This is a genomic window from Corallococcus exercitus (assembly GCF_042231735.1).
GTDB classification, from domain to species: Bacteria; Myxococcota; Myxococcia; order Myxococcales; family Myxococcaceae; genus Corallococcus; species Corallococcus exercitus_B.
Window position 1 is genome coordinate 2,789,750 of record NZ_CP102577.1, and the last position, 57,412, is coordinate 2,847,161.

Genomic DNA, 57,412 nt, shown 5'->3' on the forward strand with positions numbered 1-57,412 from the left:
CGACCTCGTCGAACAGGGGCTCACCGGCCTGGCGACGGCGGCCGATTTCAGCGGGAGGCAGCTCGCGGTACTCGGGCTTGAGCTTCGCGACGCGGCGGAGGAACTGGTAGCCCAGCGATGGCACGGGATGGTGCGTGCGGAAGGCGCGGACCCACAGGTCCTGCTGCACCTTCACGGTGTCGCCGGGACGCAGGGGAACGGTGCGGATATCGGACTTCATCCGGTGCAGGCGCCCCAGGGCCGCGAGCGCCTCCTGCACGGGCGCTTCAATCTCCGCCGGCAGGTAGACGAACGGCGGCCCCTTCCCCACGAGCGCGCGGATGCCCAGGAGCGACCCCAGCGCGCTCGCATGGTCCGCATGCCCATGGCTGAGGAAGATGCGGTCGGTGGTGGCGAAGGAGCGGATGGGGATGCCCGCGTCGAGCAGCACCCCCAGCTCCGGTACCAGGAGCGACGTGTACACGCCGCCCACGGACACACCGCGCACGGTATAGGGTCCCGCCTGCACCTCGGTCAGCATGCACGGCAGCTTATGCGGACTCCGGGAGGAAGACGTCCATGCGGTTGAGCCTGCGGCGGACATGGCTTCTCGCGATCACGGTGCTGCTCCAGTCGTGTGGAGGCGCGCACCGGCGGATTCAGTACGACTTCGACAGCGCGACGAACTCCTGCAGGACCCAGCCCGCCTACTGCGCTCAGGCCGCGGGAGAGGAGGCGGTGATTCCCCGGGCCGTGCGGACGTTCGCGACAGCGGGAGGCTCCGCGGCGGCGGCCGTGAAGCTCCTGGATGCCGCGCTGAAGCAGCAGGTGAAAAAGGCGCTGGAGGAGTGCGCGGACAAGGCGCGAGCAGCGGTCATCCTCGCGAACTTCGGGACCCGAAGCCCGACGCCGCAGGAGTGCAAGGAGGAGGTCCGCGACGCACAGGGCCGGACCATCACCCGAGCCATCAAGCTCGGAAACGAGATGCACCGGGTCGCCTTGCAGTGCGCCATGGAGAAGCTGAACGAACTCCGTCCGGGTGGTTTCAGTCTTGAGCCCACGTATCTGTATGACCTGTCCAGTGGGAAGACAACCTGGCTATCACCCGCCGAAGTGGCTCGCATCCGGCAGCGTGGCAGCCTGGGAGAATTGAAGGGGTCTCTTGTTCCCGACGTGGTCCTTCACTCGGGTGACCCGGCGTGGGTTCAAGATGTTTATGACTTCAAGTTCCCCTGTACGGATATCGACAAACGGCCACGTTGGCGAAAATACCCACCGGGACATCCCTATGACGGCTTGACCCAGAATGAGGTCTACCGCCAGGCGTTCGGCCTGAGAGAGGTCCTTCAAGTGAATCCCTATCTCGGAGCTGGACTGTAAGTCATGAGCCACTCACCACTTCAGATGACGCGTCGAGGTCGAATCGTCACGCAGGTCGGCTTGAGCCTTTGTTTTTACCTTCCCAAACCCACGTTGGACGTCAATCAGGCGGTTTCTGAATCACTGCAGACGTACCTTCACGCCATCTCGCCCCAGCCGTTCACGCACTACTCGGATGACGAGGGTGAATGGCAGGAGCTGGACGCAGCCGGCTGGGCTGTGATTCACGAGAATTTACAACAGCCGCTCAGATCAATCGTCTTGCTCACCAACGACACCGCCTATCCCAACGGATACGAGTTTCATTACGACGGCAAGGACATCCATGCCCCCATCTTCCGTCGCGACCCAGGTCCCGTGAGCGCGGTTCGATTTGTTCTTCCGCTGTCATGGATGAGCACCCACGGACCCGACAGCGTCCGGAAGCTGGCGCTGGCCCTGGCGGCACCGCTGCCATTCAGCTCAGGACACGCGGGACTGGCCGTCACCGGCTTCCTCGGTGTGGGCTCGGTCACATCGGAGCTGGTTCCCCAATTGGTCCAGTACCCCGGTGTCGACCTCATGGAGCTGGATCTGGTCTCCTCGGCGATCGGCACCCGCCTGCGCGTCCCGCACTGGATGACGTTCATCGGCGAGCCTTCGCTGGGCGCCATGGGAGGCGTGGACTTCCTGCGCTCCCAGCTCCACACGCCGGGCACCACCGTGGAAGCCCTCGACGCGTCCCGGGCGGTCGTCACCCTGGGCCCTGAACCGCTCGCCGGCGGTCCGGACCAGCCGCTTCTGGCCTACCGGGAGCTGGCCCGTGTCCTGGAGCCCTGGGCCTTCCACGCCACCCAGCGTCCCGCGGACTTTCCCGACGACGACTTCTTCCCGTGGGACCGCCGGTTCCTCGACTGAACCGGCGTCCCTTCCGGGCGCGGTTCAGTTCTTCGCGCGCTCGTACTGGTGTGGCCACAACACGTCCGAGCGCAGCTCCTTCGCGGCGCGCAGCGGCCAGTACGGATCCCTCAGCAGCTCCCGCGCGATGATGACCAGGTCCGCCTGCCCCGTGGCCAGGATGTGCTCGGCCTGGAACGCGGAGCGGATCATCCCCACCGCGCCCGTCAGCACGCCCGCCTCCTTGCGCACCTTCTCCGCCAGGTGCGTCTGGTAGCCCGGCCCCACCGGGATCTTCGCGGACGGCACCACGCCGCCCGACGAGCAGTCGATGAGGTCCACGCCCTCCTTCGCCACCAGCCTGGCCAGCGCCACGGAGTCCTCCGGCGTCCAGCCTCCGTCCACCCAGTCCGTCGCGGAGATGCGCATGAACAGCGGCAGCGACTCCGGCCACTTCGCCCGCACCGCGCGCGTCACCTCCAGCGCGAAGCGCGTCCGGTTCTCGAACGTGCCGCCGTACCTGTCCGTCCGCTTGTTCGACAGCGGAGACAGGAACTCGTGCAGCAGGTAGCCGTGCGCCGCGTGCAGCTCGATGACCTGGAAGCCCGCCGCCTTCGCCCGCACCGCCGAGTCCGCGAACGCCTTCACGATGCGCTGGATGCCCGCCTCGTCCAGCGCCACCGGCACGGGATAGCCCTCCTCGAAGGCCTCCGTCGTCGGCCCCAGCACCGTCCAGCCGCCATGCTCCGGCTCCACGCGCTTGCCCGCGTCCCATGGGCGGGGCGTGGAGGCCTTGCGTCCCGCGTGCGCCAGCTGGACGCCTGACGCGGCCCCGTTCTGGTGCATGAAGCGGTTGATGCGCGCCAACTGCTCCACGTGCGCGTCCTTCCACAGCCCCAGGTCCTGCGGCGAGATGCGGCCCTCCGGCTCCACCGCCGTCGCCTCCGTCAACACCAGCCCCGCGCCCCCCACCGCGCGGCTGCCCAGGTGCACCACGTGCCACTCGTTCGCGAAGCCGTCCTCGCTCGAGTACATGCACATGGGCGAGACCACCACGCGGTTGCGCATGGTGATGTCCCGCAGCTTCAGGGGGGTGAACAGCTTGCTGCTCATGTCGGATCCTTTCGGGGAATCGAAGGCGTCTCTTCCGGCAGCCCCAGCGCCGCGCGCACCTGGGCCGTGCTCTTGCCCAGCCAGTGCCGCCGGTGGTTCTCCTGCGTCGACAGGCTGCGCGTCTCCATGCGGTCCACGTAGAGCGTGCCGTCCAGGTGATCCAGCTCGTGCTGGAGGATGCGCGCGTACCAGCCCCGCGCGGACACCGTCACCGGCTGCCCGTTCTCATCCAGCGCCTCCACGCGCACCCCGCGCGCCCGGGCCACCAGCGCCGCGAAGCCGTTCACGCTCAGGCAGCCCTCGTGGAACTCCATCGGCGTGGAGTCCTCCACCACCAGCTTCGGGTTGATCAGCACGTGGAAGGCCACCGGCGCCCGCTCCCGCAGCGCCAGGTCCGCGGGCGAAGCGCCGGCCTGGTACTCCGCCCGGTCCTCGATGACCACCAGCCGCAGGCCCACGCCCACCTGCGGCGCCGCGAGCCCCACGCCGGGCGCGTCGCGCATCGTGTCGCGCATCAACTGGATGAGCTGCCGCGTCTGCTCGCTGCCGATTTCTTCCGGGGTCAGCTCGCGTGCGCGCTGACGCAGCACCGGTTCCCCCGCCTGGACGATCTTGAGCACCATGGTGGCCCCACCGTAGCAACCGCTCTCCCGCCGCGCCGCATCGCCGTGGGGACGGCATGGGCCCGGCCGCCCGGCTCCCCACGGAGGGGGCAGCCCCTGGCGTGAGGGGGTGCCACTGACGGTAGGCTGCGTCGCACCATGGCTCGCCGCAAGAAGGCCGACGAAACCACCGCGCGCGTGCGCAACCTGCTCGCCCTCGACGCCGCCGGCATCATGCGCCGGCTGGCCGCACGCCGGGAGGAGATGTTCCTCCTCTTCTCCCGCCTGCGCAGCCGCGACCCGCTGGTGGAGACGGTGGCCTCACGCTACGCGGACGGCGCCTTCGCCCAGCTCATCCACCTCTCCGAACAGGAGCAGGCGGTGGTGGACCACTTCTACGGACGCCTGGACGAGCTGCGCTGGTACTTCACGTACACCGAGGACATGCCCGGCACGGCGCACCAGACCTTCAGCGCGCTGCACCGCCGCCTGGAGGAGAGCTACCGCCTGTTCGTGGAGACGCTGGGCCTGCCCGTCCAGCCCGACGGCGTGCGCGTGGTGAACGCGGAGGCCGTCCGCCAGGAGGACACGGCCGCGGAAGCAACGCCCGTGGCGCTCGCCCCGCTGCCCCGCCGCCGCCGCGCGCCGCCCGCCTGACTTCAGGCCGCGGAGGCTTCCGCCCGCGCGTCCGCGGCGGACATGGCCGGAGCCGCGGCCTTCACCAGCCGCTTCATGGACGCCTTGCCCACGACGACGTCCACCATCTTCCGCGCGCGCGTCCAGACGCTCTCCTGGACGTAGGGGATGCCGTACTTCTCGCAGAGGGCGCGCACGTGCGGCTGCGCCTCGCGGTACTTCAGCATCGGCAGGTCCGGCCAGAGGTGGTGCTCGATCTGGTAGTTCAGCCACAGGTGGGCGTAGTCGTTGAGGTCGCCGCCGGTGGCGTAGTTCGCGCTGCCCACCACCTGCTGCACCATGCGCTCCGCCTTGTTCGCGGGCGCGGAGTCGAAGCGGTACAGGTCCTCGCCGGTGTGATTGGGCCCCACCACGAAGAACGTGTGCAGGTTGGTGACGACGTCCGCCAGCACGGAGTTGCAGAAGACGCTGAACGCCGCCCACGGCCCCAGCACCAGGAACGCCGCCGGGTACAGCCCGAAGAAGACGGTGGCGTACGGCAGGTAGCAGCGCGTGAAGAGCTCCCACAGCTCCGCGCGCGTCAGCGCCCCACCCTCGCGCCGCCCCTTGCGGCGCAGCGACCCCAGCGTCTCCGGCGCGTAGTAGCTCGCGCGCCAGGTGACGGCCAGCAGCGCCAGCTGCACGTAGCGCAGGGCCAGCGGCCGGCTGTTGTCGCGCAGCGAGCCCTCCGCGTTGCGCTCCAGCAGGTCCGGATCCGCGTCCTCGCCGGTGTGCGAGTGGTGCAGCACGTTGTGCTCGAAGACCCACGCCTCCGGCAGCATCCAGTCCAGCCAGTCCACGAACCGGCGCTTCCCCTTCGCGAAGCCCTTGCTGGTGCGCGACGCGGGCATGCCCGGCACGCGGTCATAGCCCCGGTGCCCCACGTGGTGCATGAGCAGCCAGCGCGTGGAGCGGCCCAGGCCCAGCGCCACCGCGGAGAGCGGATTGGGCGCGATCCACGCCGTGGCCAGGCCCAGCGCGGACGCCACCTTCCCCCAGCGCTCCAGCTTCCGCAGGTGCGCCGCGTCCGGCTCGCCCAGGTTCGCGTCCAGCCGGGCGCGCAGCTCCTTCAGCTCCCGGTAGAAGCCCTCCACGTCCACGGAAGCCAGGTCGAAGTCGGGGGTGCCGCGGGACATGCGAAGGACTCCTCGGGAGCGGGACGGGGACCCCGGCCGGAACGGGCCGCACCGTAGCCTCCACCCGCCCCCACGCAAAGCGTCCCGTCCCGCCCCGCTCAGCCGCCCGCCGGGCGGCGGGGCAACACCAGCTTCGCGACGAGCACCTGCACCACGTCACCCTGCTGGTTGCGCGTCTCGCTGCGCACGGTGGCGATGCCCCGGTCCGGCCGCGTGCGCGAGGGCGTCACCTCCAGCACCTCGCTCTCCACGTGAAGGACGTCCCCCGGGCGTGTGGGCCTGGGCCAGCGGATGTCCCCGCCCGCCCCCACGATGCCGCCCTGGAAGGGCAGCCCGCTCTGGACGTTGAGCTTCATGGTGAGGGCCGCCGTGTGCCAGCCGCTCGCCGCCAGCCCCTCGAAGAGCGTCTCCTTCGCCGCGGCGTCGTCCAGGTGGAAGGCCTGCGGATCGAACTCGCGCGCGAAGGCGATGATCTGCGCCGCGTCCAGCGTGTGCGTGCCGCTGATGAACTTCTGCCCCACCGACAGGTCGTCCAGGAACAGCGCCTGCCGCCCACCCTCTTCCGTCGAAGCCATGCCCGCGTCCCTCCAAGATTGATGCATATCCAGATGATGAGGATAATGCATCCGCGCGGAGGGCGCCCCTTCATCGACAGGGGAGCGCCGTTCCCTCCCTTTCCGCGGGCCCGGTGTCCACTGTTCTCCAGGGCGCACTGAAGGCCCGGGACGACACATGCGGGACGCCGAACGTTGAACATCGCGCGCACGCGCCGGCGGACACACGTTGAAACAGCCAGGGCCCACGGACCGTGCGGTATGAGCAGAGCGTGCCGCTCCCCCGCTTCCGCCATCACCTGTCCGTCCTCGCCGTGGCCCTGACGGGCCTGGCCGCCCCCGTGGCCCACGCCGACGAGGACCTGCCTGTGTCCGAGCTCCACCGCCCCCAGGTGGCGGAGGTGACGGTGGAGGGCGCGAACAAGACGACGTCCTCGACGGTGCGCGCGTTCGGGCAGCTGGACGTGGGCGACGAGGTGGACGGCGAGGAGCTGGAGAAGGTGGAGCGGCGGCTGCTGGCCACGGGGCTGTTCCAGGACGTGCGCGCGAGCACGGAGCCCATGGCCGACGGACGCGTGCGGCTGGTGCTGCGGGTGAAGGACAAGGCGTCGTGGGTGGTGGCCCCCACGGTGGCGCTGTCCTCCGCGAACACCGGCGGCGGGCTGCTCTACGCGGAGAACAACCTGGGCGGCCGCGCGAAGAAGCTCGCCGTCGCGGCGCAGGTGAGCACCGGCGAGAGCGGCGTGTACGTGGGCTTCCTGGATCCCATCGTCTTCGGCCTGCCGCAGCTCAAGTTCAGCCTGGAGGGACAGCTCAAGAGCGACCGCGTGGACGAGTACCGTCCGGACGCCAACCAGGACGACCCGGAGATCCTCCGGCGCACGCGCTTCAACTCGGCGTCCCTCAGCTCCGAGCTGGGCTTCATCCTCTTCGAGCGCGTGCGCGCGGCGGCGAAGTACCGCGTGTCCAGCATCGACGCGCGGGCGCCGGACCCCGAGAAGCCGGTGACGACGCAGGCCTTCTCCACCGGCCCTTCCCTGCGCGACACGTCGCTGCGCTTCATGGTGGGACTGGACTCGCGCCAGACGCTGCACGCGGTGACGGAGGGGCTCAACCTGGAGGGCTCCTACGAGGTGTCCGTCCCGGGCGTGTGGAGCGAGTTCCGCTACCGCAAGTTCGGCATCCTCTACCGCCACGGCCTGCGCTTCTTCAGCGAGAACAACCTGGTGCTGCGCGGGGAGCTGGCCGTGGGCAAGGACCTGCCCTTCCACCAGGAGCTGGTGATGGGCGGCACCACGCTGCGCGGCTTCCAGTACCGGCAGTTCCGCGGCGACACGCGGGTCACCTTCACCGCCGAGTACCACTTCCCTCTCTTCAAGGTGAAGTCGCTGGCCTTCCGGGGCCTGGGCTTCTCCGACACGGGCGTCATCGCGTGGCGCGACCTGCCCTCGGACGGGCTGCTGCGCGACGCCAGCGGACGCGTCATCCGCGGCTACCTGCCGCAGACGATGGCGAGCCAGAACTCCGCGACCCTGGCCCAGGGCGTGGGCGCGGGCCTGCGGCTGTACCTCAACAACGTCGTGCTGCCCCTGCTGGGGGTGGACGTCGCCTACGGGGTCAACTCCGGCCAGGTGCGCTTCTACCTCGTGGCCGGAGTCACGCCTTCCTGAGGCGGCCCGCTCAGCTGGCGCGGGCGTTGACGCCCACGTCCGCGGCCGGAGCCGGAAGCACCACGCCGGGCCACGACTCCGGCGGCAGCGTCAGGCTGAACGGCGGCGCCTCGCCGAGCACCGTCCGCCACAGCGCCTTGTCCGCGCACAGCGCCTGGGCGATGCGGCCGGACGTCGTGCGCACGCGCTCCACGACGGCCTGGTACTCCTCGGGCGTCTGCGCCTCCAGCATCGCGACGACGTTCTCCCAGACGCGCTGCCGCCAGACGATGAGCATCTGCATGACGGCCCGCTCCACCACGGGGCGGCTGAAGGGCACCTTCAGCAGCAGCTTCGTGGAGGTGCAGCGATAGCGCTCGGCGAGCAGGTCCAGGCACTCCGGGATGCACGAGCGGAGGATCTCGTTCACGTGGAAGTAGTCGTGCCGGTAGCGCGCCAGGCGGCGCGCATCCGCCGGCGGGGACTGGTGCGCGATGTTGTCGTAGACGACCATTCCCAGGTCGTGGTTGATGTGGGCGCTCACGCCCAGGAGCGCGTCCTGATACGGCTGCGTGAGTCCCTGGGCGGGATAGTGCGTCGCGAAGCGCCACGCCGCGGTGGGCAGCGGCAGGTTCTTCAGCGAGTCGCGCACCGCGATGAGCGCCTCTTCCGCGAAGCGGCCCGTCAGGTGCGACAGCCACTCGGGCTCGAGGAAGCCGCCCGCGTCCGGCCTGCTCAGCAGGTGGACGACCTTCCGGGTGACGATGGCGTAGATGTCCAGGAAGATGGCGCGTGAGTCATTGCGCGCGTTCAGCCGGCCGAGGATCTTCTCCAGCCCCTCCAGCGCCTCCTCGGCGTTGACGGGGTTCCAGAGCACGTCATCCAGCTGGATGGGTCCCTGCGCATCCGGCGCCTTCGTCTCGTGGAGGTGGACGGGCTTCGAACGCTGCTTGCGAGGGGACAGGGAAGAGGCCGGTGAAACAGTCATGGAATGACGCTCCGCGGGGTGGGGGAACGACTTCGCATGAAAGCTTATATCAACCTGTACTTCCTGTGACACCAGCCCACCCCGGAAGCGGCGAACCGTTTCAACAAGCCCCCGCGTGTCGACACTCACGCGAGGGCTTTTGTCACACCGTCGTCAAACTCAGGGCGCGGTGCCTTCGCTGACGGTGCCGCCCGTCTTGCCCAGGACGTACTTCGCCAGGGACAGGGCGTTGTTCTCGTCGACGAGCGTCTCGTAGGTGGGCATCTGCGTGCCGGGCTTGAAGGACTCCGGGTTGCGGATCCACTTGGCCACTTCCTCGGGGGCCTTGCCCTTGGCGCCCTGGAGCTTGGCCTCGTAGGCCTTGCCGGGGGCGTGGCAGGTCGCGCAGCCCAGGGCGCTGAACATCTTCTCCGGGTCGTTGGTGGGCTCCGCCTTGGGGCGGCCACCGGCGGGGGGCGGCACCACCTTGTCGTTGGGCTTCATGGAGCGCAGGAAGGTGTAGAGGGCCGTGAGCTCCGCGTCGTCCGCGTAGCGGTACTTGGGCATGGGGGCGCGCAGGATGTAGCCCCCGGGCGTCACGCCCGTGCGCATGGCCAGGATGAACTCATCCAGCGTCCACTTGCCGATGCCGGCCGTCTCGCTGACGGTGATGTTGGGCGACAGCAGCTTGCCCTCGCCGCCCAGCGGCGTCAGGTCGAACTCGAAGCCGCCGCTCAGCACGGTGTCCGGGTGCTGCAGCTTCACCGCGCTGCCGTCGAAGCCCGGCGAGTGGCAGAAGACGCAGTCGTAGACGCTGCCGGCCAGGTAGCGGCCGTACTCCACGGAGTCCGCCGCCTTCGCGGGCACGGGCACCGGCTCCGTGCGGCCCTTGTCGTTGATGCCCATGGCGAACGCGAACACCATGCGGCCCGGGGGCGTCAGCTCGGAGCGCGGCGGCTGCTGCTTCTCCGGCGCGAAGTCCGGGTGCCCGGAGCGCATGAAGCCGATGACCGCCGCGATGTCCTTGTCACCCATGTTGGGGAACGCGGGCATGGGGCGGAAGTGGTGGCTCTTGTCGATGCCGTTGATCACCATGCGGGCGATCTCCTGGTCCGTCCAGGCCCCCACGCCCTTCTCCGGGTCGGACGTGATGTTCGCCGAGTAGAACGTGCCCAGGTCGGGCGGGAAGTCGTGCATCCGAACGCCCACGGGCTTGGTGTTGCCACCGCCCGCGTGACACTCGGCACACACCGCGCGGAAGACCTGCTCACCGCGGGCAATGCCCTCCGGCGAGGTGTCGCGCGTGATGTTGGGCAGCGCCACGTAGTCATACGACTTGTTGATCTTGTGGGTGGCCACGCCCATGGCGGTACCCGCGCCAATCAAGACCAGGGCGACCAGCACTCCAATGGCCAGCAGGATCTTCTTCATCATGGGGAATGTTGCTCCGGACGAACGGGGACGAAACACGGACGCTCCGTCCTCCCCACGGGGAGGGGGAACGGAGCGCAGGCGCTGAGACGGGTGCGGCGGCTACTGCCCGGGCACGCAGGTGCTGGGCGGGGGAATGGAGGGCGTCGCCGAGGGGACCGCGGGCGCCATCTGCAGGCCCGCGAACGTGACGAGCCCCGGGATCTGCGGGAGCTCCAGCGGCTGCAGCGACCAGGGACGGTTCTCCGCCGCGCTCGTCGTGGCGTCCTTCGCCGTGTACGTCACGTTGCCCGGAGGCCCCATGAGCGGCGGGTGGACGATGGCCACCAGGCCCAGGCTGCTGTGGGGCGCGGGCGGACCCGGCGCGATGAAGAAGCCGCGCGTGGACTGCAGGGCCGCGACCGGCGGCGGCAGCGGCGCGCCGACGGGTGCCCACTCGATGTTGAGCACGCGGCCGGACGAGGCCTCCACGGTGGTGTTGGGCGCGGGCACGCGGAACACCGGGAAGCCCGGCTGGTACAGCCAGAAGACCGTGATGCCGCCGAAGCGGCCCGGGTTGAGCAGGTCCGCCACCGTCACGGACGTGCCCTCGGAGGACAGGTACTTCGCCACCGCCTCCAGGATGCCCTTGTCGCTCACCTGGAGCGCTTCCAGGCCCACGCACGCGCTGTGCGCCGGCACCACCGGCCGGATGGTCAACGTGGGCAGGTAGTTGCCCTCCGGCACGGGCGGCAGCGGGAACGGCGCCGGCACGTCGTTGGCCAGGGAGGGCGGAGTGGGCAGCGTGGGCAGCGAGCCCAGGGAGAGGACGAAGAACGGCGGCCCCCGGCGCGTGGGCACCTTGTCCAGGGTCCACAGGCCGGCGGCGCTGGACAGCGTGGGCGGTGCCGGGTCGGGCGGCCGGCCCGTCGCCGGGTCCGGCACCGTGTCCTGCAGGGTGATGGGCGCGTTGCGCACCACCGCGCGCTGCAAGAGCGGGCTGAACTCCGCGTACAGCGGCGGCAGCGCGCACCGCGCGGGCGGCGGCGCGCAGTTGGCCAGGTTGATGAAGTAGGCCTCCGGGTCCACCGTGAAGCCCGTCAGCCGGGAGGTGAGGCCCGCCGGCTCGCGGTTCTCATAGGTGGGGCGCGGCGTGAAGGTGGACGACGCGGGGGAGTTGGAGGATTCCGTGCAGCCGGCGTTCAGCACGGCCGCGCCGAGCAGCGTTCCGACGAAGAGGGCTTTTTGCATGGCGGGTCGCATCCCCTACTTCGCGGGGAGGATGTGGCCGGCGGGGAGCTGCTCGCCGCCGTGGCACGTCTGCGCGCAGTTGCCGAACTTGCTGGGCGTGCCGCGCTGGTTGAAGGCGATCTGGAAGAACTCGTCCCCGTGCTGGGAGATGTGGCACGAGCCGCACAGCGCCAGGCTGGGCCGCTCCGTGCTCTTGCGCGTCAGGTGGCACACGGTGCAGTCCGCGCGGTTCGCCGGGTAGCTGGGCGAGTTCATGTGGATGCGGTGCACCATCTCCTGCGTGCGGCCCACCGTGTCCGTGTCGTAGTGGTGGCAGACCTTGCAGCTCTCGATGTGGTCCACCGACAGGCCGTGGCGCAGGTTGTCCAGCGACAGCACGCCGCGGTGGCAGATCTGGCAGTTGCCCACGTTGCCCGGGTACGTCGTGGGCTCGTCCTGGCCCACCTGGAAGAAGAACGGGTTCAGCTTCGCGACGCGCTCGCCCATGGACGCGCGGTTGAACTTCACCAGCGCCACGTAGGTGCCCGGCTTCGCGTCCGGGGGCAGCGTGAACGTCTGGCGCGTGGGCCACTTGTAGTCCATCAGGCCCGGCGTCAGGCCCGTGAGCGTGGCGTCATCCAGGAACGCGAACGGGAACGGCTTGGCGAAGAACTGGGGCTTGTCGCTGGGGTTGCCCAGCACCTGGAGGTCCTGGAGCGGGCCGGCGATGGCCACGTTGGAGATGGAGTCGTTCTCCGTGACGGTCGCGATGACGTTGGGGACGAACGTCTGGATGCCGTTGGCCTGGCCGCTGATGATCTCCTTCGCGCTGGGCAGCAGGTCCTTGGAGTGCAGGTGGGCGCCCGCGCTGTCGCGCAGGTCCACGTAGACGCTCACGTCCTCGCCGGGCTTGTAGAAGCTGCCCTCCTTCGGGGGAGCGAACACCAGCCGCGAGTCCAGGCCCGGGCTGCACTGCACCGGGTTGCCGGCGTCGTCGGTGCAGGTGGAGGGGCGCTCATCCGGGATGACGTACGTCACCGGGAAGTAGAACGGCTTGTCCGGCAGCTGGCTCCAGGTGGCCTTGAGCGCGCCGGGGCCCGACAGGCGCGGGATGCGCAGCACCTTGAAGGGGTTGGTGCTGCCCACCATGTCCACGCGCGCGATGGTGCGCGTGATGGCGCTCTGGTCCAGGCCGCCCGGGAAGCCCGCCACGGTGCCGGGGTCCTTGTCACCGGGGAAGCGCGGCGGCTTGAGGTTCTCCGAACGCCAGGAGAAGCGGCTGTGGCCGGCGTAGGGGGACGACGCCAGCAGCTCCGAGCGCAGGTAGGTCTGGCTGGCGCGCGAGGTGCCCGTCTCGTCCAGCACCTCCACGGTGATGGTGTCGTCCTTCACCTTCTGCCAGTTCGCGTTGCCGAACTGCACCTCGCGGGTCCAGCAGTCCTCCACGGCGCCGGCGAGGCTGTAGAAGCTCCACTCGTCCGGGCCCTGGTTGACGTTGCCCCAGTCCAGGCCCGCGAACACGGACTGGTTCTTGATCCACCCGAGCGCGGCGGTCTGGTCGTTGGGGTTGTTGTGCTGGTTGACCACGGTCTCCGAGACGGAGAACTGGTTCAGGAAGTACTGGTTGTCCGAGAGGATCTGCAGCGTCCCGGTGGGAGGCGACAGCGTCAGCGGGTTCTGCGCGAGCGGCGTGATGCACACGTCCGGGTACGGGACGGGCACGCCGTTCTTCGCCACCATCTGCCCGTTGGGCAGGAAGGCGCAGCCATTGATGTACTGGAGGCTGAGCCGGATCGCGCCGGAGTTGAGCCCCTGGTAGGGGTCGAACCGCTTGGCGCCGCGACCCGTGGTGGACCCCTCGTCGTCAGTGACCTTGAGGAGGTTGCAGGACAGCAGGGGCACCAGCAGGGCGCACCACGCGCTCTTCAACAGGATTGAGCGATTCATGGAAGACGAGGCCGGAGGCAGGCAGGGGGAGGAAAGGGAGCAGGTGTCCTCACGCGCGGGCCCACGCGTCCCACCCTTCCCGACGCCGCCAGCGCTCCGCCACGCGGAGACGGTGAGGCCCGGTAAGGGTTGGGAGGAGAACACCTCATCGGTTCAAACTGACCACATTATGAGAGTCCGCGCAATTCGTGGACTTCAGATCGCGCAGGGGGGCTGAGTGCCCGCCGCCGCCTGACTCAGGGCGTCGTCCGGGGCCAGAAGCTGAGGCCCGCGGACAGGAGCAGCGCGAAGACGAGCCCCAGCGCCGCGGTCTTCCCCAGGTGCGGGTTGAGCGCGCTGCCGTCCTCCCTCCAGATGGCGCGGATCTGCTTCACCGCGAGTGGCAGGGCCGCCAGCGGGAAGAGCCAGCCGCCCGCGTGCTCCGGCAGCAACAGCCAGGCGAGCACCGGGAGCACGAACGCGCCTCCCACCGCCAGCGTGTACTCCCACTGCCCGAAGCGCTGGCCGAAGCGCACCACGAGCGTGCGCTTGCCGGCGACGACGTCCGTCTTGCGGTCGCGCAGGTTGTTCACCGCGAGGATGCCGGCGGAGAACAGCCCCATGGACAGCCCCGCCAGCCACACGGCCGGCGTGACGTGGTGGGTGAGCACGACGTAGCTGCCGCTCACCCCCAGGAGCCCGAAGATGATCAGCACCAGCACGTCCCCCAGCCCCAGGTAGCCCAGGGGGATGGGGCCCGCGGAGTAGAAGACCGCGCCCGCCAGACAGAAGGCGCCGCCCGCGAACACCGGCCACCCTTCCGCCTGCGTCAAGAGCAGCAGCGCGAGCGAGGAGCCCGTGAACGCCAGCGCCGCGGCCGTCGCCACCTCGCGCGCGGACAGCCAGCCCTTCTGCGTGACGCGCGCGGGCCCCAGGCGCGCCTCGGTGTCCGCGCCGCGCTCGAAGTCCGCGTAGTCGTTCACCAGGTTGCTGACGATCTGCATGAGCACGAAGCCCACCAGGAACGTGAGCGCGGGCACCGGCCGCCAGCTGCCCTCCGCGTTGGCGAAGGCCCAGCCCAGCACCGTGGGCGCGACGGAAGCGGTCAGCGTCTTGGGCCGCAGCGCGAGCCACCAGATGCGGGCCAGAGGGGGTTTGGCTTCGAGCGCGACACTCGACGACGGGAGACTCGGGGTGGCCATGGATGTCCGGGGGAGGGCAGCAGCCGCACGGTAAAGCTACAAGCCCACCAGCGGCAAGAGGACGCAATGTCTCACATTCATCCTCCTCATGTATCACCTGATACAGGCCCGCACCGTCGGTAGCAGACGCGCCTTGTCAACACTCCGTCCGCCCGCGGCGTGACTCAAAGGCAGACACCAGTCACACCTCAAGTTAATTCAAGAACAAGTAGAATTAATTGAATAGAAGGCTTAGTGGATGATAAAAGGTGGCCATGAACTCCTCTTCCTTCTCCTCCTCCCCTGCCCCGTCCCTTTCGCGCCGGGGTGCCCTGGCGCTGCTGGGTGCGCTCGCGTTCGCACTCGCCGGCTGCCAGCCGGTCCTCTCCATCGCCGACGCGCGGTCTCGCGCCGACGGGTCGGAGGTGACGGTGCAGGGCGCGGTCACCGTGCCCCCCGGCGCGTTCGCCTCCGCCATGGGCGACGAGGGCTTCGCCATCCAGGACGACACCGGCGGCATCTACGTGAAGCTCGAGGAGAAGCTGTCCTTCGGACTGGGGGCCCGCGTGCGAGTCACCGGCACGCTGGACGAGCAGAACCAGCTGCGCATCCTCAAGACGGTGCCCGTGGACGTGGACCTGAGGCCCGGCACGGAGCAGGTGGCGCCCCAGGACGTCACCACCGGCGGTGTGAACGAGTCCGTGGAGGGCGAGCTCATCCGCGTGAGCGGCGCCATCACCCAGGCCTTCGTGGACGACTCGCCCTACGGCTACAAGCTCTACATCGACGACGGCACCGGCGAGGTGCAGGTGTTCGTCCACGTGTCCGCCGGGTTCGACAAGGCCGCGCTCCAGGCCCTCACCGTGGGACAGCGCATCACCGTGGTGGGGCTGGCCGCGCAGTACGAGACCACCTACGAGGTCGCCCCCCGCATGCCGAGCGACCTGGTGGTCCAGACGACCACCCCCTGACGGGCAGGCGGGCGCCCCTGGGTATCTGGTGCCCCAGGAGCCAGTCGAGGGGCCGGCGGGCCGTTGGCTTTCGTGCAACACCCCTGATGTGGGCCCGGGGGCGGATGCACGATAGCCAACGCGCGCCTGGCAAGCAGTCAGCCGGGCAGGTTCCAAGCACACCGGCAGTGCCAATCCATCGGGGTCCCTGGCGGACGAACGAGGGCTGGCATGGACGGACTTCGAGGAACAGCTGCGGTCTTGCTTGCGTGCGCGGGCCTGTGGGCCCCGGGCGCCGCGTGGGCGCAGGCCGCCGGTGAGGACGACTCCGGCGACGTGATGTCGGAAGAGAAGCTGGAGGCCCTGCTCGACACGCCGACGGCGCAGCCCTCCCAGGACGAGGTGACGGCGGAGGCCTTCGGGCCGGAGCGGCTGACGCCCTACTTCGCGGAAGGCCTGCTGGCGAAGGCGAAGGCGGAGTTCGACCGGGGCCGGTACAAGTCCGCGCGGGCGCTGCTCGCCACGGAGTCCCCCCCTTCCCTCCCCGGCCGCTTCCTCCAGGCCCAGAGCGCGTTCCTCGCGCGCGACTTCGCCACCGCCGCCGCGGAGTTCACCGCGCTCGCGGAGGACTACGCGCCCCTGCGCGACCACTGCCTGATGCGGGCCGCGCAGTCGCATGAGCGGCTGCGCAAGCCGCTGCGCGCGGCGGAGCAGTACGGCCAGGTGAGCCCGGGCTCCCCGCTCTACCCGGAGGCCCGCTTCACCATGGCGCGCGTGCTCAAGCGCCAGCTGCGCATCCCCGAGGCGCTGACCGCGCTGCAGGAGTTCATCGACAGCCGGCAGGCCCGCGGCCCGGACGCGCTCCGCATGAAGGCGCTGCTCGCGTACTGCGACCTGGCGCGCGCGCAGGGCATGTACAACGCCGAGCACCGCGCGCTGCTGGAGGTCTGGGCCACCGCGCCCCTGTCACCGGAGGCGGACCGCGCTCGCGCCCTGCTGCGCGACCTGCCCCTGCCCATGAAGTGGCGCGTGCGCCGCGCGGAGGCGCTGGTGGAGCTGCACCAGAACGTCGCGGCCATGAACATGCTGGCCCGCTCGGGCCCCCGGACGGAGCTCCCGGACGAGCTGGCCTGCCGCGCCCAGCTCACCCTGGGCCGCGCGCTGCGCAAGGAGCGCCAGCACCGCCGCGCCATCCAGGTGCTGGAGCCGGTGGCGCGCGAGTGCCTGTCGCCCGAGCAGCGGCCGCAGGCGCTCTACCTGCTCGCCTATTCGCAGTCGGTGGTGCAGCCGGAAGCGGCGGTGGAGACGTACGCCACGCTGGCGCGGGACTACCCGGAGCACGGCTACGCGGACGACGCGCTGTTCTTCGAGGCCTGGACGCAGCAGCGCCTGAACCGCACGGACGAAGCGCTTCAGAACTACGAGGCGCTGGCGAAGCGCTACCCCGCGGGCAACTTCGCCGCCGAGGCCCTCTTCCGCGCCTTCTGGCTGCACCTGCGCAAGAACGAGACGCAGCCGGGTCTGGCGTCGCTGATGGCGGTGGAGCAGCTGCCGGAGGCCGCGCGCACCGACGAGGCCCTGTGGCGCGCGCGCTACTGGCAGGCGCGGGTCCAGGAGAACGGCGGCGCGCTGGACGCGGCGCTCGCGCGCTACGAGCTCATCGCCACCGAGCGCCCCACGGCCTGGTACGGCCTGCTGTCCCGCACGCGGCTGGCGCAGCACGCGCCGGAGCGGCTGGCGCGGCTGACGGAGGCCTCCGCGCAGGCCGTCCCCGCGAAGACGCTGAACACCGCCGCGCCGGCCAGCGACGAGGTCTGGCCCCTGCCCCCGGGCCCGCTCCGGAAGGATCCGCGCTTCGCGGCGGGCGTGGAGCTCTTGCGCCTGGGACAGCCGGGCGTGGTGGAGGAGCTGCTCGCGGTGGACACGCGCGGCCTGGCGGAGGCGCCCGCGCGGCTGCTCTACCAGACCATGCGCCGCACCGGCCGGGGCCGGGCCACGCGGCAGGTGGCCCGCGTGACGCTGCGCCAGGAGGCCGCGGGCCCCTTGAGCGCCGCGTCCCGCCCGGTGTGGGAGGCGACGTGGCCGCTCGCGTTCCGGCCGCTCATCCAGAGCCATTCGCGGGCCGCGCGCGTGGATCCGGACCTCCTGCAGGGCCTCATCCGCGAGGAGAGCCGGTTCAACCCGCGCGCGCGCTCCTCCACCGGCGCGCTGGGGCTCGCGCAGCTCATGCCCGGCACGGCGAAGCAGGTGGCGGACTCGCTCAAGCTGGCGTCGTTCGAGGTGTCGTCGCTCCTCCAGCCCGCGCAGAACATCCGGCTGGGCGCGACGTACCTGGGCTCGCTGCTCAAGCACTTCGGCGGCAACCCCGCCTACGCCGTGGCCGCCTACAACGCGGGCCCCGCCGCGGTGGAGCGCTGGCGCAAGGCCCTGCCCCAGGCGGAGCTGGACGAGTGGGTGGAGCACATCGCCTTCGATGAGACCCGCGACTACGTGAAGCGCGTGCTCAGCAGCTACAGCGCCTACAAGCTGCTCTACGCGAATGAGGTCCCGGCCTCCTTCGCGCCGGCGCGCAAGGCCCCGCTGGAGGCCGCGCGCACGCCCTCGGTGAGCCCCGCCACCGGCGTGGGCGGCAGCGGCCGGAACGTGGCGACGCCCACGTCCTCCGTCTCCGGGAGACGCTAGCGGCACGACGCCGGACGGGAGTCGCGAGGCCCCCGTCCGGCACGCCTTCCCTGCTACTTCACGCCCGTGGGCTGCGTGATGGACTCCGACCGGATGGTGTACTGGCCGGCGATGGCGTTCGTGTCGATGCCCGTGAAGTGACGGTACGGGTACGCGCCATCCGCGATGATCTCGATGAACTCCACCGAGTCACCCGTGACGGACTTGCCGTTGAGGTCCACGGCGAAGGTGTTCTTCTCCGCGTCCACGCGCCACACGCACGCGCCCACGTTCGTCTCCGCGGAGCCGGTGGACAGCCCGTCGATGTCGAAGTCGTTCAGGAAGTGGTGGTGCATCTCCGCCCAGCGGAGGAAGTCCCGGAAGTTGGTGAAGACGATCATCATCCCGGCCGGCTGCTGGCTGGAGCCCTGGAGCACGCCGCCCCGGTAGACGTTCATCCGGTACGCGGAGCCGCCCGGTGAGCCCGTGAACGTGGGCACCAGGTTGACCGAGTTCGCCTCACGGCCCGGGGTGACCTTCAGCGTGCTGACGACCTGATCCCCATCGCGCGCGGCCAGCTGGTAGCCGCCCTGCGCGCCCAGGCTGAACGCCACGCGCTGCTCCCACTTCACCGCCTGCGCGAAGCTGCTGGAGACGCCGTCCTTCTGCGTCAGCAGCCCCGACACCGCCAGCCCGTCCGCGACGGAGTCCACCTTCGCCCGGCCCAACGCGCAGGTCGTGATGCCCTCGAACTTCTTCACACACTGGGACGCCGCGGACTCCTGCGCGCTCAGCGAACCGGCGGCCTGTCCGTCGTCACCGCCCGCGCAACCCGTCATGCCCAGCAGCAGGGACGCCAGCAGGGAACCCGTCATCTTCAGGTGCATGCACTACCTCATCGTGTGGGGTGGACTGCCCGCGGCCCTACTGCACCCCGCGCGCCAATACCCGGAGTCCGTCTGTTTTCACTCTTGCAATTCATTGCGTGAGAAAACAGGAGTAGCGTTTCATGCTACATGAAACACACGCCATGTGACGGTCCCGGTCTCACGCGGAGCGCCAGGACGTCTCGCGCCCGGGCATGCTCGTGAAACCTGGATTCAAGGGATGAGCCGTGCGCGGGTGGAACTTTGCAGTGGCTCACAACTCCGGCGTGGCCGGTCGGATAATCTGGGGAGCGCGGTTCCTCCCCCCGGACACCCCACCATGGCCTCGAAGATCAACGACAGCTCGCGTCCCCTCACCTCCGTCTCGCGGTTGTCCTCGCAGGACGCCCGGAGCTCGGAGGCGAAGACCCGGAACCGCCCCCTCGCGTGGAAGGACGGCTTCGAGTCCTCCGGGGCGCGCCCCGGCTCCAAGCTGCCGCAGCTGCCGGCGCCGCCTCCGGTGCTGTCGCTGCCGCCGCCCGCCACCACGACGCCGGTGCCGCCGGAGGCTCCCACCGAGCCGCCCGTGTCGGCCGACTCGGATCCGATGACGCACATCGAGTACCTGGCGTCGGACGCGCTGCAGGGACGTGACAGCCCCTCCGCGGGCCTGGACGCCGCTTCCGTCTACGTGCAGGCGCACGCGGAGAAGTACGGGCTCGTGGGCCCCAACATCAACAACCCGGAGAACCCCTTCCAGCAGCGCTTCAACGTCTACTCGTGGCTGGGCGCGGACAAGGCGGGCGAGGAGGCCGGCGCGGCCCACGCCGGGCACGCCGAGCACAAGGAGTTCGGCCACACCCTGTTCCAGGAGGGCTTCTACCTGGACGAGAAGATGCCCAGGGACACGCTGAAGCGGCTCAATCAGCAGTACGAGCAGACGATGAAGGCGGCGGGCCAGACGGTGGTGCCGGCGCGCACGGGCCCGCAGCGCAGCGTGGAGGAGCTCAAGCAGGTGGCCACCGCCACGGGCCAGGCGGTGAACACCATGGCCCTGCTGCCCGGAACCGGCCCGCACAAGGACGAGGTCATCGTCGTGATGGCCCACCTGGACCACGTGGGCGTGGACCGCAAGGGCAACGCCTACAACGGCGCGGACGACAACGCGTCCGGCAGCGCGGTGCTGATGGCGGCGGTGCCGGAGCTGGCGGAGGCCGCGAAGAACGGCAAGCTGGACCGCTCCGTGCTCTTCGTCTGGACGGGCGCGGAGGAGAAGGGGCTGGTGGGCTCGCAGTACTTCGTGGACCACCCCATCCCCGGCCTGGAGCTGAAGAACATCGCCGGCGTCATCAACACGGACATGGTGGGCCGCTGGGATGATCAGCGCCTGTCCGTGGTGGACACCAACACCCGGGGCCAGCCCAACTACTTCCGCGACGTGGTGGACCAGGCGAACCAGCAGCTGGCGGATCCGTTCGACCGCATCAACCGCGACATCAACGTCTACCGCGACCGGCAGGACGGCGCGTCCTTCGGGCGCAAGGGCGAGGACGTCCTCTTCCTCTTCGAGGGCCTGTCCAACCCCGAGGGCGGCGGCGACCTCATCCCCGAGTACCACCGGCAGGATGACGACATCGACAAGATCATCGAGGACAACGGCGGCAACAAGCCCCGCCGCGTGAAGGACCTGCTGCTCAACGTCATCCACCTGGCGGCGAACCGCACGACGGAGCCGCAGCCGCCGAAGTAGCCGCTCGCGGCACCTTCCGCCGGAAGGGAGCCCTTCCGGCGGGAGCTTCCAGCGGGCCTGCTAGGCGGCCAGCTTCTCCCCGCTGCCTTCCACGGGACGGCCGGAGAGCGCGGCGACCTCATGGTCGCTCAGCACGAGCTTCTCCTCGGAGCCGCGCCAGACGAACGGGATGCCGGGCTGGCGGTACAGGTTCGCGGGGATCTCCTGCGCCAGCTGCGCGTGCAGCTCCGGCAGCTTGGACCAGTGCAGACCGTGCCGCGTGTGATGCGCGGTGTGGTAGCCCAGGTTGCCCGTCATCAGGTTGTAGCCCTTGTGGAGGATGTTGTACGAGGCCTCCGAGTGGTTGGCCGTCTCCAGCCCCACGTGGTGGAAGTACGTGGCCCAGGTCGTCACGTAGAGCGACGCCATCATGGGCAAGAGGAACACGAAGAGCGCGTTGTAGGGGTTCACCCAGAACAGGCCCGCCAGCAGCACCACCTGGAGCGCGGCCATCCACACGAACACGCGCAGCGCCTTGGGGTGATGCTTCTTCCCCACCTGGAACGCTCGCGGGTACGCGGTCAGCGCCGTGCTCAGCGAGTACTCCACCTCCGCCATCGTGGAGCCGTCAGCGCGCTTCCAGCGCGACTCGTCCTGCGTCTGGTCCAGGTAGTTCTTGTGGTGGCCCAGCACGTGGTGGAGGAACCACGCCTGCGACGTCACGCCCGTCTGGAAGCCGAAGACGATCTCCAACAGGCGGTTGGGCAGCGCGTGCTTGAAGAAGGACAGGTGCTGGTGGTGGTGGTTCCACGAGCAGATCCATCCCTTGGGGATGATGCCCAGCCCGAACCACAGCACCGGCACCCACCAGCTGCGCGCCGTGAGGAACACCGTCACGTCGAGCGCGAACACACTCAGGAACATCAGGACCGGGATGCGATCTTCAGGGTGCCGGAACAGGGTCATGCGCCTTCCACGACAAGAGGAGCCAAGGGAGAAATGCCGATTTTCTGACTGTAGGACGGCAGCCCCCACCCCGAACAGCCCACCCTCGCCTGCCTGCACGTTCCACACTGACGGTAAACCACGTAGTCACGTTGAACTTGTCTTTCCATTATTCCAAGAATCACAGTCCTGTCTTGTGATAAACGCCGACCCAGCCCTTTTGGACCCAACCTGGAGGCGGCAATGCGGAACCAGACCATCGAGGCGGCGCTCGCGAAGAACCCCCACCGTGAGCAGCTCATCAAGCATCGGTTCTTCGAGGTGGTGGATGAGAAGGCCTTCAGCCGCGACCAGGCGGAGATGGTGCTGGGGCAGTGGTGGCACCCCCTGCACTACTTCCCCGACTTCCTGAGCAAGCTCATTGCCGTCTGTCCGCAGATGGAGATGAAGACGGCGGTGACCCACATCCTGAACCAGGAGGTGGGCGAGGGAGACCCGGCGCGCGCGCACGAGCGCTTCTTCATCCAGACGATGACGGACGCTGGCTTCACGAAGGCGGGCGTGTCGGAGGCGGACATGACGCCCGCCACGCGCCGGCTCATCGACGGCTACCAGCGCGCCACGGACAACCACCTCACCGGCCTGGGCTTCCTCTACGGCACGGAGGTGGCGGACCTCACCATGGTGGCCAAGCTGGGCAAGCTGGTGCGCCGCACCACGGGCCTCAAGGCCCTGCCCTGGGTGGACATCCACGTGAAGCAGGAGCCGGACCACGTGGAGACGGCCGGCCATACGGTGGGCCTCCAGTACACCGACGCGGAGCTGGCCACCATCACCCGCGGCGCCGAGGAGATGTGGCAGCTGTGGGTGGGATTCTTCGAGGAGCTGCGCAACCGCGTCGTCTGAGCGGCCCCTTCACGTCAAGCGCAACCCCCTGGAATCCGTACGTTTTCGCACGGAACACTGGCGAATCTCTCCAGGTAGGGTAGTCACTCCCGCGTCACGGGAGTGTCACCCCCATGCGGCGCCACCCTCCTCCCGTGGCGGACCGCGCCTGTCCCTCCAGGCGCCGAGGGAGATCCCCATGCTCGAAAAGCTGATGCCGAAGTCGGACGAGTTCTTCGACGACTTCGACGCGCAATGCGCCAGGACCGTCGAGGGAGCGAAGCTCCTGCACGAGCTCCTGGCGGACTTCCGTGACGTGCCCGCGCGCGTCCAGGCCCTCAAGGACGTGGAGCACAAGGGCGACGAGGTCACCCACACGGCCTTCAACCGGCTCCACCAGCAGTTCATCACCCCGTTCGACCGGGGGCAGATCCACACGCTCCTGTCGCGCATCGACGACGTGCTGGACCTGACCAACGCGGCGGCGGCGCGCCTGCTCTACTACGAGATTGAGACCAGCCGGCCGGACGCCACGGAGCTGGCGCGGCTCCTGGTGCTCTCCACGCAGAAGGTGCAGGAGGTCGTCGCGGCGCTGCGGCTCATCAAGAAGCCGGAGCAGATCCTCGCGGGCTGCAAGGAGATCAAGCACCTGGAGACCCAGGCGGATGAAGTCCTGCGCGCGGGCATGGGCCGGCTGTTCAAGAGCGGCGTGGATACCCTGACCATCATCAAGTGGAAGGAGATCTACGACCTCATCGAGACGGCCACCGACAAGTGCCAGGGCGTGGCCAACGTCATCGAAGGCGTCGTGCTGGAGCACTCCTGAGATGCTGCTCGCAGCGGTCGTCTCCATCGTCGTCGTCGCGCTCATCTTCGACTTCATCAACGGGTTCCACGACGCGGCGAACTCCATCGCCACCGTGGTGTCCACGCGCGTGCTGTCGCCGAACCTGGCCGTGGCATGGGCCGCGTTCTTCAACTTCATCGCGGCGTTCGCGGGCGGCGTGCACGTGGCCAACACCATGGGCAAGGGCATCATCAACTTCGAGATGCTCCGCGCGGCCGGCCCCACCGCGGTGCTGCTGGTCGTCTTCTCGTCGCTGATGGGCGCCATCGTCTGGAACCTGCTCACCTGGTGGTGGGGGCTGCCCTCGTCGTCGTCGCACGCGCTGGCGGGCGGGATGATTGGCGCCACGCTGCCCGTGCTGGGCTTCCAGGGGCTGGTGGGCAGCGGCATCGCGCGCATCGCGGCCTTCATCGTGCTGTCGCCGCTCATCGGCATGACGCTGGGCATCGGGATGATGCTGGCCAGCACCTGGGCGGTGCACCGTCAGACGCCGCTGCGGGTGGACACCTGGTTCCGCCGGCTGCAGCTGGTGTCGTCCGCCATCTTCTCCTTCAGCCACGGCACCAACGACGCGCAGAAGGTCATGGGCATCATCGCGGTGGTGCTCTTCGGCACCATCTGGCGCGACCGGCCGTTCCACATCGACTGGTGGATGATCATCTCCTGCCACGCGGCCATCGCGCTGGGCACGTTCTTCGGCGGCTGGCGCATCATCCGCACCATGGGCCACAGCCTCACGAAGCTGGCGCCCATTGGCGGCTTCAGCGCGGAGACGGGCGGCGGCGTCACCATCATCGCGCTGGCGGAACTGGGCATCCCCGTCTCCACCACGCACACCATCACGGGCGCCATCGTCGGCGTGGGGTCCACGCGCGGCTGGCGCGCCGTGAAGTGGGGCACCGCCGGCCGCATCATCTGGGCGTGGGTGTTCACCATCCCCGCCGCCGCGCTGGTGTCCGTCATCGTCTACGGACTCACGCTGGCGGTGGTGCGGCTGGTGGGCTGAAGCGAGCCCCCGGGCGCGGGGGGGGAACAGCCCCCGCGCCACGGCCCTTGCCTACCGGACGTTGAGCGCCGACGGCGTCCCGCCCACGGACGGCGGGACGAAGGGCACCACCTTCTTGTTCTGCCACTGGACCAGCTTCAGCGACGGGTCCTCCAGCGGCACGTCGAAGGTGTAGGAGATGCGCGTGGGGAAGTTCCCGTCCATCTCCTCGATGCGAATCTTCAGGCCCTTCATGTCGAACTCCTGCCCCAGGGCCACCGGGTGGCGCGCGGCGCGGTGGATGCGCTCCTCGATGGAGTCCAGGAAGTGGCCGCCCTTGGGGAGCGACAGCTCCAGGGAGTTGGGCCCGGTGCGCGTCACCTTCTGCTCGTTGAGCGAATAGGACAGCACCCACCAGGCCTTCGGCAGCGGCATGCCCGTGGACCACCAGCGCACGGAGCCGTAGATGCCGATGATGCCGTTGGGGGCGTTGAGCACCACCAGCCGCTGCTCGGGCAGCTTCGACTCGTCCAGGGCCTCCTCGTAGCGCGCCTGCACGCGCGCCATGAGGGCGTCCGTCTGCACGTAGGCCTCCATGGTCTGCCACCAGACGTAGGGCGCGGCCACCACGTGCAGCAGGGCCATCACCGCGGCGCCGGCCAGCACCGCCCCCGCGCGGAACGTGCGCGCCCGGCCCCGCCACGCCTGGCGCAGCACCACGGCCATGCCCACCGCCATGCCAAGGCTGGGCACGATGAGCGTGCGCGAGCCGGCGAACGCGGAGTTGGCCAGCCACGTGGACACGAACGCGCCCGTCAGCATCCAGCCCACCGTGCGCCGCTCCGCGGCCTCCAGCTGGGGCCACACGCCCCACACGAGCAGCGCGAACAGCGTCAGCCCCGCGGCGCCCAGGATGGTGAACAGGGGCACCAGCGACTGGTCGAAGATGAAGTCCGGGGGCGCGTTCAGCGTCAGGCCCGCGATGGCGGCCGGGACGCGGGTGAGCATGGCCTTGAACCAGTCCACCGGCGTTCCCACGGCGTCCAGGTACATGTCCGAGGCGCCCGCGCCGTAGCCCAGCGCGCGGTACAGCACGAAGTAGCAGGCCATCAGCACGCCGAAGGGGATGAGCCCCTTGAGCTTGTCCTTCGCCTGCCCCGGCCCGGAGAAGGCCTCGTAGGCCAGCACGTACGGGCTGAGGATGACCATGGTCTCGCCGCACAGGAGCGCCAGCGTGAAGGACACCAGCGCGCCCACCAGGAAGTTCGTGCGCTTCTCCTCGCGCCACTTCACGTGGAAGTAGAGGCCGAGGATGCCGAAGAGCAGCGACATCACCACGCTGCGGTACGACAGCCAGCCCAGCACCGCCGAGTGCGAGCCCCAGATGGCGAAGAGGAACATCGACACGCCCGCCAGCGCCGTGGGCAGCACGCGCTTGAGCAGCACGCCCGCCAGCACCACCAGGCCCACGTACCAGAGCACCGAGTGCAGCAGGTAGCCCGCGGCGACGCGGTTGTAGAGCAGGTGATCCAGTCCGTAGAGCAGGCTGCCCAGGGGCCGGAAGAACGAGACGCGCACCGTGGGCTCCACCCACCACGGGAAGACGCCCACCTCCGCCAGCCGCAGCGTGTGCTCCGGGATGCCGGTGGCCGTGCGGTACACGTCCAGGGGCGTGTTGCCCAGGGGCGCGGGCGGCGGCACGTTGTCCCAGACGCCCAGCCAGATGTAGTCATCCGGCATGAAACCCACGCGCAGTGCCATCAAGCCCAGCACCAGCGCGAGCACGGTGGAGATCCAAAAGTAACGTTTAAACGGCCAACCCGGGGCGGCTGGCGGGGGAGAGGTATCCATGTTTCAAAGATCTATCAGCACGGCCCCCACGCGAGATAGGTCCTCCTGGGTCGTCCGCTGACACCGGAAACACGCCCAGTGCGGTGCGCGCGGCGGAGATCCTTTGCCAGTGCCCGGACTCCGGGTGATCCTCCGCCGACGAAGGGGGACGCAGTCCGGCAGGTGCATTCACGCACGGGCGCGGCCCGTTTCCATCCGCGCCGCCGCCGGGCCCGCACGCATGCGCATCGCCATCATCGCCACGTACACCCATCCGACCCGCCTGCGAATCAAGGAACCCTCCATCATGCAGTCCTCGGTGCCGGAGCTCATCGCGGGCCTGTGCCCGGAGCACGCCGAGGTGGAGATCTTCAACGAGAAGGAGGCGGACCTGCCGTTGGACCGGCACTGGGACCTGGTCTTCTTCTCGTACCTGCACTCGTACTACGAGCACACGAAGGTCCTCTCCACCCTCTTCCGCCAGCGCGGGATGACGACGGTGGCGGGCGGCCGGCACGCGGGGCACTTCCCCGACGACGCGGCGAAGTACTTCGACGCGGTCATCACCGGGGAGCCGGAGTCCAACGTGCCCGCGCTCATCGCGGACTTCGAGAAGGGTGAATTGAAGCCGCGCTACAGCCTGCCGTCCCAGGGCGCCGCCGCCATCCGGCCGTACCGCTACGAGCTCATCGACTTCACGCACAACAAGGTGCGCCTGCCGGGCATCGAGGCGTCGCGCGGCTGCCCCTTCACCTGCAACTTCTGCGTGCTCACCGGCCACGAGCGCTACCGCTTCCGGCCCGTCCCGGAGGTCATCGACGAGATCCAGACGCGCATGCGCTGGAACCCGAACTTCCTGGGGCTGATGGGGGACGCGTTCGTCTTCCTGGACAACAACCTGGGCGGCTCGCCCAAGTACCTGCGCGCGCTGTGCGAAGCGCTCATCCCCCTGAAGAAGACCTGGGGCTGCGCCCTCACCTTCAACGTGCTCAAGGACGAGTCGCTGGTGAAGCTGATGGCGAAGGCGGGCTGCCGCTACGTCTACACCGGCCTGGAGTCGCTCAACCCGGACTCGATCAAGGCGATGAACAAGGGCCAGAACAAGCTGTCGGAGGTGGACGCCGTCATCCGCCGCGTCTTCTCCGCCGGCATCCTCCTGTCCTTCGGGCTCATCGTCGGCTCGGACGGGGACACCAACGAGTACCTGCACCGGCTGCCGGAGTACCTGGCGGACCTGAAGTACTTCTCCGTCACGTTCCTGGGCATCGTGTGCCCCTACCCGGAGACGCCCTTCTTCCGCGAGCTCCAGGCGCAAGACAGGCTCCTGCCCGGCACCACCAGCCGCGACTACGACGGCTACACGCTGTGCCACCGGCCCAAGCAGCTGCACGCGTCGGAGGTGGTGGAGCACTTCCAGCGGCTGTGCCACACGCTGGGGAGCCTGCCCAACGTCGCGCGGCACTACGCGTCCAAGCTGATGATGAGCGACCTGCCCCGCTACAAGCAGACCATCCTCTTCTCCGGCCCCGAAATCGTCAGCATCCGCAACCCGGTGAAGAACCCGGCGCGCCGCTACATCGCGGGCCTGGACGCGATTGAAGCCTGGGACGCGGAGCAGATGGACAGGCTGGGCCTCACGCCGCAGGTCTTGACTGGACCCGGGACGGCAGGCGCACGTCCCACGCCAGTCCCAGGCCTCGCAGCGCACGGATGAAGAGCCAGCCCGGGTCCCACTGCCACCACACCCAGCCGTGCCGCGCGGACGCGGGGAAGGCGTGGTGGTTGTTGTGCCAGCCCTCGCCCAGCGCCAGCACGCTCACCCACCACACGTTGCGGCTGTGGTCGCGCGTGTCGTGGACGCGGTGGCCGAACGCCGCGTGGCACACGGAGTTCACCGCGTAGGTGCTCTGCATCCAGCACACCACCGGCAGGAAGAAGTACGCGGGCACCGTGCGCCAGCCGAACGTCAGCCCCACGAAGAGCACCGCCAGCACCTGCGGCGCGATGCGGTAGCGCAGGAGCCAGTGGTAGTAGCCGTCGTTCGCCATGTCGCGGCACCAGGTGCGCCAGCCGTCCTCCTCGGTGGAGGCCTCGTTGAGGATCCACCCCATGTGCGCGTACCAGAAGCCCCGCAGGGGCGAGTGCACGTCCCCTTCCGCGTCCGCCTTCGCGTGGTGCAGCCGGTGGTTGGCGGCCCACAGGAGCGGGCTGCCCTGCGCCGTCAGCATGGCCACCGTCACCAGCGCGTACTCCACCCAGCGGGGGCACGCGAAGGCGCGGTGGCACAGGAGGCGGTGCAGCCCCACCGTCGTGCCCAGGCCAATGGACACGTACACGGCCAGCGCCACCGGCAGCGCGTACGGCGGCCAGGGCAGGAAGAACGCCAGCGCGGCCAGCGCGTGCACCACGAGCATGTAGCCGACGATGACGGGACTGAGCTGGAAGCGGAGCGGTGCGGTGGTCATGGCCCGGTGCGGATGCGAGGAAGAAGCACGGAAGTCTAGGGGCCCCGCCTGACGGGACAAGGAATGCGCTCCCCGCGCGTCACATCACGCGGGCGTCACGGGCGCCCGCGGCCTGGGGCAGCGGCAGCGCCTCCGCGGGCGGCAGCTGGGTCGCGGCCTGGAAGCGGTCCACGCGGCGCAGCTCCGCGCGGGCCTCCACCTGCGTGAAGATTTCGCGCGCGCGGGCGAGGAAGGCCTCGCGCCGGTGGGGCAGCGCCACCGCCGCGTCGAAGTAGGCCACCCCCGTCTCCCAGCGGTTGGGGCTCTTCTCCAGGACGGCGATGGCCTCCAGGAACACCGGCTCCGCGGCCTTCGGGCCCTTGCGCAGGGCCAGCGAGCGCGCCGTCACGCGCAGCGCCGGGCCCTTCAGGTACGGGTAGAGCCGGGCGATGACGCGCGCCTTGATGCAGGACAGCCGCACGATTCGCAGCAGCTCCTTGCGCGGCACCACCGTGGCGCCCTCCTCCAGCGCGAAGAGGGCCGCCTCCGCCGCGTCCACCAGCCCCACCTGGAGGAAGGGCACCAGCACCTGGTAGCTCCAGATGCTCTTGAAGCAGCGCACCGCGACGAGCGCGGCCTCCTCCACCTGGTGCTCGCGCACGGTGACGTTGGCCAGGTGGTTGAGGCTGGCGCACTGGTTGGCCAGGTCCGCCACCTCCTCGCTGATGCGCAGGCCCTGCTCCAGCTCCGCGCACAGCTCGCCCACGTCGCCTTCGCCCAGGAGGTAGCGGCACATGGGCGCCCACGAGTGCGCCCAGCCCTGGTGCATCAGCGCGTTGAGCTCCACGCCAATGGTCTTCATCTGCTCGTAGAGCGCTTCGGCCGTGCGGAAGCGCGAGTGGAGGAACTCGCCCGTGGCCTGCATCATCAGGGACGTCTGGCGCTCCCAGCGCTCGCCCACCTGGCGCAGCGTGGAGACGGCCTCCTCCTGGAACTCCCACGCGCGCTGCAGCTCGTTGGCGAAGAAGGCCTGGATGCCCAGGCGGCTGAGCGCGAGCCCCTCCGCCACCGGGTCCTTGGAGCGCCGCGCGTACTCCAGCGCCTTCTCACAGTGGTAGCGCGCGCGCTTGAGCAGCCCCGCGCCGAACAAGAGCGTGCCGTAGTAGCCGCGCGCCAGGCTCATGGCGTAGTCGTTGCGCGAGCGCTCCGCCATGTTGGTGGACACCAGCGTCGCCCACGTGAGCTTCATGATGTCCGCGAAGTAGTAGATGCGGATGAGCGAGTTGAGCGTGGACAGCTGCTGGAGGTAGTTGCCCAGCCGGGATGCGGGCAGCGGCCGCAGGATGAACGGCAGCAGCGACGCGAGCCCCCGCAGCAGCAGGTTGGCCAGCGTGCGCAGGCCCAGCGCGGGCAGGCTCCGTGGAAGGCTGCGGCCCCGGAGCACCAGGGACTTCTCCAGGTGCTGCGTGGCGAGCGCGGACTCGCCCTTCTCCTGGTGCGCGCGGCCCAGGCCCAGGTGCAGCTCCGCCTGGCGCTGGGGTTCCTCCTCGTCCACCAGGCACTGCTCGAACATCAGGATGGCGTTGGCGTAGTGGCCCGCCTGGAGCAGCGTCTCCGCCAGCTCCTGCATCACCCGGCGCGTCTTGAGGAGCATCGCCTCCGGGTCCACGGGGGCGACGGTGCCCAGGAGCTCCAGCCCGCGGTTGTAGTGGTAGAGCGCGTCGTCGTTCGCGTACTGCGCCCGCGCGCTGCGGGCCGCCATCAGCGTGTACTCCAGGCCCTTGTCCTCCACGTTGCCCGCGAGGAAGTGGAACGCGAGCAGACCCGCGGAGGCCGCGAGGTTGTCGTTCGCGCGGACCTCCAGGTAGCGCGCGAGCCGGCGGTGCAGGTCCTCGCGCGCCGACACCAGGAGCGTGTTGTAGGCCACGTCCCGGATGACGATGTGCTTGAAGAGGCAGGTGTACGGCTCCTCCTGCTCCAGCAGGATGAGGCCCAGGCGCTGGAGCGTGTCCATGGCCTCGCGCAGCCGCTGTGCGCCCAGCGTGGGCACCAACGCCGCCACCGCGTCCAGCGTGAAGATGCGCCCGATGACGGACGCCACCTTCACCACCAGCTTCTCCGTCTCGCTGAGCAGGTCGATGCGCGACAGCACCACGTCCTGGATGGAGTCCGGCAGCAGCAGGTCCTGCAGGCCGCGCTTGAGCTCCATCCGCGTGGAGCCGGGCTCGGCCAGGCCCAGGTAGCCCTGCTCCGCCAGGCCCTCCACGATGGACTCGATGAAGAACGGGTTGCCCTGCACCTTCGCGAGCAGCCGGTCCTCCAGCGCGACGTCCGGCGGCGACAGGCGCAGGTGCACGCGCAGGAGCGCCCGCGTGTCCTCCTCGTCCAGGCTCACCAGGTCCACGGGGAGGAACTCGGGCAGCTCGCGCAGGCCCTTGACCTGGTCGCCCGGGCGCATCGTCGCCAGCACCATGATGCGGTGCGAGCCCACGCGCAGCGCGAGGTACTGGAGCAGGTCCAGCGAGATGTAGTCCGCCCAGTGCAGGTCCTCGAAGAAGAGCAGCAGCGGCTGCGCGCGGCTCAGGCTCTCCAGGAGCTGGAAGACGATTTGAAACACCTTCTGCTGCTTGCGCCGCGCGTCCATCCCCGACGTGGCGGACGTCTCCTCCAGCGACATGCCGAGGATGCCCGCCATCACGGGGATCCACTCCGGCCCCACGTCCTCCAGGCCCTCCAGCCCCTGGCGCAGGCGCGTCAGCTGCGCCTCCGTGTCGTCCGAGTCATGCAGCCCGAACGCCTGGAGCAGCACCTCCTTCCAGGGGAAGAAGGGGGTGAAGGCCTCGTAGGAATAGCAGACGCCGTACAGCGCCCGGGCGCCGCCCTCCTCCGCGTCCTCCAGCACGCGCGCGCCCAGCCGCGACTTGCCGATGCCCGCCTCGCCGGACACCACGCACACGCGGCCCTGGCCGGCGAACGCCGCGGTGAGCGACTCGTGCAGCACGTTGAGCTCGCGGCTGCGGCCGATGATGTCGCCCCGGCCCTTGACGAAGAGGCCGCGGCGCGTCTCCCCCAAGAGCCGGTACACCGGCACGGAGCGCGAGACGCCCTTCAGCTTCGCGTCCTCGACGAACTCGGTGGCGAAGCCACCCTGCCGCGAGCGCGTCTGGGTGTTGGCGCACAGGTGCACGCCGCCCTGGCGTCCGCCGTGCGTCATCAGGCGCGCGGCCATGTTCACGACCTCGCCCAGCGCCGAGTAGCCCTTGCGCGTGGGCGAGCCCATGTCGCCGCAGTAGGCGTGGCCGGTGGCGATGCCGATCTGCAGCTCGTCGAGGAACGGGAACTGCTCGCGCGCCTTGAGCAGCTTGCAGGCCAGCCGGCACGCCAGCACCTCCTTGTTCTGCTGGGCGGTGGGCGCGCCGAACAGGACGTAGAGGACGTTGCCCTTGTCCGTGAAGTCCGTCATCAGCAGCACGCCACCGTGGTGGGCGCTCTCGCGCTGGACGAACTCGTAGTAGGCGTTGAGGTCGCGGGTGAAGGCTTCTGGATCCGCGTCCGACGACGCGTGGGTGAAGCGCACGAAGAAGCAGGTGACGTCGCGGAAGTCGCCCGCGAACTCCTGGTGCGCGGTGGTGATCTTCGTGAAGAGCACCGGGTGCAGCAGCAGCGCGCACCGGCCCACCAGCTCCGCCCCGCCCGTGGGCGCGGGCAGCGGGCGCTTCACGGCCTCCACCGGCGCGTCGAGCGCCAGCCGGTGGTTGCCGCCGTCACGCGGCTCGCCCCGGCGCGCGGACTCCGGCAGCGCCGCCCAGGCCCGGGGGCTCAGGACGACCTCCGACACCGTGGCCTGCTTCTCCGCGCCCACCGCCTGCGCCAGCGGCTCGCCCACGAGCGCCGGGTGCATCCACAGGCCGGTGGCGCCCATCACGATGCGGGTCGCCTCCCCGAAGCCGATGCCGATGCGCGACGACACGCCGAAGCGCTGGCCCAACAGCTCCAGCCGGGCGAAGCGCGCGAGCCGGCGCTGCACGCCCAGCGCGCACACCGCCGCGCGCTGCACCACGTCGCCGTCCGCCTCGCCGGGCGCGGCCTCGAAGCACGCGAGGATGGAGTCACCGGCGAACTGGTAGATGTCCCCGCCGTGGTCGCGGACCACGTCGATCATCTCCGTGTAGTAGTTCGTCAGCAGGCGCTGGAGCGCGTCGATGCCGCGCGGGCCCGCGCCGCTCAGCCCCACCACGATGGGCGTGAAGCCCGCGATGTCCAGGAGCAGGATGGCGCCCCGCACGCCTTCCGCCAGGGGCAGCGCGTCCGCCGCCTGGCTCCCGAGCCGCGCGAGGATGGCCGCCGGCACGTAGGGCGCCAGCGTCGCGACGACGGGGTCAATGGGCTGCGTGGAGGGCATCCCCGGGGGCTTTCCGCTCAGGACAGGTTGGCGTAGCGCAGGTAGAGGGCGCCCAGGCACACGGCGCCGTAGAGGGGAATCTCCGCCGTCTCCGTCCAGGGCTGCTGCTTCATCACCGCGCCCCAGACGTGCACCGCCGTCATGATGCCGCCAATGAGGCCGATGAGCTCGAAGATGACCAGGTGGCTCTTGGGGTCCGGGATGAACTGCACCACCGCGATGATGACGGACAGCGCCAGGCCTCCCAGGCAGCGCGCGAAGTAGACCGTCAAGTCGTTGTTGCCCGTGGGCAGCTCCCACCCGAACCAGCGCGCCCAGCGCAGCGGCACGAACAGCAACGGCAGCGCGTAGACGACCGCGAAGACCGAGGTGGAGACCGCGAGGAACCAGCTGGCCAGCGGATAGTCGGGGTTGATCATGATGGCGGACGAGGCAAGGGCACCGGGCGTCCTGCTGCCGGGCGCACCCTGCCCCACGCTGTCCATCCTAGAATCTTTTCCCTCCCCGTGGGGCGCCTTCCCCCCACCCGGCCCCCGTCAGCCCGGCTGCCGGCTAGCGGGTGGCGGCCAGGAGGAACTCGGCCACCCGCTCCAGGGAGGTGGTGCGCTCGGCTTCCGCCGGGAAGCGCCGGAAGGCCTCCGGGGGCCCGTGCAGGATGAGCGGCTTGCCATAGCGCAGCGCCAGGACGGCCTCCGCCGCGGTGCCCGCCCCTCCGGGTAGCGCGACCAGGGCGTGCGGCGTCAGCACGTTGATGTGGTTGCGGCTCATCGGGTCCGTGCCCTGCTCCCCGCTGAGCGGCAGGTGCGTGTAGATGGGGATTTCGATATCCGTGTTCGGGTAGCCGGGCCGGGGCTGGTACCGGCCATCCGCCCCGACAGTGCCGGGGATGATGCCGATGGCCGCCCCCCGCCGCCCCTCCACCTGGACGAAGGCCCCCGCCGCGACGCTCATGACGCCCCCGCCCGCGCCCGTCAGCAGGTCGAAGCCCGCCTCGGCAATCCACCGCGCCAGGGGGACGACCCACTCCTCGTGGGCCTCCGTGCCGGAGCCGAACACTCCGATGATGCGGCGGTGTCTGCGCATGACTGCGTCCTCCCCGAAAAACTGGAACTACGTGAGCCCCTGTTCCATGCGAATCCCCGGCCAACGCCGCAAGGGCTCACGGACCGGCGTGCGGCCCGGCTCCCGTCCACCCGTGGAAGGTGCGCGGCGCGAGCGTCGCCTGGCCGTCGCTTGTCTCCTCCCGGAGCGCGAGGCCCTCCCGCACGACCCGTGATGTCGGACCCCTCCTCTACCTTCGTTCGCGAGTGAGCGAGGAGGCCGCCCATGTTCGACGCCTGTGGAGGTTGTGAGCGCCGTGGCACCGCCGGAGAGGTGTTCGACTGGTGCGCGCACTGCGAGTTGTCCCTGTGTCCCGGCTGCCTCCAGCGCGGCTGCTGCGGCAGCGTGCCCGCGGACTCCGGGCGGGGCGCGCCCAGGGAGCTGCCCGAGCCGCCTCCCGAGCGCGAGCCCCTGCCGGAGGACTTCGGCGGCCGCTGCTGCACGCACGCCCGCGCGGTGGCGTGCTCCTGCGCCTTCCACTGGGTCTGCGTGCGCCACGGCGACCTGCACGTGGGCACCCACGACTGAGGACGTGAAGCCTCACCCCTGTGTGGGCGTTGACACACCGGACCGGAAGGAGGCCCCGTGGTGGCGGCCCCCGGCCCGTGTCATTCCGTCCGGCTCAGGGCACGTCCAGCGCGACGCCCTGTCCCGGCACGGCCATCACCCAGCGGACGACGTCCGGCTTGCCGCCGCAGGTGACGCGCACCTCGAACTCACGCCCCGCGGGCATGGGGCTGGCGAGCGGCGTCTGGCCCTGGAGCACCTGCGAGCCCAGCGCCACGCGGCAGCCCTGGGCACCGGTGACGCTGAGCGTGCCCCGGGCATCCGCCTGGGGCGCGGCGTCCGCGAGCGTGCGCAGGTCGATGTGCTCCGACTTCGGCACCTTGCCGAAGCGGTGCAGCTTGCCCTCCACGGCCGTGGAGACGAGCCAGCCGGAGGGGTCCTCCGGCAGGGCGTTGCTGCCTTCCAGCAGCACGCCGGACACGTAGACGCGCTCGCCCTCCTGGGCGTTGCGCACCTCCACGCCGCCCTTGGGCAGCAGGAACACCAGCGCGAGCCCCGCGAGCACCAGGCCCACGCCCCCCACGACGAGCCCCTTGCGCTGGCCGGACGTCAGCCCCTTCCCCGTCGCGTCGGCGGCGGGCACCTGGGCCGCGGGGGCGGCCACGGCGTGGACGGGCGGAGGAGGCGCGGCCACGGGAGCCGCCGGAGGGCGCACGGGCGCGGCCACGGGCGGCGGCGGCGCGGCCACGGGCGGCGGCGGCGAGGGGTGGTTCCCTCCATAGGCCGCGTGCGTGCCCGTCTGCGGCGGGTGGGCACTTCCCTGCGGCGGGGCCGCGTATTGCGCGTGGGTGCCCCCGTGCTGCGGATGGGCGGCCACGGGGGGAGGCGCCACGGCGGCCACGGGGGGAGGCGGCGGGGCCGAGGTCAGGGGCGCCACGGAGGGCACCGACACCGACGGACGCGCGGGCGCCTGCGGCGGAGGCCCCACGCGCGTGGGCACGTTGGCGGCGGCCGCCGGGCGCACCGCGGTGGGCGGCGGCAGCGGTGACGCGGGCGGCGGCGCGGCCGGGCGCGACGGACGGGGCGCGGGCGCGGCGGCCACGGGCGGGGAGGCCACCGGGGGCGCGGCGACGGGAGGACGTGTCGGATCCGAGGTGACGGAGACGACCTCGGTGCCGCGCTCGGCGGCCTCCGGCGGGGAGGCCACCGGGGGCGGCTCCATCCGGGGCATGCTGCCGGAACCGCCGCGCACGGGCGGACGGGACAGGTCCGACGGGGCGCGCATGTCGCTGCCGGAGCCCGTGCCCGGGGCGCGCGAGTGCGAGCCCGTCCCCGGCATCAGCGCCCGGGGGTTGGAGCCCGTGCCCGAGCCGGCGATGGACGACGGCGCGTACTCGGAGAGCCGGTCGCCCAGCGCCTCCTTGAAGAACTGCGCCACCGACGCGGGCGACGAGGACAGCCGGTGGTGCGCGATGACGGCTTCAATCTCCTCGCGCATCGCCGCCGCGGAGGGCGTGCGGCGCGCCGGGTCCTTCACCAGCGCGCGCAGGATGAGGTCCGACACGTCCTGCGGGATGTGGGGCCGCAGCTGCGAGGGCACCGGCGCGGGCTCGCGCACGATGGCCGCGAGCGTGGCCGCGTCGTGGTCGCGGCGGAACGGCAGCTGGCCGGTGAGCAGCTCGAAGAGCACCACGCCCAGCGCGAACACGTCGTTGCGCCAGTCCAGCGGACGGCCGCTGGCGGCCTCCGGGGAGAGGTACGAAATCTTCCCCTTGATGACGCCCGCCTGCGTCTGCTCCTCGCCCTGCACCTTGGCGATGCCGAAGTCCGACAGCTTGATGGCGCCGTCCAGCGACACCAGCACGTTGTGGGGGCTGACGTCGCGGTGCACCACCGGGTGCGCGGTGCCGGACGGGTCCACGTAGCTGTGCGCGTAGTGCAGGCCCGCGGCGACCTCCGCCACGATGCGCAGCGCGTGCTCCAAGGGCAGCGCCATGCCCTTGCGGCGCAGCTCCGTGAGCAGGCGCTTCAGGTCCGGGCCGCGCACGTACTCCATCAGGATGTACGCCACGCCGTCCGTCACGCCCACGTCGAAGGTCTGGACGATGTTGGGGTGCGTGAGGCGCGCGTTGGCGCGGGCCTCCGCGAAGAGCATGTCGACGAACTCAGGATTCTCAGCGAACTGCGCGAGAATCTTCTTCATCACGACGAACTTCTCGAAGCCCTTCACGCCCTGCTGCTTGGCGAGGAACACCTCCGCCATGCCGCCCTGCCCCAGCCGGCGGATGATCTGCAGCCGCGCGCTGCCGCCGTGCACGTCCGTGGGCGACGTGCCCCGGGCGCCGGGGTCCGCGTTGGTGGAGCCGAAGAGGTACTGGCTGAGCGCGCGCTGCTCCAGCGCCTCGATGTCGTCCAGCGGCTTGTCGGTGAGCGGCGTGCGCGCGAGCAGCCCCTGGAACTGCGCGAGCGCCGGAGCCCGGGCGCTGCCGCCGCAGACGGGGCACACGCGGTCCAGGGTGCCCTTGGCGCGCAGCACCTCCAGGTACTCGTTGGTCTGGATGCGCTGGTGGGTGACCTGGCCGCAGTTGCGGCAGTCGCACGGCAGCCACAGCGTGGCCAGCTTCGCCGGCAGCGCCTTGGTGGACTTCGCCAGCACGCCCAGCAGCGGCGGCGGCACGCGGCAGAGCACCACCTGGGCGCCCTGCGACGCCACCTCCAGCACCTGTTCGATGCGCGGCAGCGCCTCCGGCTCCACCGTGCTCACGTGGCAGCAGTCGAACGCGACGCGCCCCTCCAGGCCGGACGCCAGCCGGCGCACGTTGAGGTCGCCCTTGAGCGTGCTGGCCAGGGTGATGAAGGTGATGTCGTCCTGGACGATCTTCAGGTGCGAGGACAGCTCGGACGGCTCGTTCGGGAGGCCCGCGCGCAGGTAGCGCAGCACGGCGGGGTCCACCGCGGAGAACTGCTGGCGGCGCGCGAAGTCGAAGAACTCCGTGGGCTCGTCCGCGAACTCCAGCGGCTGGGCGCACACGGGGCAGTGGTGCGGCGGGGCACCGCCCGCCTCCACGACCTTGCTCTCCTCCACCAGGCGGACCAGCCGCAGCCGGTCCTCCTTGCAGAAGCGGCACGAGTACGGCGCCAGCAGCGAGAGCACGCGCGCGACGCCCGCGAAGCCCTCCACCATGTTGAGCTGATCCACCACCACCGGCGGTGCGTTGACGACGTACAGCCCCGACACGCCCTGCGGCGGGTGGCCGGCGAACTCAATCCACCGGCGGACCCCGAAGGAGCTGATGCGCTCCACCAGCCCCAGGTCCACCACCACCAGGCCCTGGAGGCCCTTGGACGCTGGCGAGAGGGGGAAGGTTTCGTCGATCACCCCGGCCACGCGCACGTGGGTCAGACTGCCCACGCGCAGGGAGGTGATGCTGGCATTGGAAGTTTGGCTCTCCACCCGCCTACCCTCGTTCCAGACAGAACAGCAGCGACTTGGGCTGCGCGGCCCGGCGGCGCGCGTCCCCCAGGTCCACCGCGCAGGCGAACTGGGTCCGCTTCCCCGGAGTCACCCGCACCGCGACCGCGTCGCTGTGCTCCAGGATGCGCCGCAGACCCAGGCCCGCGCCACCACCCGAAGCATCCACCTGCGCCTTCTCACCCCACGCCTTCACCACCCGCACCAGCGGTGACACCGACAGGCGGCCGAAGCGATCCGTCGCCTCCAGCCAGGCCCGGCCGTCCGCCACCGCCCAGGACAGCAGGCAGCGATCCTCCTCCGCCACCGACTGCACCTGTCCGCGCCGGTGGGCGTACTTCGGCTCGCCGCCCGCGTCCACCGGCGCGTCGAGCAGTGCGTTCACACCAATCTCATGGACGACATCCGCCACCCGGCTGGCCGCCGCCTTGGAGCCGCCGGCCTGGAGGACGCCTTCCGCCGCGCGCTCCCCCGCCGCCGTCACCTCCGCGACACTGCCCAGCCACGCCACCGACGTGGCGGCTTCCCGGGGAATCATGGGCTCGCCGCGCAGGAGCGCGCCGAGCAGCCGCGCCTCCCAGGCGGACGGCTGGCCGCCCTCACCGCGCGTGGCCAGGAGCAGCGCCGGGGGCTGCCGCTCCAGGAGCGCCGCGTGGGCGGGGGTGAACCGCCCGTCGAACAGCACCAGGTGCGGCGCCGCGTCGTCACCGCGCCCCAAAAGGACGCCGTCCCGGGCCAGCACCCCGGAGGCCTTCTCCAGCGCCTCCGGCGTGAGCGTCGTGTCCGGCGTCAACTTCAGGGGGGCATCCTTCACGGCGGCGACGGTATCCACAGCGCTCTAATAATGCAGTCGAACTTCGGTGAAGACGCCCAGCGGGGGGGCGGGGAAGCCGTGGGACTCCTCGTACTTCGCGTTGAAGAGGTTGGTGCCCAGCAGGGACACGGCCACGCGCTCGTGGACGTTGAAGCCCACGCGCGCGGTCGCGGTGATGTAGCTGGGCAGCTTCACGCGGGTGGTGGTGCCGGCGATCTCATCCACCACGAAGCCCGGGTCGAAGCGCGGGCCCACGAACAGGCCGTACAGCTCCACGAAGGCGAACTTGCCGATGTTGGTGCGGCCGCGCAGGTAGACGCGGTGGGTGGGCGCGTAGTCCAGCGGGTAGCTGGCCCCGCCGCCCACGGGCAGCGCCTCGGCGTCCAGGAACTGGTAGGCCACGTCGAAGGACGAGTTGAGGGCCGGCACCTGCGCCGCGGCCTCCGCCTCGAAGCCCGCCACGCGCGCGTCGCCCAGGTTCTTGAACTGGGACGTGGAGCCGAAGAGGAGCTCCTGGTTGATGAAGTTGCGGGCGCGGTTGTAGAAGCCGGTGCCCGTCAGGCGCACCTTGCGGTCGAACGGCCAGAAGTCCACCGCCGCCTCCACCGTGTCCAGCGTCTCCGCGCGCAGGGCCGGGTTGCCCAGGAGCGTCGCCGCGTACATCTGCTGGTTGATGGCCAGCTCCGCCAGCGTGGGCGCGCGGAAGGCGCGGCCGTAGTTGGTGCGCAGCGTGAGCAGCTCCGGGATGGCGTGGAACACGACGCTGGCGCGCGGGGACACCTGGTCCGTCTTCGCCTCCCAGACCTTGGAGGGGATCTGGTAGTTGTCGTAGCGGGCGCCCGCGCCCACCACCAGCCGCTCCGTGACGCGGTACTCGGCGTCCACGAAGCCGCCCAGGATGGTCTGCTTCGTGTCGTCCAGGGTCAGGCCGGGCAGCACGTTCTGGTTGTTCACCTGGTCGGCCTTCACGTCGCCGCCCACGGTGACGGACAGCTTGTCCAGGGAGAACAGCGCGCGCGCCTCACCGCCCAGGCGGCTGCGCTTGCCCAGCGTGTCCTCGAGCGCGCCGGTGATTTCGTTCTCCAGCGTCACGTTGCGGCGCTTGAAGAACGTGTAGGCCTGGGCGAACACGCGCACGTTGTCCGTCACCTGCTGATCCAGCTGCAGGGCGGCGTTCAGGTTCTGGACGTGCTCGTTGTCCTGCGCGGTGTAGTGGCAGCGGCCGCAGTTGCCCACGGTGGAGATGTTCTGGCCACCGGGCCGGCCGATGTTGCCGTCGGTGAAGTCCGCGTCCAGGGCGAGGGGCCCCACGCGGACCTTGCCGTTCACCTGGTGCACCAGCGAGTCCTCGTTGGTGTCCGTCTGGCCCAGCTGCTGGTTGTTGAAGAGCTGCGGGCCGTCCGAGCCGAAGCCGTAGTAGCCGAGCAGCGCCTCCACCGGACCGCCGCGGCCGGCGACGTTGGTCTGCAGGCGCCACGTCTTGTCCTGGCCCGCGAGGATGCGCGCGTCGGCGCCCACGTTCTGGCCCTTGGCGATGAGGTCCGCGGGCTGGCGCTCGATGATGTTGATGACGCCGCTGAAGGCGTTGGAGCCGTAGAGCGACGAACCCGGGCCGCGGATGACCTCCACCTGCTTGAGGTTGGTCATCGGCGTCGTCTCATCCGCGTAGAACTGGCCCGTCCAGGGGTCCGTCAGCGGACGGCCGTCCTTGAGGAGCAGCAGGCGGTTGGACAGGTAGTTGGAGCCCAGGCCGCGCGCGCTCACCGCCGCCTTGCGCATGGAGCCCCGGCGGCACTCCATGCCGGGGAAGTACTGGATGGCCTCGCAGAGCGAGAACTGGCCGGTGCCCTCCAGCTCCTCCGCCGGAATCCAGGACACCGTGAGGGGCACGTCGGAGATGCGCTGGCTGCGCTTGGACGCCGTGGTGACGACGGCCTCGCTCAGCGCCAGGTTGATGTTCTTCTCCAGGTCGTCGCCGCCGCCCAGGTCCGGGCCGTCCAGGCCGGAGAGGCTGGAGGGCGGAGGCAGCGCGCGGTCCGTGGTGGGCTCCGTGAAGGGCGCGCGGTCCGGGACGTTGTCGGCCGTCCGGGGCTGCGACGACGGCAGCACCGCGCCCGTGCCCAGCGCCGGCGCGGGCGGCGGGTTGGACGGGATGTCGGTCATCAGCGGCCCGTCATAGGGCGACGTCGAGGCAGGCGTCCCGGGCGAGGCCACGGGCAGCGGATCCGCCACGGACGGGCCGACGCCAGGGCCGGCCACCGGGGCGGGCGGCGCGGGCGGCGGCTCGGTGGCGAGCACCGGCTCCTGCGGGGCGGGCGCGTCCGCGGGAATGGGCTCCGGCTCCACCGGCGGAGGCGGCGTCTTCGCGCCCCGGCGCGTCTTCGCCGTGCGCGGAGGCTTCGCCCCCGGAGTGGCGGCCTTGGCGCCCGGCGGGGTGGCCGCGCGCTTGCGGGAGGCCTTCGTCCGCGTCTTGGGAGCAGGCTCCTGGGCCTCCTGGGCCTGGGCCGTCTCCACCGCGAACAGCGACAGCGCGCAGACCACCAGCGTGAGGCATGCGCGCGCGCCCAGCCGGCCGGCAAACCCCTTCACCGCGCTGGTGCGCGGCCCACCGTACTCAGTCGAGTCCATCGTTCTCAATTCCACGAGGGGAAGCAGGGATGTCCGCGGTCCGTGCGCCAGGATCCAGAGCCGGTGCGACTGGCAATCGTCCACAGGGGCGAGTTTCCGCCCCTGAACGGTGGCGTTCCGCTCGACTTCTCAAACTACCGCAATAACTCACCTAAGGCCAAGTCGTGGCTGTCGATCCAGGCAAATCACGCGAACGGCGGCGGGAGCGCCGCGCGCGGATCAGCCACGGCGCAATCAGTCATCCGGCTGTTCAGCGGACACGGCCAGGTCGTCCGCGAACGGCGGCAGCGCGGGACCCAGTGACTCGGACTGCACGAGCACGGGCGTCTCCACCCGCAGGTCGGGGGCGTCCGCGAGGACGGGCTGGCGGCGTGGGGGGCCCTGGGTGACGAGCTTGCGGAAGTCCTCGAACTCGCGGCCCTGGATGCGGGCGAAGGCGTCGAACGGGGCGACCACACCCACGGAGGACAGGGACTGGGACAACGCGTCCCCCCCGCCCTTCAGGTCCACCAGCACGGCGCCCGGCACCCGGACGCTCTTGAAGAGCACCCGCATGTCCCTGGGCACGTGCGCCACCGGCACGAGCGCGGCCTCCGCGCCCTTCGCCTCCAGCATCTTCACCGCCGACTCCACGTTGGGCACCGGCACCAGCTTGAAGTGCTTCTGGGCATCCAGGTCGCCGCCCAGCACGACGTGGGAGACGAACTTCGGATCCGCGGGGCCCGCGCCCTTCACCAGCGCCATGCGCTTGCCGGCGAGGTCCTTCACGGTGCCCTTCTGGGTGGAGATGATGGCCCAGCGCTGCTGCGTCTCACCGGCGCGCGGCGCGTACGCCACGGGCTGCGCCTTGGCGCCCAGCTGCACCGCGGCCCAGCCGTCCACCACGGCGAAGTCGATCTGCCCCTCCCCCACCGCCTTGGAGAAGTCCTCGTAGCGGCCGAAGCTCTTGGCGCCCACGGGGCGGCCCAGGCTGGCCTCCAGCTTCTGGGCCAGGGCCTCCGCGTACTGGAAGCGCTCCTGGCCGTCCGACAGCGTGGTGGCGAGGAACACGCCCAGCGTGGCCTTCTTCGGCGCGGCGGACGCGGGACGGGAGATGACAACGGAGAACAGCACGGCGGCGAGCAGGAGGCTCCCCCGCGCGACAAGGGATGGCGTCTTCACGGCGTCTCCTCCGCGACCCCGGTGGCCGGCGTGACGCCCTGTGCGTCACCCAGTCCATGGAGGCCCTGCAGGCGGTCCTTCCATTCACGCACCTGGGCGGCGCGGGTGCCCGCGCCGGAGGCCAGGTAGCGGCGCCAGGCCTCCACGGCCTCGGCGGGTTCATGCCGGCGCTCCTGCGCGTCGATGCCCAGGTTGAGCGAGGCGACGGGCACGGCGGTCTCCAGGCGCTTCCACGTCGCGAGCGCGGAGGCCGCTTCGCCCTGGCGCCAGTCCACGCACGCCAGGTTGTGCTGCACCAGCGCGTCGTCGGGCGTCGCGGCGAGCGCGGCCTTCAGCGCCTTCTCCGATGCCCTCATGTTGCCGGAGGCGTACGCGAGCGCCGCCTCGCGGCGCAGCAGCGCGCCGGTGAGGTGGCCCATCCACTTCGGCTGTCCGGGCATGGGCTTCTTCTGCGCGGCGGTGAGCAGCTTGCGCGCGGGCGCGACCTTGCCCTGGCGGTAGAGCACCCACGCGTCCGCGAGCGCGCGCGTGTTGGGCCACGCCCACTCCGGCGCCGGGGTGAGCGAGCGCTTGAGGCCGGCGGAGGCCTCCGCGAACCGCCCTTCTTCCGCGCGCGTGAGTGCCCGGGCGAAGGTGGCCAGCTTCGCCAGGTCCGTGCGCTTGCCGGTGCCCAGGCGGTCCACCGCGTCCAGGTCCCGGTTCGCCGCGGCCGCGTCGCCGGCCTCCAGCTTCGCCAGGGCCCGGCGCACCAGCACGCGGGGCAGGTTCGCCTCCGCCACCTTCGAGGCCGTCTTGGAGGGCCCCGCGTCCGTCAGCCGCTGCACGGCGGCGTCCACCTGGCCCAGCTCCACCTCCGCGAGCGCGGCGCCCGCGGACGCCTCCGCGCGCTGATCCGGCTCCTGCGTGGCCTCGCCGGACTGGGTGAAGGCGGCGAGCGCTCCTTGCGCGTCGCCACTGCCCAGCCGCGCGTAGCCCAGGAGCAGGTGCTCGCGCCAGGTCGCGCCCGGCAGCGTCACCGCGCCCTCCAGCACCTTGCGGGCCTCCGCGTACTGGTGGCTGTCCAGCAGCGCCGCGCCCAGGCGGCGGGCCATGGGGACGGAGCGGTCCAGGTCGTAGGCGCGGCGCAGGTCGCGCACGGCGTCGTCCAGGCGCTGCGTGCCGGCGCGGTCGCGTGCGCGGTGCGCCAGCGCCCGGGCCAGCCACTGCTTCGCGCCGGGGTGGCCGGGTTCGACCTGGAGCGCGCTGCCGTAGTCCTCGATGGCCTGGTCCCACTGGCCGGTGGCGAAGTGATCCGCGCCCAGCAGCATCCAGCCCAGCGCCTGGCGCGGGGCCATCTCCACCACGCGCCGGTGCACCTCCACCGCTCGCTGGTAGCGGCCGGCGCGGCGGTTGACGGAGCCCAGCGTCGCCCACAGCTCCAGGCTGCCGCCGCCCGTCTTCACCGCGGACTCCAGGAACTGGATGGCCTCCTCGTGGCGCGCCTGCGCCTGGAGCGCCTTGCCCACGGCGATCTGCCCCAGGAGCAGGCCCGGCTGCAGCTCCAGCACCTTGCGGAACTCCGCCTCCGCCTGCGCGGGCTGCTTCTGCGCGAGCCGCACGTCACCCAGCAAGAGGTGCGCGGCGGGCGTCGAGCCCAGCTTCATGAGCGCGGTGGCCTGGAGGTCCGCGCGCGGCACGTCGCCCGCGGCGAGGTACTGGCGCGCGAGGCGCTCCTTGGGCTCCGCCGCCTGCGGGTACTTCGTCACCAGCCGCTCCAGCAGCGCGCGGGCCTCCGGCACGCGGCCCTCCAGCTCCAGCACGGCGGAGAGGCCGATCTGCGCGGTCGCGGACTCGGCGCGGCCGGCCTGCGCCTTCTCGAAGGAGGCGCGCGCGGCGACGGCGTCGCGGCGGATGAGGTGCGCCTTGCCCAGCAGCTCGTGGATCTGGAAGTCGTTGCCCGCGAGCTTCTCCGGGCGCAGCACCAGGTAGCGCTGCAGCCGCGTCACGGCGCGGTTCCCGTCCTGGACGTAGAGGTAGTAGCTGGCCAGGTAGTAGTGGACGATGAGGTGGTCGGGCTGATCCGCGGCGGCCACCTGCTCCAGCACCGGCACGGCCTCCGGGAAGCGGCGCAGCTTGAAGTACGCCGTGCCCAGCGGGTACGCGAGCGACAGCTCCGACGGGTTCTGCGCGAACACCGGCTGGAGGCGGGCCACCGTGCGCTGGAAGTCCTGGAGCGCGTTGGCGGCGCTGCCCAGGCCCGCGGCGGCGTACACGGACTGCGGCTCCTGCGCGAGCGACTGCTCGAAGAGCTGGAGCGCCTTCTTGAACTTCTCCTCTGCCTCCTGCTTGTCGCCCTTGGAGAGGGCGGCGTTGGCGGACACAAGGGCCTGTTCGCCCTGCACCGTCATGCGCTGCGCCTCGGTGGCGGGCGGCGGGCGGAACTGGGCGAGCGCCGTCGGCGGGCCGGCCAGGGTGGCCAGCAGGACGAGCGCGGTGGAGACGCGGCGCGGGGAGCGGATGAATGGGCGCATGCGGTTCGTCACGGCGTGGGGGCGGGGCTGAATTCGGCGACGATGACGGTGATGTCGTCGCGCTGGGGCTGGCCGGCGCTGTACGCGCGCACGTCCGCGAGGAGCGCGTCGCGAAGGGCGTCGGCGGGAAGGTGCGCGTGGGTCTGGAGCGCGGCGGCCAGGCGCTGCGTGCCGTAGAGGCGGTTGGCGCCGTCGCGCGCCTCGGTGAGGCCGTCCGTGTACCAGACGATGATGTCACCGGGGCTCAGCTGCGCCTGGCGCGACGTGAACTGCGAGGCGACGTTCGCGCCCAGCAGCGGGCCGCGCGCCGGCAGCGACGCCATCTGCCGCGTGTTCCGGTTGTAGATGGCCGCCGCCGGGTGGGCGCCCGCCGCGTAGTCGATGCTGCCGCTGTACACGTCGATGACCGCGAGCGCGCTGGACATCTGGTGCTCGCCGCGGCCCACGTTGGCCAGCGTCACGTTGAGCGCGGTGATGAGCATCTGCGCGTGCACCTGCGACGGCTCGCGCAGCGTCATCGCGGAGGCGAAGCCGCTGGTGGCGCTGGTGGCGACCAGCGACGTGGACAGGCCGTGGCCCGTCACGTCTCCAATGCCAATGACGACGCGCCGGTCGTCCAGCGCGGCGCGGAACCACCAGTCGCCGCCGCACGCGTCCGCGGGCACCACCAGCCCGGCGAGCCGCAGCGGGCCCACCGTCACGGCCTCTCGGCCCGGCAGGAGCGTCTCCTGCACGGTGCGCGCGAGCGACACCTCGCGCTCCAGCTGCGCCTTGGCGCGCACGTCCTCCAGGAGGACCTTGATGCGCTCCGCCATGTGGTTGAACACCACGCCCAGCGTCGTCACTTCACGGCCCGCGCCCGGCGCCGTGCCCGCGCGGGCGCCCAGGTCACCGGCGGCCAGCTGCATCACGCGGTGGGTGAGCACGCCCAGCGGCTTGGTGATGCGGCGGCTCTGGAAGGCGGCCAGCACGCCGGCCAGCACCACGAAGCCCACGCCCAGGCCCACGATGCGCAGCGTGTTGGCGCGCACCGCGGCGCGGTTGGTCTCCTCCAGTTCGTGCAGCTGCTTCTGCAGGTCCTCCAGCGAGTAGCTGATGACGACCACGCCCTTGCCGCCCTGCGAGCCGTAGTCGAGCGGCTCCTGGAACTCGAAGACGGGCTGGCCGTTGAAGAAGGCGCTGGCCCAGCGGCGCTCCGCGGTGCGGCCCCCGGAGGACTCCCCCAGCTTGGCGGCCGGGTCGCTGTCCGCGACGAGCTGCCCGTCCGCGTCGAACATCTGCACGCGCAGGATGTTGCGGTTGTCCGCGATGATGGAGCGCGCGACCTCCGTGAGGAACGCGTAGTTGTTGTCGCGCAGGCTGGTGGCGGAGGTGAGCGCCAGCGTGTGGCTCACCGTCTGGCCCAGCTCGCGCGCCTGGGACTGCAGCCGCTGCGTGAACCGGTCCGACGTCGCGGTGAGCTGCGCCTCCGTCGTCTTCGCCGACAGCGCGGCCAGGAGGCCCACGATGATGATGACCAGCGCGCCCGTGGTGAGCAGCAGCAGCTGATCCAACCGCAGCCCACGGATGGCCGCCACGTTGGGCAGCTCTCCGGCCTCCATGGGCGCGATGACCGTGCTCGTGGGCTCCGCGGCCGGCAGCCCCAGCGCCCCGGTCAGCCGGGTGGCCGTGTTCTCCCCGCGCAGGGCGGTGAGGTCCCGGGAGTGGGTGCCCGTGTACTCCGGCGGAGGGGGCGGGGTGCCAGGCCCTGCGTCGTGGGAATCTCCGGACGCATCGGGGGAATCTGGCACGGGGTCGAGGCGCGTGTTCGTACGGGACAAAGGCAAACCTGGGAGAGCCCGCGGGGGAACGCGGTCGGGACGGCGCGGACTCTATCGCACTTCCTGATTGACGCGAGGAGTCCACCTGTCGGGATTTCCCTCGGGAGCGCCCCCTCCTCCGGCCCCTCAGCGGCCGTGCGATCAGCCTCCACCGGGGGTGTTCCCACCCGCGGGAAGCAGCACGTCACAGGGGGATGGATGAGTTCCGCTCATTGCCGCGTCGCGCCACCCGGGGGCCCAAACGGTGACGGCGAACACCCGTGACATCAGCGTCCTTGAGTCGGGAGGCCGCATCCGGAGTATAGGGGCGTCCCTTTCCTTTCCCTTCGAGGTCCTCCGCCCGTGTCCCGGCCCCGGTTGATCAAAGAAAACTCCGCGCCGCTTTCGCTCGCCCGAGAGCAGCTCATCCGCATCCACGACCTGATGGTGAAGGCGCGAGTCCTGGAGGAGCGCCTCATCCAGATGTACAAGCAGGGCCACGGCTACTTCTGGATTGGCGGCCCCGGTGAGGAGGCGTTCAACGTCCCCCTGGGCATGCTCATGAAGGTGGGCGAGGGCCCGGCCTACGACTACCTGCACGCGCACTACCGCCAGTCCGCGACGCTCCTGGCCATGGGCGAGGAGCCCATCGGGGCGCTGCGGCAGATGAAGAACACGGCCACGGACCCCTACTCCGGCGGCCGCAACTTCGCGGGCCACTTCAGCCGGCGCTCGAAGAACATCGCCCCGGTCACCTCCCCCATCGAGGTGCAGTACGCCATCGCGCCGGGCACGGCCATGGCCCAGAAGCGCCACGGCGGCGAAGGCATCACCATCGTCACGGGCGGCGACGCGGGCACGGCCGAGGGCGATTTCGCCAGCGGGCTCATCTGGAGCAGCCGCCCGGCGAACCCGCTGCCCATCCTGATCATCGTCACCAACAACAAGTGGGGCATCAGCACCACGTCGGACGGCCAGCACGGCGAGACGAACATCGCGGACCGCGCGCGCGCCTTCAACATCCCGGCGAAGACCATCAACGGCAATGATCCGGTGGAGTCCTACCAGGAGCTGCAGGCCGCGATGGACTACGTGCGCAAGGAGCGCAAGCCGTACTTCATCGAGGCGCGCGTGTCGCGCCTGTACGGGCACTCGTCCGCGTCCGGCGCCAACTTCGTGAACGAGGAGCAGGACTGCCTGCGCCTGTTCGAGGCGCGGCTGGAGCAGGAGGGCGTCCTCGACCGCAAGCAGATGGACGAGGTGCGCAACCGCTACACGGAGGAGCTGGCCGCCGCGGCGCGCACCGTGCGTGACGAGCCGCAGCCCTCTGGCGACTCCATCTGGGAACACATCTACGCGGAGAAGAAATAACCATGGCGAACATGGCACAGGCCATCCGCATGGCCCTGCACTACGCGGAAGAGAACCTGGGCGTCACCGACATCTTCGGCGAGGACGTGGGCGCCCCGCTGGGCGGCGTCTTCACCTGCACCCAGGGCCTGAAGACGGCGTGGAACAGCCCCCTGGACGAGCGCGGCATCATCGGCGCGGCCATGGGCCTGGCGATGGCGGGCAACCGCCCCGTCGCGGAGATCCAGTTCTGCGACTACATCTACAACACCATCGACCTGCTCAAGCTCGCGGGCAACACGCACTGGGCGACGAACGGTGACTGGGCCATGCCCATGGTGGTGCGCACGCCCGTGGGCAGCGGCATCCGCGGGTCGCTGTACCACTCGCATTCCTTCGACGCGACGATGACGCACATCCCCGGCTGGAAGGTGGTCATCCCCTCCACCCCGCTGGACGCGTACGGCCTGCTCATCTCCGCGTGCCAGGACCCCAACCCCGTCATGTTCCTGGAGCCCAAGGCGCTCCTGCGCGTGAAGGGAGACGAGCGCATCCCGGGCGAGCCCGAGGACGACCGCGCGCTGTCGAAGATGATCGACGCGCCGCTGGGTGACCGCTCGCAGTGGAAGCCCCAGTGGCCCACGCTGGAGGCGTTCGCGATCCCCATTGGCAAGGGCAAGGTGGTGCGCGAGGGCACCCAGGCCACCGTCGTCAGCTACGGCCGCACGATGCCCCTGTGCATCAAGGCCGCGGCGCAGCTGGCGGAGGAGGGCCTGAGCGTGGAGGTCATCGACATGCGCTCGCTCTGGCCGTACGACTGGGACCTCATCAAGGCCTCCGTCCAGAAGACGGGCCGCGTGCTCTTCGTCAACGAGGACACCGAGGTCACGAACTTCGGCGAGCACCTGGTCCGGCGCACCGTGGAGGAGCTGTTCTACTCGCTGCTCGCGCCGCCCCGGCTGGTGGCCGGCAAGTTCATCCCGGGCATCGGCCTGGCGGACGCGCTGGAGATGGCGTCCGTGCCGCAGCAGAACGACATCACCACCGCCCTGCGCAGCCTCTGCGGCGAGCAGCCGTAGGCCGCCCTCGTTCCACCGAGCGCGGAAAGTCACACGGGCCGCCGTTCCTCTTTGGAGGCCGGCGGCCCTGTCGTTAGAATCCCAACTTCCGTGTCCCAGCCCATCGTCCGCACCATGACCCCCGCCCCTGACGCCAACGCCTTCCGTATCCGCCGCGCGCGCCGTGGCGACGCCGAGGTCATGGCCCTGCTGCTGCGCGAGCTGGGCTACCCCCAGGGCACCGATCAGCAGACGGTGCACTGGGTCATCAGCCATCCGGAGATTGAGATCTTCGTCGCGGGAGATCCGCAGGACCGCGCGGTGGGCATGGTGTCCTTCTCCCACCGGCCGCAGCTGCGGCTGCGCGGGCGCGTGGCCACCGTGGACGAGCTCGTCGTGTCCGAGGGCTGGCGCCGCCGGGGCGTGGGCCGCGCGCTGCTCGCGCAGGTGGCCCAGCGCGGCAAGGTGCTGAGCGTGAAGCAGCTCCAGCTCATCGCCCCCATCAACGTCACCGACGAGACGCGCGCCTTCTACCGGGCGTGCGGCTACGTGGAAGGCGACTCCGGGGTGTTCCGCCACGCGGAGTACGAGCCGCAGAAGTAGCGATGAGGGTGGCGGTGCCGCGAGGGCCGGGCGCTCGGCCCGGGCCCCTTCGCGACAGGAGAGCGCTTTTCAGCGCTTGAAGCTCGCGATGACGCGGCGCAGGCGCTCGTGGTCCTCTTCGCTCACGTCGATGAAGCGCACGCCGATGGCCTCCGCCTCGTCGCGCACCCAGGCGACGATGCCGGTGAGGTGGAACTCCTCGCCGTCCACCACCATGGCCAGCCGCACCTGCGCGCCCACGTCGTAGGACTTGCGCGTGCGCAGGCACAATCCACCGGCGGACAGGTTCAGCGAGTAGGCCCGCAGCGCACGCGCCGCGTCCTCCATCTGCTCGAAGCGCACCTCGAACCGCGCCGCCACGCGCTCCTCGGCGCGACGGTTCATGTACGGGTCTGGTTCCACCGGCCCATCCAACTTCGTGTTCATGCGCACCCTGACCCCCTCGGTTCTCGGACCGGAAGTGTCGGCTGGTTTCCAGGCCCGGTTCAAGGGCCCCCGGACGACGGAACGCCTCGTGTAAGTCCCAGGCTACTTCGACGCCAGGAGTTTCCGGATGCGTGCACGTCTCGTGTTGTTGGGTGGCGCCCTGCTGATGGGGCTGTGGGTGGCGGGCTGCGACGACGAACCAACTGTCCGGCCGCCAACGGATGCGGGCACTACCCTGGATTCCGGGACGGACGCCGGTGATTCCGGGACTGTCGACCCGGGTGACGGCGGGGGCGGCGGAAGCTCCGACTTCGCGTGCAACGTGCCGAAGCAGGAGGGCTGCGCGGCGGGCCAGAACTGTCTGTACACGGACCTGACGGATGGCGGCACGGGCAGCCAGTGCTTCGCGGGCGCGTGCGACGTGGTCCGCCAGAGCGGCTGTCCGGCCGGACAGCGGTGCACCTACGTGGGTTCGGACGGCGGGACCACGCAGCGCCAGTGCGTCGCGGCGGGCACCGCCACGGAGGGCGCGCCGTGCACGCTGGCCGAGTTGCCTCCGGGACAGACGTATGACACGTGCGCGGCGGGCCTCTACTGCAAGGACGAGACGCAGGGCGACGGCGGCACGGCGTTCTTCTGCCGCAAGCTGTGCCACGCGACGTCCGACTGCGGCTCCGGCGAGTGCAACACCGTGCTGCGCCTGACGGGCACGCGCGAGCTGCCGCTGGTGTGCGGCCCGGCCTCCGCGTCGTGTGATGCGTTCGCGCAGGACTGCGAGAGCCCGCTGGCCTGCTACCCGACCACCACCGGCCCGGTGTGCGCGGGCCAGGGGGCGCTGGGCGAAGGCGCCGCGTGCGAGTTCAGCAACCAGTGTTCACGGGGAAGCACCTGCGTGATGGCCGGCGGCAGCGGCACGTGCCGGACGCTGTGCCGGCTGCCCGCGGGCTCGCCGGGGTGCGCGGACGGCGTGGCCTGCCGGCCCATCAACAACAACGGCAGCGACGTGGGCGCCTGCGTCCCATAGGCAAGGGATTGCCCACGGAAGGAAGCTCCCCGGCCCGGGGTGGCGAGCGCGCGGGTCCTCCCGGGGGCCGGCCCGCCACCGCCTGGGGCGGGCCCTGCGCCGTCCGTTCCCGGCGCGGGGATGTTCAGGGCCTCCCGGGATTGGCGCGCGCCATGAATCCCCCGGGTCGCCGCGAAGGCACGTCGTGCACATTGTCTTGCGCCGGGAGGTGTCGTGGGCATGGGTCTGAGGAAGGCGCTGCGCTGGGGATGTTTCGGGGTCCTGGGCCTGCTGGCGGGGTGTGGGGGCATGGACGACGGCGGCTCGCCGGAGGAGCCCTTCGGCGCGGGCCAGACGGACGCCCGGGTCACCGCGCCGGCGGATGCCGTGGAGGCCGCGCCCGCGCTGACGCTGCATGACGAGCGCCGGGTCCAGGCCACGCCGCCCGTGGCGCCCCTGCCCGCCCGGTTCCAGCCCGCCTTCCACCAGGCGCTGCGGGAGTCGCTCTCCGTGGGCAGCTTCACCACGTTCCGGATGAAGGTGCCGGTGGGGCGCGCGGGCAGCCGCGTGCGCGTCACCTTCCGCTCCGGTGACGGCAGCCTGACGCTGCAGCGGGCCACGGTGGCGAAGGCTGGCGCCAACGGCGCGCTGGCGTCCGCTCCGGTGGCGCTCACCTTCAGCGGCAACGCGGGCTTCACCACGGGCACGCGCACGCTGGTGACGTCGGATGCGGTCGCGTTCCCGGTGGGCTTCGGCGACGAGCTGGCCATCTCCTTCGAGGTGAAGGGCGCCCTGGGCAAGAGCCGCATCCAGGCGTTCCCGGACAGCTGGACGCGGGCCGGGGCGTACGCGACGGCGCAGGGCGCGCTGGGCGGCCAGGCCTGGGCGTTCGCCACGGGCGTGGCGACGGTGGACGTGGAAGGGACGCCGGGCCGGGCCTTCGTGACCATCGGCGACAGCATCACGGAAGGCTACATGGACGACCAGAACGACACGCGCGACACGTGGTCGTTCCTGACGCAGCGGCAGCTCGGCCTGCCGGTGGTGAACTCGGGGGCGTCCGGGCAGGGCTTCTGGGACGCGAACCTCCAGCTGCCGCAGGAGGTGCTCTCCCTGCAGGGCGTCACCGACTGCATCGTCCTGCTGGGCGTCAACGACCTGGCCGCGGAGGACATGACGGTGCCGAAGCTGCAGCAGCGGATGACCCAGCTGCTGGATCAGCTCCAGCCCATGTGCCGGCTGTGGGTCAGCACGCTCTTGCCCAAGGAGAAGATGGGCGCCGACGGCGGCGACGTGGAGCTGATGAAGGCCCAGCGCCACGAGTTCAACGCGTGGATCCGCGGCCTGACGCGCGCGGATGTCATCGACCTGGAGGCCGTGACGCGCCAGCCGGGCAACGTGGACCTCTTCATCGACGGCCTGGAGACCGACGGCATCCACCCGAACGCGAAGGGCCACCAGCTCATGGCGGCCGAGGTGGTCCGGGTCCTCAAGGCGAAGGGCGGCCTGTAGGCGCCTGCCCGGCTGGAAAGCGCACGAGGGGTTTGAATAGTTTCGGGGGCGCCCCGTCCAGGCAGCGTTCCCCAGCTTTCACAACTCCCGGAGCACACCCCCATGCGCGCCCTGCCCGCCGCCCTCGTCGTCGCCTGCCTCGCCCTGCCCTCGCTCGTCCACGCGTCCGCGCTGCGCTGTGACAACAAGCTCGTGTCGGAGGGGTCCTCCAAGGCGGACGCGCTGGCCAAGTGCGGTGAGCCCGTGTCGAGGGAGACCAAGACGCAGTACGTGACCAACAAGGCCCGGACCGGGACGCGGGACGCGAGCCGCTACGACGAGGCCGCCACCGAGGTCACGACCTCCACGACCGTGGAGGAGTGGACCTACAACTTCGGCCCCAACCGGCTCATGCAGACCGCCATCTTCCGGGACGGCCGCCTCGTGGAAGTGCGCAGCGGCTCCTACGGCTACTGACGGACTCCGGAGAGCCGCCGGCGGGCCTTTCGTCATGCGGACGGCGCGGTGGCCTCCAACAGCCCGTGCTTCTGGAGCAGCGCGGCCAGCGCGGGGGGCGCGAGCATCCAGTCCTCGCGGGTGGGCACCCAGCGCACGGGGGCGCCAGCGGCGGCGAGCCGCGCGTTCACCTCCGCGATCATCGGGGCGAAGGTGGGCTGCGGCACGTCCCAGCTTCCCACGCCGGCCTGGACCTCCACGGCGCCAGGCTCCACTCGCACCGCGGGCTGGCCCTGCACCGGATGAAGGGCGAAACCCGGCAGGTAGGGCTGCATGGCGGCGGACAGCCGCTCCAGCAGCGTCGGGTCCTCGAAGGGGTGGGCGCCCTCCAGGTCGAAGAAGGTGGGCAGCTGCGCCTGGAGCTCGTCGCGCAGCGGGTCCTCCTTGCTGTCGCGCCAGGCGTGCTCGGCCAGGACGCGGGCCTCGTGGGGGATGCGGATCTCCCAGCGCTCCAGGAGCGCGAGCAGCTCCGCCACGCGCTCCACCTCCTCCCACGGCGGCTCCACGCGCGTGAGCCAGGCCACCTCCGCCACCGTCTGTCCCCGGCGCAGGCCCGTCACCCGGTCCCCCTTGCGCAGCTGGAAGGGCGGCGCCTGGGTGAACTCCTGATCCGGATAGAGGGCGGTGTGCAGCAACCCCGTCCCGTGCTCCGGGCGCACGCGCGCGAAGCCGTGCTTGGGGTTGATCTCCTCCACGACGAACGTCTCCTGGGCCATGGCTCTTCTCTAACCGGTGTTCCGCATGCCCGCAGCGATGCCGTTGAGCGCCAGCAGCAGCGGCCGGTCGCACTCCGCGTCTCCGTCGCGCTTGCGCTTGAGCAGCTCCACCTGGAGGAAGGACATGGGGTCCACGTAGGGGTTGCGCAGCGCGATGCTCCGCTGCAGCTGCGGGTTGTTGTCCAAGAGCTTCGCCTCCCCGGTGAGCGACTTCACCGCGCGGCGCGTGCGCGAGTGCTCCTGCTGGATGCGCAGCCACAGGGGCCGCGTGGACGCGGGGGCCAGCTTCGCGTACCGCGCCGCGATGGCCATGTCCGTCTTGGCCAGCACCATGGTCACGTTGTCGATGACCGTGTGGAAGAAGGGCCACTCCTTGTACATGCGCTGCAAGAGCGCCGCGCCCTCCGGCGTGGCCGCGTACGCCTCCAGCGCGCTGCCCACGCCGTACCAGGCCGGGAGGATGGCGCGCGTCTGCGTCCACGCGAAGCTCCAGGGGATGGCGCGCAGCGTGTCCAGCCCGCCCGCCTTGCGCTTGCTGGGGCGCGAGCCGATGGGCAGCGCGGCGATCTCCTCCACCGGCGTGCCCGTCATGAAGAACTCCACGAAGCGCGGGTCCTCCCAGACGAGCGCGCGGTACGCCTTGCGCCCCTCCTCCGCCAGCACGTCGAAGGCGGCGCGGAAGGCGGACTCGTCCTCCGGGGACGGGCGCGGCTGCGCGTCGAGCGTGTGCAACAGCACGCCGCCCACCACCAGCTCCAGCGTGCGCTGCGTGAGCTCCGGGCGCGCGTACTTGTGGTCCATCGCCTCGCCCTGTTCGGTGGCCTTGTAGGCCCCGGCCACCGTGCCCGGCGGCAGCGCGAGGATGGCCGTCTGGGCGGGGCCGCCGCCGCGCGCCACCGTCTCACCCCGGCCGTGGAACAGGCGCAGGGGCACGTCGTGCTCGTCCGCCACGTGGGTGAGCGCCACCTGGGCGCGGTACAGCGCGGCGGCCGCGGCGAGCAGGCCCACCTCCTTGCCGGAGTCGCTGTAGCCCACCATCACCTCCTGCACGCCCCGGCCCTTCAGGTGCTGGCGGTACTCCGGGTGCGCGAAGAGCTGGCGCAGCACGTCCGGCCCGCCGTCCAGCGCGCCCAGCTGCTCGAAGAGGGGCGCCACGTCCACGGTGGCGCACTGGAGCTTCGCGTCCCAGAGCCCCGCGTGCTTCAGGCACTGGAAGGCCGCCAGCACGTCGTCCGCCGTGGAGGCCATGGAGAGGATGAGCGTGCGGCAGACGGACTCGCCGCCCTCGTCCTGGCCCTCGCGCAGCTTCGCCAGCACCTCCAGGAGCCGCTTGCCGCCCTCGGTGGGGGCCGGTCCGCCGTTGAAGGACGCCGCCGCGCTCACCGCGTCCTCCGCGGGGGCCCGGACCTCCAGTTCGCCCAGGCCCAGGCCCAGCGCGCGGACGCGCTCGGACATGCGGCGCACCTCGCGCAGGCCCGCGTGCTCCGCGCGCGCCGCGAAGAGCGACCGCTCCAGCACCGCGAGGTCGTCCCCCAGCGCCTCCGGTGAGCGGTAGGCCCCGGGCGGCAGCGTGGACGCCTGGCCCCGCCGCCGCGCCAGCACGTGCTCCAGCGCCAGCGACAGCCGCTCCTCCATGAAGCGCAGCTTGCGGCGCCACGGCTCTCCCAGCGTGCGCGGGCCCTGCTGCTTCGCCACGTCCGGCAGCGCCTTCGCGTCCTCCTCCAGCGAGCGCTCCAGCTCCTGGGTGGGGCGCGCGTGCCGCTCCGACTGCGACAGCATCCCGCCCAGCCGCTCCACGTCGCGCAAGAGCAGCCGCAGCCCCCGGGCGCGGTGCGCGCGCAGCGTGTCCGCGAACACCTCCGGCGTCACCAGCGGGTTGCCGTCCATGTCGCCGCCCACCCACGAGTGCACGCGCACGGGCGTGTCCAGCACGCCCAGGGGCTCGCCGTAGGCGCGCTCGAAGGCCCAGTCCAGCGCCTCCGGCAGCCGGGCCACCGGCTCCGACAGCATCTCCTCCACGTACCAGTGGACGTTCTTCACCTCGTCGCCCACGGTGGGGCGCTCGCGGCGCAGCTCGTCCGTCTGCCAGAGCGCGGTGATCTCCTCGCGCATGGCCGAAAGGTTCGCGGCCGACTCGCGCGGGGTGAGCGCGCAGCGGTCGCGCTCCTCCAGGAGCTGCGCCAGCCGGTAGAGCTTCTCCAGCAGCGTCCGCCGGACCGCCTGGGTCGGGTGCGCGGTGAACGTCAGCGTCACCTTCAGCGTGCCCAGCGTCTCCCGCACCTTGTCGGCGCTCACGCCCGCGGCCTTCAGCGTCAGGAGCGTCGCCTCCAGTGAACCCTTCTGGGGCCGGGTGGCGGTGGGGCTCGCGTGGGCCCGGGCGCGGCGGATGCGGTGGTGCTGCTCAGCAAGGTTGACCAGCTGGAAGTAGACGGAGAAGGCGCGCAGCACCGGCTCCACCTGCTCCGAGGGCAGCCTGCGCAACACCGCCGCCAGCTCCGCCGCCGCGGCGCGTCGTCCCGCCACCGGACCGCGCCGCCGCTGGATGGCCAGGTGCCGGACCTCCTCCTCCTTGTCGAACAGGGCCTGTCCCTCCTGTTCCACCAACACCTCACCCAGCAGCCGGCCCAAGAGCCGGACATCCCGCCGCAGCGGGGGATCCACGGGACGTGAACGCGCCATATCGGACCGGCACCGTAGTCCTTCGCCCCCCGCCCTCCCCTACCCAATCTCGGATTTTCGGCCAACGTCGAACGGAGGACGCTCTCCGTCCTTGCAGGAAAAATTTAGCCTCCCGGTCTTCCCTTTAGGACATGGCTTCCATTAGAAAGTGGGCGCACCCGGACCCTGCCGGGATGTCTGACCTGACCCTGAAGGAGTGGCAATGCGGAAGAATCCGTCTTGGCTGGCCCTGGGCCTGCTCGCGTTCGCGCCGACCGCGTACGCGGAGCGTGCCTGGTACGAAAAGCCGCAACCCGACGTCGCTGCGCCGTCCGCGTCGTTGCGCAAGTCCGTCGTTCAGGACATCACGGACGACC

The 57,412-nt window shown here is 70.8% G+C and carries 45 protein-coding genes (2 of these 45 cut by a window edge); 19 read left to right on the forward strand and 26 right to left on the reverse strand.

Features of this window, described 5'->3' with window-relative positions:
• Positions 1-520, reverse strand: the 5' portion of a protein-coding gene (locus tag NR792_RS10485; protein ID WP_375759921.1) for an MBL fold metallo-hydrolase. The gene continues 329 nt to the left of window position 1, outside the view; 520 of the gene's 849 nt are visible here — the first part of the coding sequence; the start codon lies at positions 518-520; its stop codon lies beyond the left edge, outside the window.
• A gap of 38 nt (positions 521-558) precedes the next feature.
• On the opposite strand from NR792_RS10485, the gene NR792_RS10490 reads away from it, so the two are divergent.
• Together NR792_RS10490 and NR792_RS10495 are read left to right on the forward strand one after the other, a co-directional pair.
• Complete coding sequence (locus tag NR792_RS10490; protein WP_375759922.1) at positions 559-1,359, forward strand: hypothetical protein; 801 nt, start codon at positions 559-561, stop codon at positions 1,357-1,359.
• 3 nt (positions 1,360-1,362) lie between these two features.
• Positions 1,363-2,256, forward strand: coding sequence for a type VI immunity family protein (locus NR792_RS10495; RefSeq protein ID WP_375759923.1), 894 nt, complete (start codon positions 1,363-1,365; stop codon positions 2,254-2,256).
• Between the two features lie 24 nt (positions 2,257-2,280).
• On the opposite strand, the gene NR792_RS10500 is transcribed toward NR792_RS10495, so the two are convergent.
• Both NR792_RS10500 and def read right to left on the reverse strand, forming a co-directional pair.
• Entirely contained in the window at positions 2,281-3,348 is a 1,068-nt protein-coding gene (locus NR792_RS10500; RefSeq protein WP_375759924.1) for an NADH:flavin oxidoreductase/NADH oxidase, read from the reverse strand.
• Positions 3,345-3,971, reverse strand: a complete 627-nt coding sequence (gene def, locus NR792_RS10505; protein WP_375759925.1) for a peptide deformylase — start codon at positions 3,969-3,971, stop codon at positions 3,345-3,347. The genes NR792_RS10500 and def overlap by 4 nt, the downstream gene beginning before the upstream one ends.
• Positions 3,972-4,109: 138 nt before the next feature.
• Between def and NR792_RS10510 the strand changes: the two genes are divergently transcribed.
• On the forward strand, positions 4,110-4,607 hold the full coding sequence (locus NR792_RS10510; protein ID WP_375759926.1) for a hypothetical protein: 498 nt from the start codon (positions 4,110-4,112) through the stop codon (positions 4,605-4,607).
• Positions 4,608-4,609: 2 nt separating this feature from the next.
• Here the strand turns inward: NR792_RS10510 and NR792_RS10515 are convergent, their stop codons facing one another.
• Both NR792_RS10515 and NR792_RS10520 read right to left on the reverse strand, forming a co-directional pair.
• The gene (locus NR792_RS10515; RefSeq protein WP_375759927.1) at positions 4,610-5,761 is read right to left on the reverse strand and encodes a fatty acid desaturase family protein; all 1,152 of its coding nucleotides are present in this window, start codon (positions 5,759-5,761) and stop codon (positions 4,610-4,612) included.
• 98 nt (positions 5,762-5,859) lie between these two features.
• Positions 5,860-6,336, reverse strand: coding sequence for a MaoC family dehydratase (locus tag NR792_RS10520; RefSeq protein ID WP_375759928.1), 477 nt, complete (start codon positions 6,334-6,336; stop codon positions 5,860-5,862).
• 251 nt (positions 6,337-6,587) lie between these two features.
• Between NR792_RS10520 and NR792_RS10525 the strand changes: the two genes are divergently transcribed.
• Positions 6,588-7,985: a BamA/TamA family outer membrane protein gene (locus NR792_RS10525; RefSeq protein WP_375759929.1), complete on the forward strand. Its 1,398-nt coding sequence runs from the start codon at positions 6,588-6,590 to the stop codon at positions 7,983-7,985.
• 10 nt (positions 7,986-7,995) lie between these two features.
• Here the strand turns inward: NR792_RS10525 and NR792_RS10530 are convergent, their stop codons facing one another.
• The 5 genes from NR792_RS10530 to menA all read right to left on the reverse strand — a co-directional run bounded on the left by NR792_RS10530 (position 7,996) and on the right by menA (position 14,699).
• A complete protein-coding gene (locus tag NR792_RS10530) occupies positions 7,996-8,952 on the reverse strand; it encodes a DUF5995 family protein (RefSeq protein ID WP_375759930.1) in 957 nt (318 codons plus the stop codon).
• Positions 8,953-9,111: 159 nt separating this feature from the next.
• Positions 9,112-10,365 (reverse strand): c-type cytochrome, encoded by a 1,254-nt coding sequence (locus NR792_RS10535; RefSeq protein WP_375759931.1) that lies wholly within the window; start codon positions 10,363-10,365, stop codon positions 9,112-9,114.
• A gap of 99 nt (positions 10,366-10,464) precedes the next feature.
• Positions 10,465-11,592, reverse strand: coding sequence for a hypothetical protein (locus tag NR792_RS10540; RefSeq protein ID WP_375759932.1), 1,128 nt, complete (start codon positions 11,590-11,592; stop codon positions 10,465-10,467).
• A 15-nt stretch (positions 11,593-11,607) separates the two neighbouring features.
• Positions 11,608-13,518, reverse strand: a complete 1,911-nt coding sequence (locus tag NR792_RS10545; RefSeq protein WP_375759933.1) for a hypothetical protein — start codon at positions 13,516-13,518, stop codon at positions 11,608-11,610.
• A 236-nt stretch (positions 13,519-13,754) separates the two neighbouring features.
• Positions 13,755-14,699: a 1,4-dihydroxy-2-naphthoate octaprenyltransferase gene (gene menA, locus NR792_RS10550; protein ID WP_375759934.1), complete on the reverse strand. Its 945-nt coding sequence runs from the start codon at positions 14,697-14,699 to the stop codon at positions 13,755-13,757.
• Between the two features lie 254 nt (positions 14,700-14,953).
• On the opposite strand from menA, the gene NR792_RS10555 reads away from it, so the two are divergent.
• On the forward strand, positions 14,954-15,649 hold the full coding sequence (locus NR792_RS10555) for a DNA-binding protein (RefSeq protein ID WP_375759935.1): 696 nt from the start codon (positions 14,954-14,956) through the stop codon (positions 15,647-15,649).
• Between the two features lie 210 nt (positions 15,650-15,859).
• On the forward strand, positions 15,860-18,310 hold the full coding sequence (locus tag NR792_RS10560; RefSeq protein WP_375759936.1) for a transglycosylase SLT domain-containing protein: 2,451 nt from the start codon (positions 15,860-15,862) through the stop codon (positions 18,308-18,310).
• A 53-nt stretch (positions 18,311-18,363) separates the two neighbouring features.
• Here the strand turns inward: NR792_RS10560 and NR792_RS10565 are convergent, their stop codons facing one another.
• Entirely contained in the window at positions 18,364-19,176 is an 813-nt protein-coding gene (locus NR792_RS10565; protein ID WP_375759937.1) for a hypothetical protein, read from the reverse strand.
• 319 nt (positions 19,177-19,495) lie between these two features.
• Here NR792_RS10565 and NR792_RS10570 point away from each other — a divergent pair, with 319 nt between their 5' ends.
• Positions 19,496-20,905, forward strand: a complete 1,410-nt coding sequence (locus NR792_RS10570) for a M28 family metallopeptidase (RefSeq protein ID WP_375759938.1) — start codon at positions 19,496-19,498, stop codon at positions 20,903-20,905.
• Positions 20,906-20,965: 60 nt separating this feature from the next.
• On the opposite strand, the gene NR792_RS10575 is transcribed toward NR792_RS10570, so the two are convergent.
• Complete coding sequence (locus NR792_RS10575) at positions 20,966-21,850, reverse strand: fatty acid desaturase family protein (RefSeq protein WP_375759939.1); 885 nt, start codon at positions 21,848-21,850, stop codon at positions 20,966-20,968.
• A gap of 222 nt (positions 21,851-22,072) precedes the next feature.
• On the opposite strand from NR792_RS10575, the gene NR792_RS10580 reads away from it, so the two are divergent.
• The 3 genes from NR792_RS10580 (at position 22,073) to NR792_RS10590 (ending at position 24,567) form a co-directional block, all read left to right on the forward strand.
• Positions 22,073-22,735 carry a TenA family transcriptional regulator gene (locus NR792_RS10580; RefSeq protein WP_375759940.1) on the forward strand — a complete coding sequence of 221 codons (663 nt, stop codon included), beginning with the start codon at positions 22,073-22,075 and terminating at the stop codon, positions 22,733-22,735.
• Positions 22,736-22,913: 178 nt separating this feature from the next.
• The gene (locus NR792_RS10585; protein ID WP_375759941.1) at positions 22,914-23,540 is read left to right on the forward strand and encodes a DUF47 domain-containing protein; all 627 of its coding nucleotides are present in this window, start codon (positions 22,914-22,916) and stop codon (positions 23,538-23,540) included.
• Between the two features lies 1 nt (position 23,541).
• Positions 23,542-24,567, forward strand: a complete 1,026-nt coding sequence (locus NR792_RS10590; protein ID WP_375759942.1) for an anion permease — start codon at positions 23,542-23,544, stop codon at positions 24,565-24,567.
• Positions 24,568-24,618: 51 nt separating this feature from the next.
• On the opposite strand, the gene NR792_RS10595 is transcribed toward NR792_RS10590, so the two are convergent.
• The gene (locus tag NR792_RS10595) at positions 24,619-26,331 is read right to left on the reverse strand and encodes a hypothetical protein (protein ID WP_375759943.1); all 1,713 of its coding nucleotides are present in this window, start codon (positions 26,329-26,331) and stop codon (positions 24,619-24,621) included.
• A gap of 286 nt (positions 26,332-26,617) precedes the next feature.
• Between NR792_RS10595 and NR792_RS10600 the strand changes: the two genes are divergently transcribed.
• Complete coding sequence (locus NR792_RS10600; protein WP_375759944.1) at positions 26,618-28,090, forward strand: B12-binding domain-containing radical SAM protein; 1,473 nt, start codon at positions 26,618-26,620, stop codon at positions 28,088-28,090.
• On the opposite strand, the gene NR792_RS10605 is transcribed toward NR792_RS10600, so the two are convergent.
• The 4 genes from NR792_RS10605 to NR792_RS10620 form a co-directional block, all read right to left on the reverse strand.
• Positions 28,011-28,841, reverse strand: coding sequence for an acyl-CoA desaturase (locus tag NR792_RS10605; protein ID WP_375759945.1), 831 nt, complete (start codon positions 28,839-28,841; stop codon positions 28,011-28,013). The genes NR792_RS10600 and NR792_RS10605 overlap by 80 nt on opposite strands.
• Before the next feature lie 79 nt (positions 28,842-28,920).
• Entirely contained in the window at positions 28,921-33,222 is a 4,302-nt protein-coding gene (locus NR792_RS10610; protein WP_375759946.1) for an AAA family ATPase, read from the reverse strand.
• Between the two features lie 17 nt (positions 33,223-33,239).
• Positions 33,240-33,698, reverse strand: coding sequence for a hypothetical protein (locus NR792_RS10615; RefSeq protein WP_375759947.1), 459 nt, complete (start codon positions 33,696-33,698; stop codon positions 33,240-33,242).
• A gap of 76 nt (positions 33,699-33,774) precedes the next feature.
• Positions 33,775-34,305 carry a molybdenum cofactor carrier protein gene (locus tag NR792_RS10620; protein WP_375759948.1) on the reverse strand — a complete coding sequence of 177 codons (531 nt, stop codon included), beginning with the start codon at positions 34,303-34,305 and terminating at the stop codon, positions 33,775-33,777.
• 243 nt (positions 34,306-34,548) lie between these two features.
• Here NR792_RS10620 and NR792_RS10625 point away from each other — a divergent pair, with 243 nt between their 5' ends.
• On the forward strand, positions 34,549-34,851 hold the full coding sequence (locus NR792_RS10625) for a hypothetical protein (RefSeq protein WP_375759949.1): 303 nt from the start codon (positions 34,549-34,551) through the stop codon (positions 34,849-34,851).
• A 94-nt stretch (positions 34,852-34,945) separates the two neighbouring features.
• Here NR792_RS10625 and NR792_RS10630 read toward each other — a convergent pair whose 3' ends face one another.
• The 6 genes from NR792_RS10630 to NR792_RS10655 form a co-directional block, all read right to left on the reverse strand.
• The gene (locus NR792_RS10630) at positions 34,946-38,284 is read right to left on the reverse strand and encodes a serine/threonine-protein kinase (RefSeq protein WP_375759950.1); all 3,339 of its coding nucleotides are present in this window, start codon (positions 38,282-38,284) and stop codon (positions 34,946-34,948) included.
• 4 nt (positions 38,285-38,288) lie between these two features.
• On the reverse strand, positions 38,289-39,116 hold the full coding sequence (locus tag NR792_RS10635) for a hypothetical protein (RefSeq protein WP_375759951.1): 828 nt from the start codon (positions 39,114-39,116) through the stop codon (positions 38,289-38,291).
• A gap of 24 nt (positions 39,117-39,140) precedes the next feature.
• Positions 39,141-41,744, reverse strand: a complete 2,604-nt coding sequence (locus NR792_RS10640) for a TonB-dependent receptor domain-containing protein (protein WP_375759952.1) — start codon at positions 41,742-41,744, stop codon at positions 39,141-39,143.
• A 234-nt stretch (positions 41,745-41,978) separates the two neighbouring features.
• Positions 41,979-42,905 (reverse strand): PhnD/SsuA/transferrin family substrate-binding protein, encoded by a 927-nt coding sequence (locus tag NR792_RS10645; protein ID WP_375759953.1) that lies wholly within the window; start codon positions 42,903-42,905, stop codon positions 41,979-41,981.
• Positions 42,902-45,415 carry a tetratricopeptide repeat protein gene (locus NR792_RS10650; RefSeq protein WP_375759954.1) on the reverse strand — a complete coding sequence of 838 codons (2,514 nt, stop codon included), beginning with the start codon at positions 45,413-45,415 and terminating at the stop codon, positions 42,902-42,904. The genes NR792_RS10645 and NR792_RS10650 overlap by 4 nt, the downstream gene beginning before the upstream one ends.
• 8 nt (positions 45,416-45,423) lie before the next feature.
• Positions 45,424-47,235, reverse strand: coding sequence for a PP2C family protein-serine/threonine phosphatase (locus NR792_RS10655; RefSeq protein ID WP_375759955.1), 1,812 nt, complete (start codon positions 47,233-47,235; stop codon positions 45,424-45,426).
• 342 nt (positions 47,236-47,577) lie between these two features.
• Here NR792_RS10655 and NR792_RS10660 point away from each other — a divergent pair, with 342 nt between their 5' ends.
• From NR792_RS10660 to NR792_RS10670, 3 genes are all read left to right on the forward strand, one after another.
• Positions 47,578-48,585, forward strand: a complete 1,008-nt coding sequence (locus NR792_RS10660) for a thiamine pyrophosphate-dependent dehydrogenase E1 component subunit alpha (RefSeq protein WP_375759956.1) — start codon at positions 47,578-47,580, stop codon at positions 48,583-48,585.
• A gap of 2 nt (positions 48,586-48,587) precedes the next feature.
• A complete protein-coding gene (locus NR792_RS10665; protein WP_375759957.1) occupies positions 48,588-49,643 on the forward strand; it encodes an alpha-ketoacid dehydrogenase subunit beta in 1,056 nt (351 codons plus the stop codon).
• Between the two features lie 90 nt (positions 49,644-49,733).
• Positions 49,734-50,225: a GNAT family N-acetyltransferase gene (locus tag NR792_RS10670; protein ID WP_120525701.1), complete on the forward strand. Its 492-nt coding sequence runs from the start codon at positions 49,734-49,736 to the stop codon at positions 50,223-50,225.
• 69 nt (positions 50,226-50,294) lie between these two features.
• Here the strand turns inward: NR792_RS10670 and NR792_RS10675 are convergent, their stop codons facing one another.
• Complete coding sequence (locus NR792_RS10675) at positions 50,295-50,651, reverse strand: TIGR02266 family protein (protein ID WP_375759958.1); 357 nt, start codon at positions 50,649-50,651, stop codon at positions 50,295-50,297.
• 127 nt (positions 50,652-50,778) lie between these two features.
• Here NR792_RS10675 and NR792_RS10680 point away from each other — a divergent pair, with 127 nt between their 5' ends.
• The 3 genes from NR792_RS10680 (at position 50,779) to NR792_RS10690 (ending at position 53,622) form a co-directional block, all read left to right on the forward strand.
• A complete protein-coding gene (locus NR792_RS10680; protein WP_375759959.1) occupies positions 50,779-51,675 on the forward strand; it encodes a hypothetical protein in 897 nt (298 codons plus the stop codon).
• A 219-nt stretch (positions 51,676-51,894) separates the two neighbouring features.
• Complete coding sequence (locus NR792_RS10685) at positions 51,895-53,166, forward strand: SGNH/GDSL hydrolase family protein (protein ID WP_375759960.1); 1,272 nt, start codon at positions 51,895-51,897, stop codon at positions 53,164-53,166.
• A 102-nt stretch (positions 53,167-53,268) separates the two neighbouring features.
• The gene (locus NR792_RS10690) at positions 53,269-53,622 is read left to right on the forward strand and encodes a DUF2845 domain-containing protein (RefSeq protein ID WP_375759961.1); all 354 of its coding nucleotides are present in this window, start codon (positions 53,269-53,271) and stop codon (positions 53,620-53,622) included.
• A gap of 32 nt (positions 53,623-53,654) precedes the next feature.
• Here NR792_RS10690 and NR792_RS10695 read toward each other — a convergent pair whose 3' ends face one another.
• Positions 53,655-54,377, reverse strand: coding sequence for a hypothetical protein (locus tag NR792_RS10695; RefSeq protein WP_375759962.1), 723 nt, complete (start codon positions 54,375-54,377; stop codon positions 53,655-53,657).
• Between the two features lie 9 nt (positions 54,378-54,386).
• The gene (locus NR792_RS10700; RefSeq protein ID WP_375759963.1) at positions 54,387-57,056 is read right to left on the reverse strand and encodes a phosphoenolpyruvate carboxylase; all 2,670 of its coding nucleotides are present in this window, start codon (positions 57,054-57,056) and stop codon (positions 54,387-54,389) included.
• 202 nt (positions 57,057-57,258) lie between these two features.
• Here NR792_RS10700 and NR792_RS10705 point away from each other — a divergent pair, with 202 nt between their 5' ends.
• A protein-coding gene (locus NR792_RS10705) for an immune inhibitor A domain-containing protein (protein ID WP_375759964.1) crosses the window boundary here: on the forward strand, positions 57,259-57,412 show its start. It continues 2,195 nt past the right edge of the window; only the first 154 of its 2,349 coding nucleotides appear in the window; the start codon lies at positions 57,259-57,261; the stop codon falls past the right edge of the window.

What these genes read in the sequence shown, in the direction of transcription:
- NR792_RS10490 (WP_375759922.1), top strand. Translation starts at nt 559, where the DNA reads ATGCGGTTGAGCCTGCGGCGGACATGGCTTCTCGCGATCACGGTGCTG.
- NR792_RS10495 (WP_375759923.1), top strand. Translation starts at nt 1,363, where the DNA reads ATGAGCCACTCACCACTTCAGATGACGCGTCGAGGTCGAATCGTCACG.
- NR792_RS10500 (WP_375759924.1), bottom strand. Translation starts at nt 3,348, where the DNA reads ATGAGCAGCAAGCTGTTCACCCCCCTGAAGCTGCGGGACATCACCATG.
- def (WP_375759925.1), bottom strand. Translation starts at nt 3,971, where the DNA reads ATGGTGCTCAAGATCGTCCAGGCGGGGGAACCGGTGCTGCGTCAGCGC.
- NR792_RS10510 (WP_375759926.1), top strand. Translation starts at nt 4,110, where the DNA reads ATGGCTCGCCGCAAGAAGGCCGACGAAACCACCGCGCGCGTGCGCAAC.
- NR792_RS10515 (WP_375759927.1), bottom strand. Translation starts at nt 5,761, where the DNA reads ATGTCCCGCGGCACCCCCGACTTCGACCTGGCTTCCGTGGACGTGGAG.
- NR792_RS10520 (WP_375759928.1), bottom strand. Translation starts at nt 6,336, where the DNA reads ATGGCTTCGACGGAAGAGGGTGGGCGGCAGGCGCTGTTCCTGGACGAC.
- NR792_RS10530 (WP_375759930.1), bottom strand. Translation starts at nt 8,952, where the DNA reads ATGACTGTTTCACCGGCCTCTTCCCTGTCCCCTCGCAAGCAGCGTTCG.
- NR792_RS10535 (WP_375759931.1), bottom strand. Translation starts at nt 10,365, where the DNA reads ATGATGAAGAAGATCCTGCTGGCCATTGGAGTGCTGGTCGCCCTGGTC.
- NR792_RS10540 (WP_375759932.1), bottom strand. Translation starts at nt 11,592, where the DNA reads ATGCAAAAAGCCCTCTTCGTCGGAACGCTGCTCGGCGCGGCCGTGCTG.
- NR792_RS10545 (WP_375759933.1), bottom strand. Translation starts at nt 13,518, where the DNA reads ATGAATCGCTCAATCCTGTTGAAGAGCGCGTGGTGCGCCCTGCTGGTG.
- menA (WP_375759934.1), bottom strand. Translation starts at nt 14,699, where the DNA reads ATGGCCACCCCGAGTCTCCCGTCGTCGAGTGTCGCGCTCGAAGCCAAA.
- NR792_RS10555 (WP_375759935.1), top strand. Translation starts at nt 14,954, where the DNA reads ATGAACTCCTCTTCCTTCTCCTCCTCCCCTGCCCCGTCCCTTTCGCGC.
- NR792_RS10560 (WP_375759936.1), top strand. Translation starts at nt 15,860, where the DNA reads ATGGACGGACTTCGAGGAACAGCTGCGGTCTTGCTTGCGTGCGCGGGC.
- NR792_RS10565 (WP_375759937.1), bottom strand. Translation starts at nt 19,176, where the DNA reads ATGCACCTGAAGATGACGGGTTCCCTGCTGGCGTCCCTGCTGCTGGGC.
- NR792_RS10570 (WP_375759938.1), top strand. Translation starts at nt 19,496, where the DNA reads ATGGCCTCGAAGATCAACGACAGCTCGCGTCCCCTCACCTCCGTCTCG.
- NR792_RS10575 (WP_375759939.1), bottom strand. Translation starts at nt 21,850, where the DNA reads ATGACCCTGTTCCGGCACCCTGAAGATCGCATCCCGGTCCTGATGTTC.
- NR792_RS10580 (WP_375759940.1), top strand. Translation starts at nt 22,073, where the DNA reads ATGCGGAACCAGACCATCGAGGCGGCGCTCGCGAAGAACCCCCACCGT.
- NR792_RS10585 (WP_375759941.1), top strand. Translation starts at nt 22,914, where the DNA reads ATGCTCGAAAAGCTGATGCCGAAGTCGGACGAGTTCTTCGACGACTTC.
- NR792_RS10590 (WP_375759942.1), top strand. Translation starts at nt 23,542, where the DNA reads ATGCTGCTCGCAGCGGTCGTCTCCATCGTCGTCGTCGCGCTCATCTTC.
- NR792_RS10600 (WP_375759944.1), top strand. Translation starts at nt 26,618, where the DNA reads ATGCGCATCGCCATCATCGCCACGTACACCCATCCGACCCGCCTGCGA.
- NR792_RS10605 (WP_375759945.1), bottom strand. Translation starts at nt 28,841, where the DNA reads ATGACCACCGCACCGCTCCGCTTCCAGCTCAGTCCCGTCATCGTCGGC.
- NR792_RS10610 (WP_375759946.1), bottom strand. Translation starts at nt 33,222, where the DNA reads ATGCCCTCCACGCAGCCCATTGACCCCGTCGTCGCGACGCTGGCGCCC.
- NR792_RS10620 (WP_375759948.1), bottom strand. Translation starts at nt 34,305, where the DNA reads ATGCGCAGACACCGCCGCATCATCGGAGTGTTCGGCTCCGGCACGGAG.
- NR792_RS10625 (WP_375759949.1), top strand. Translation starts at nt 34,549, where the DNA reads ATGTTCGACGCCTGTGGAGGTTGTGAGCGCCGTGGCACCGCCGGAGAG.
- NR792_RS10640 (WP_375759952.1), bottom strand. Translation starts at nt 41,744, where the DNA reads ATGGACTCGACTGAGTACGGTGGGCCGCGCACCAGCGCGGTGAAGGGG.
- NR792_RS10650 (WP_375759954.1), bottom strand. Translation starts at nt 45,415, where the DNA reads ATGCGCCCATTCATCCGCTCCCCGCGCCGCGTCTCCACCGCGCTCGTC.
- NR792_RS10665 (WP_375759957.1), top strand. Translation starts at nt 48,588, where the DNA reads ATGGCGAACATGGCACAGGCCATCCGCATGGCCCTGCACTACGCGGAA.
- NR792_RS10675 (WP_375759958.1), bottom strand. Translation starts at nt 50,651, where the DNA reads ATGAACACGAAGTTGGATGGGCCGGTGGAACCAGACCCGTACATGAAC.
- NR792_RS10680 (WP_375759959.1), top strand. Translation starts at nt 50,779, where the DNA reads ATGCGTGCACGTCTCGTGTTGTTGGGTGGCGCCCTGCTGATGGGGCTG.
- NR792_RS10685 (WP_375759960.1), top strand. Translation starts at nt 51,895, where the DNA reads ATGGGTCTGAGGAAGGCGCTGCGCTGGGGATGTTTCGGGGTCCTGGGC.
- NR792_RS10690 (WP_375759961.1), top strand. Translation starts at nt 53,269, where the DNA reads ATGCGCGCCCTGCCCGCCGCCCTCGTCGTCGCCTGCCTCGCCCTGCCC.
- NR792_RS10695 (WP_375759962.1), bottom strand. Translation starts at nt 54,377, where the DNA reads ATGGCCCAGGAGACGTTCGTCGTGGAGGAGATCAACCCCAAGCACGGC.
- NR792_RS10700 (WP_375759963.1), bottom strand. Translation starts at nt 57,056, where the DNA reads ATGGCGCGTTCACGTCCCGTGGATCCCCCGCTGCGGCGGGATGTCCGG.